This window comes from Pseudomonas soli (assembly GCF_900110655.1).
Taxonomy (GTDB): domain Bacteria; phylum Pseudomonadota; class Gammaproteobacteria; order Pseudomonadales; family Pseudomonadaceae; genus Aquipseudomonas; species Aquipseudomonas soli.
Genome location: NZ_FOEQ01000002.1, coordinates 510124 through 566294, shown reverse-complemented (window position 1 = coordinate 566294; position 56171 = coordinate 510124). Strand labels below are relative to the sequence as shown.

The 56171-nt window shown below is 64.2% G+C and carries 53 protein-coding genes and 1 pseudogene (2 of these 54 only partly in view); 27 read left to right on the top strand and 27 right to left on the bottom strand.

Annotated features, from left to right (window positions below):
• The 10 genes from plsX to BMY03_RS07110 form a co-directional block, all read left to right on the top strand.
• Positions 1-317: the 3' end of a phosphate acyltransferase PlsX gene (plsX, locus tag BMY03_RS07155; RefSeq protein WP_094010648.1), read on the top strand. Its footprint begins 694 nt before the window's first position; the window shows 317 of its 1011 coding nt (coding positions 695-1011); the start codon falls outside the window, past its left edge; it ends in the stop codon at positions 315-317.
• A 226-nt stretch (positions 318-543) separates the two neighbouring features.
• Entirely contained in the window at positions 544-1482 is a 939-nt protein-coding gene (gene fabD, locus BMY03_RS07150) for an ACP S-malonyltransferase (RefSeq protein WP_023630497.1), read from the top strand.
• A gap of 16 nt (positions 1483-1498) precedes the next feature.
• On the top strand, positions 1499-2239 hold the full coding sequence (gene fabG, locus BMY03_RS07145; protein ID WP_023630496.1) for a 3-oxoacyl-ACP reductase FabG: 741 nt from the start codon (positions 1499-1501) through the stop codon (positions 2237-2239).
• Between the two features lie 203 nt (positions 2240-2442).
• The gene (gene acpP / locus BMY03_RS07140; protein WP_023630495.1) at positions 2443-2679 is read left to right on the top strand and encodes an acyl carrier protein; all 237 of its coding nucleotides are present in this window, start codon (positions 2443-2445) and stop codon (positions 2677-2679) included.
• A 154-nt stretch (positions 2680-2833) separates the two neighbouring features.
• On the top strand, positions 2834-4078 hold the full coding sequence (gene fabF / locus BMY03_RS07135; RefSeq protein WP_094010647.1) for a beta-ketoacyl-ACP synthase II: 1245 nt from the start codon (positions 2834-2836) through the stop codon (positions 4076-4078).
• Positions 4078-4893, top strand: coding sequence for an aminodeoxychorismate lyase (pabC, locus tag BMY03_RS07130; RefSeq protein WP_094010646.1), 816 nt, complete (start codon positions 4078-4080; stop codon positions 4891-4893). Before fabF ends, pabC begins: the two co-directional genes overlap by 1 nt.
• Positions 4894-4896: 3 nt before the next feature.
• A complete protein-coding gene (mltG, locus tag BMY03_RS07125; protein ID WP_094010645.1) occupies positions 4897-6072 on the top strand; it encodes an endolytic transglycosylase MltG in 1176 nt (391 codons plus the stop codon).
• The gene (tmk, locus tag BMY03_RS07120; protein ID WP_094010644.1) at positions 6069-6701 is read left to right on the top strand and encodes a dTMP kinase; all 633 of its coding nucleotides are present in this window, start codon (positions 6069-6071) and stop codon (positions 6699-6701) included. The genes mltG and tmk overlap by 4 nt, the downstream gene beginning before the upstream one ends.
• The gene (locus tag BMY03_RS07115; RefSeq protein WP_094010643.1) at positions 6694-7680 is read left to right on the top strand and encodes a DNA polymerase III subunit delta'; all 987 of its coding nucleotides are present in this window, start codon (positions 6694-6696) and stop codon (positions 7678-7680) included. The genes tmk and BMY03_RS07115 overlap by 8 nt, the downstream gene beginning before the upstream one ends.
• Positions 7681-7713: 33 nt before the next feature.
• Positions 7714-8496, top strand: a complete 783-nt coding sequence (locus BMY03_RS07110) for a TatD family hydrolase (RefSeq protein ID WP_094010642.1) — start codon at positions 7714-7716, stop codon at positions 8494-8496.
• Positions 8497-8835: 339 nt separating this feature from the next.
• Here BMY03_RS07110 and BMY03_RS07105 read toward each other — a convergent pair.
• Positions 8836-9164, bottom strand: a pseudogene (locus BMY03_RS07105) (aminotransferase class V-fold PLP-dependent enzyme); the annotation flags it as partial.
• A 160-nt stretch (positions 9165-9324) separates the two neighbouring features.
• Here BMY03_RS07105 and BMY03_RS07100 point away from each other — a divergent pair.
• The 8 genes from BMY03_RS07100 to BMY03_RS07065 all read left to right on the top strand — a co-directional run bounded on the left by BMY03_RS07100 (position 9325) and on the right by BMY03_RS07065 (position 15324).
• Positions 9325-9960 (top strand): TetR/AcrR family transcriptional regulator, encoded by a 636-nt coding sequence (locus tag BMY03_RS07100; protein ID WP_023630645.1) that lies wholly within the window; start codon positions 9325-9327, stop codon positions 9958-9960.
• A gap of 129 nt (positions 9961-10089) precedes the next feature.
• Positions 10090-11058 (top strand): GTP 3',8-cyclase MoaA, encoded by a 969-nt coding sequence (locus BMY03_RS07095; RefSeq protein ID WP_094010641.1) that lies wholly within the window; start codon positions 10090-10092, stop codon positions 11056-11058.
• Between the two features lie 66 nt (positions 11059-11124).
• Complete coding sequence (locus BMY03_RS07090) at positions 11125-11730, top strand: DUF4823 domain-containing protein (RefSeq protein WP_023629097.1); 606 nt, start codon at positions 11125-11127, stop codon at positions 11728-11730.
• An 11-nt stretch (positions 11731-11741) separates the two neighbouring features.
• Positions 11742-12302, top strand: a complete 561-nt coding sequence (locus BMY03_RS07085; protein ID WP_094010640.1) for a DUF1285 domain-containing protein — start codon at positions 11742-11744, stop codon at positions 12300-12302.
• Between the two features lie 106 nt (positions 12303-12408).
• Positions 12409-12822, top strand: a complete 414-nt coding sequence (locus tag BMY03_RS07080; protein WP_094010639.1) for a GFA family protein — start codon at positions 12409-12411, stop codon at positions 12820-12822.
• A gap of 74 nt (positions 12823-12896) precedes the next feature.
• Positions 12897-13235, top strand: a complete 339-nt coding sequence (locus tag BMY03_RS07075) for an FKBP-type peptidyl-prolyl cis-trans isomerase (protein WP_023629100.1) — start codon at positions 12897-12899, stop codon at positions 13233-13235.
• A gap of 190 nt (positions 13236-13425) precedes the next feature.
• A complete protein-coding gene (locus BMY03_RS07070) occupies positions 13426-14088 on the top strand; it encodes a histidine phosphatase family protein (protein ID WP_094010638.1) in 663 nt (220 codons plus the stop codon).
• A gap of 45 nt (positions 14089-14133) precedes the next feature.
• Positions 14134-15324, top strand: a complete 1191-nt coding sequence (locus BMY03_RS07065) for a D-amino acid dehydrogenase (protein ID WP_094010637.1) — start codon at positions 14134-14136, stop codon at positions 15322-15324.
• A 101-nt stretch (positions 15325-15425) separates the two neighbouring features.
• On the opposite strand, the gene BMY03_RS07060 is transcribed toward BMY03_RS07065, so the two are convergent.
• The 5 genes from BMY03_RS07060 to BMY03_RS07040 all read right to left on the bottom strand — a co-directional run bounded on the left by BMY03_RS07060 (position 15426) and on the right by BMY03_RS07040 (position 20721).
• Complete coding sequence (locus BMY03_RS07060; RefSeq protein WP_023631315.1) at positions 15426-16154, bottom strand: aspartate/glutamate racemase family protein; 729 nt, start codon at positions 16152-16154, stop codon at positions 15426-15428.
• A 17-nt stretch (positions 16155-16171) separates the two neighbouring features.
• Complete coding sequence (locus BMY03_RS07055; RefSeq protein ID WP_094010636.1) at positions 16172-17707, bottom strand: NCS1 family nucleobase:cation symporter-1; 1536 nt, start codon at positions 17705-17707, stop codon at positions 16172-16174.
• 466 nt (positions 17708-18173) lie between these two features.
• Positions 18174-18635 carry a toxin-activating lysine-acyltransferase gene (locus BMY03_RS07050; protein ID WP_094010635.1) on the bottom strand — a complete coding sequence of 154 codons (462 nt, stop codon included), beginning with the start codon at positions 18633-18635 and terminating at the stop codon, positions 18174-18176.
• 4 nt (positions 18636-18639) lie between these two features.
• Positions 18640-20361, bottom strand: coding sequence for a hypothetical protein (locus tag BMY03_RS07045; RefSeq protein ID WP_094010634.1), 1722 nt, complete (start codon positions 20359-20361; stop codon positions 18640-18642).
• Positions 20362-20517: 156 nt separating this feature from the next.
• On the bottom strand, positions 20518-20721 hold the full coding sequence (locus tag BMY03_RS07040) for a response regulator transcription factor (RefSeq protein WP_094010633.1): 204 nt from the start codon (positions 20719-20721) through the stop codon (positions 20518-20520).
• 243 nt (positions 20722-20964) lie between these two features.
• Between BMY03_RS07040 and BMY03_RS07035 the strand changes: the two genes are divergently transcribed.
• The 6 genes from BMY03_RS07035 (at position 20965) to BMY03_RS07010 (ending at position 29444) form a co-directional block, all read left to right on the top strand.
• Entirely contained in the window at positions 20965-22218 is a 1254-nt protein-coding gene (locus BMY03_RS07035) for an HlyD family secretion protein (RefSeq protein ID WP_177182891.1), read from the top strand.
• A gap of 10 nt (positions 22219-22228) precedes the next feature.
• Entirely contained in the window at positions 22229-24382 is a 2154-nt protein-coding gene (locus tag BMY03_RS07030; protein ID WP_094010632.1) for a peptidase domain-containing ABC transporter, read from the top strand.
• Positions 24379-25791: a TolC family protein gene (locus BMY03_RS07025; protein ID WP_094010631.1), complete on the top strand. Its 1413-nt coding sequence runs from the start codon at positions 24379-24381 to the stop codon at positions 25789-25791. The genes BMY03_RS07030 and BMY03_RS07025 overlap by 4 nt, the downstream gene beginning before the upstream one ends.
• A 992-nt stretch (positions 25792-26783) precedes the next feature.
• Positions 26784-26954, top strand: coding sequence for a hypothetical protein (locus BMY03_RS26325; protein ID WP_158659542.1), 171 nt, complete (start codon positions 26784-26786; stop codon positions 26952-26954).
• Between the two features lie 204 nt (positions 26955-27158).
• On the top strand, positions 27159-28271 hold the full coding sequence (locus BMY03_RS07015; protein ID WP_160291072.1) for an SbmA/BacA-like family transporter: 1113 nt from the start codon (positions 27159-27161) through the stop codon (positions 28269-28271).
• 27 nt (positions 28272-28298) lie between these two features.
• The gene (locus BMY03_RS07010) at positions 28299-29444 is read left to right on the top strand and encodes a cupin-like domain-containing protein (RefSeq protein ID WP_094010628.1); all 1146 of its coding nucleotides are present in this window, start codon (positions 28299-28301) and stop codon (positions 29442-29444) included.
• Between the two features lie 21 nt (positions 29445-29465).
• Here the strand turns inward: BMY03_RS07010 and BMY03_RS07005 are convergent, their stop codons facing one another.
• A complete protein-coding gene (locus tag BMY03_RS07005) occupies positions 29466-29903 on the bottom strand; it encodes an Lrp/AsnC family transcriptional regulator (RefSeq protein WP_094010627.1) in 438 nt (145 codons plus the stop codon).
• 133 nt (positions 29904-30036) lie between these two features.
• On the opposite strand from BMY03_RS07005, the gene BMY03_RS07000 reads away from it, so the two are divergent.
• The gene (locus BMY03_RS07000; RefSeq protein ID WP_094010626.1) at positions 30037-30942 is read left to right on the top strand and encodes a DMT family transporter; all 906 of its coding nucleotides are present in this window, start codon (positions 30037-30039) and stop codon (positions 30940-30942) included.
• Between the two features lie 9 nt (positions 30943-30951).
• On the opposite strand, the gene BMY03_RS06995 is transcribed toward BMY03_RS07000, so the two are convergent.
• The 8 genes from BMY03_RS06995 to BMY03_RS06960 form a co-directional block, all read right to left on the bottom strand.
• A complete protein-coding gene (locus BMY03_RS06995; RefSeq protein WP_094010625.1) occupies positions 30952-31812 on the bottom strand; it encodes a glutathione S-transferase C-terminal domain-containing protein in 861 nt (286 codons plus the stop codon).
• Position 31813: 1 nt separating this feature from the next.
• Complete coding sequence (locus BMY03_RS06990; RefSeq protein ID WP_023629104.1) at positions 31814-32461, bottom strand: FMN-dependent NADH-azoreductase; 648 nt, start codon at positions 32459-32461, stop codon at positions 31814-31816.
• A gap of 206 nt (positions 32462-32667) precedes the next feature.
• A complete protein-coding gene (locus BMY03_RS06985) occupies positions 32668-33105 on the bottom strand; it encodes a PaaI family thioesterase (RefSeq protein WP_094010624.1) in 438 nt (145 codons plus the stop codon).
• Positions 33106-33116: 11 nt separating this feature from the next.
• Positions 33117-34193, bottom strand: coding sequence for an acyl-CoA dehydrogenase family protein (locus BMY03_RS06980; protein ID WP_062360728.1), 1077 nt, complete (start codon positions 34191-34193; stop codon positions 33117-33119).
• A gap of 10 nt (positions 34194-34203) precedes the next feature.
• Positions 34204-35328: an FAD-dependent oxidoreductase gene (locus tag BMY03_RS06975; RefSeq protein ID WP_038705689.1), complete on the bottom strand. Its 1125-nt coding sequence runs from the start codon at positions 35326-35328 to the stop codon at positions 34204-34206.
• Positions 35325-37268: an asparagine synthase (glutamine-hydrolyzing) gene (gene asnB / locus BMY03_RS06970; protein ID WP_094010623.1), complete on the bottom strand. Its 1944-nt coding sequence runs from the start codon at positions 37266-37268 to the stop codon at positions 35325-35327. The genes BMY03_RS06975 and asnB overlap by 4 nt, the downstream gene beginning before the upstream one ends.
• An 80-nt stretch (positions 37269-37348) precedes the next feature.
• A complete protein-coding gene (locus tag BMY03_RS06965) occupies positions 37349-38131 on the bottom strand; it encodes an enoyl-CoA hydratase-related protein (RefSeq protein ID WP_094010622.1) in 783 nt (260 codons plus the stop codon).
• A 5-nt stretch (positions 38132-38136) separates the two neighbouring features.
• Positions 38137-39324, bottom strand: a complete 1188-nt coding sequence (locus tag BMY03_RS06960; protein WP_094010621.1) for a hydroxymethylglutaryl-CoA synthase — start codon at positions 39322-39324, stop codon at positions 38137-38139.
• 579 nt (positions 39325-39903) lie between these two features.
• Here BMY03_RS06960 and BMY03_RS06955 point away from each other — a divergent pair.
• Positions 39904-40800 (top strand): LysR family transcriptional regulator, encoded by an 897-nt coding sequence (locus BMY03_RS06955; protein WP_158659540.1) that lies wholly within the window; start codon positions 39904-39906, stop codon positions 40798-40800.
• Positions 40801-40922: 122 nt separating this feature from the next.
• Here BMY03_RS06955 and BMY03_RS06950 read toward each other — a convergent pair whose 3' ends face one another.
• From BMY03_RS06950 to BMY03_RS06935, 4 genes are all read right to left on the bottom strand, one after another.
• Positions 40923-42290: a TolC family outer membrane protein gene (locus tag BMY03_RS06950; protein ID WP_094010619.1), complete on the bottom strand. Its 1368-nt coding sequence runs from the start codon at positions 42288-42290 to the stop codon at positions 40923-40925.
• Between the two features lie 78 nt (positions 42291-42368).
• On the bottom strand, positions 42369-45446 hold the full coding sequence (locus BMY03_RS06945) for a MexW/MexI family multidrug efflux RND transporter permease subunit (protein WP_094010618.1): 3078 nt from the start codon (positions 45444-45446) through the stop codon (positions 42369-42371).
• Positions 45447-45482: 36 nt separating this feature from the next.
• The gene (locus BMY03_RS06940) at positions 45483-46586 is read right to left on the bottom strand and encodes an efflux RND transporter periplasmic adaptor subunit (RefSeq protein ID WP_094010617.1); all 1104 of its coding nucleotides are present in this window, start codon (positions 46584-46586) and stop codon (positions 45483-45485) included.
• Positions 46583-47236 (bottom strand): DsbA family oxidoreductase, encoded by a 654-nt coding sequence (locus tag BMY03_RS06935; protein ID WP_094010616.1) that lies wholly within the window; start codon positions 47234-47236, stop codon positions 46583-46585. Before BMY03_RS06935 ends, BMY03_RS06940 begins: the two co-directional genes overlap by 4 nt.
• Positions 47237-47397: 161 nt before the next feature.
• Between BMY03_RS06935 and BMY03_RS06930 the strand changes: the two genes are divergently transcribed.
• On the top strand, positions 47398-48327 hold the full coding sequence (locus BMY03_RS06930) for a class I SAM-dependent methyltransferase (protein ID WP_094010757.1): 930 nt from the start codon (positions 47398-47400) through the stop codon (positions 48325-48327).
• 50 nt (positions 48328-48377) lie between these two features.
• On the opposite strand, the gene BMY03_RS06925 is transcribed toward BMY03_RS06930, so the two are convergent.
• From BMY03_RS06925 to gcl, 8 genes are all read right to left on the bottom strand, one after another.
• The gene (locus BMY03_RS06925) at positions 48378-49376 is read right to left on the bottom strand and encodes a sulfate ABC transporter substrate-binding protein (RefSeq protein ID WP_094010615.1); all 999 of its coding nucleotides are present in this window, start codon (positions 49374-49376) and stop codon (positions 48378-48380) included.
• Positions 49377-49499: 123 nt separating this feature from the next.
• The gene (locus BMY03_RS06920) at positions 49500-50321 is read right to left on the bottom strand and encodes an ion transporter (protein ID WP_094010614.1); all 822 of its coding nucleotides are present in this window, start codon (positions 50319-50321) and stop codon (positions 49500-49502) included.
• A 45-nt stretch (positions 50322-50366) separates the two neighbouring features.
• Complete coding sequence (locus tag BMY03_RS06915) at positions 50367-51242, bottom strand: urea transporter (RefSeq protein WP_038705695.1); 876 nt, start codon at positions 51240-51242, stop codon at positions 50367-50369.
• Between the two features lie 198 nt (positions 51243-51440).
• Entirely contained in the window at positions 51441-52856 is a 1416-nt protein-coding gene (gene pyk / locus BMY03_RS06910) for a pyruvate kinase (protein ID WP_046856497.1), read from the bottom strand.
• Positions 52846-54126 (bottom strand): glycerate kinase type-2 family protein, encoded by a 1281-nt coding sequence (locus BMY03_RS06905; protein ID WP_038705697.1) that lies wholly within the window; start codon positions 54124-54126, stop codon positions 52846-52848. The genes pyk and BMY03_RS06905 overlap by 11 nt, the downstream gene beginning before the upstream one ends.
• Positions 54127-54311: 185 nt before the next feature.
• Entirely contained in the window at positions 54312-55205 is an 894-nt protein-coding gene (locus BMY03_RS06900; RefSeq protein ID WP_023631172.1) for a 2-hydroxy-3-oxopropionate reductase, read from the bottom strand.
• A gap of 81 nt (positions 55206-55286) precedes the next feature.
• The gene (hyi, locus tag BMY03_RS06895; protein WP_046856495.1) at positions 55287-56069 is read right to left on the bottom strand and encodes a hydroxypyruvate isomerase; all 783 of its coding nucleotides are present in this window, start codon (positions 56067-56069) and stop codon (positions 55287-55289) included.
• A gap of 54 nt (positions 56070-56123) precedes the next feature.
• Positions 56124-56171, bottom strand: the final stretch of a protein-coding gene (gcl, locus tag BMY03_RS06890; protein ID WP_023631170.1) for a glyoxylate carboligase. The gene runs 1728 nt beyond the window's last position; the window shows 48 of its 1776 coding nt (coding positions 1729-1776); the start codon falls outside the window, past its right edge — the gene reads right to left on this strand; its stop codon occupies positions 56124-56126.

Sequence of the window (56171 nt, the reverse complement as noted above, 5' to 3'; positions counted from 1 at the left end):
TCGGCAATATCCTGCTCAAGTCCAGCGAAGGCCTGGCGACCATGATCGGTGCCCGTATCGAGGCGCTGTTCCGTGGCGGGCTGTTGGCGCGAGCCGCAGGTGCCCTGGCCATGCCGCTGCTCAAGCGCCTGCAGGCCGACCTGGCGCCTGCGCGACACAATGGCGCAAGTTTCCTGGGATTGCAGGGCATTGTCATCAAGAGTCACGGCTCTGCGGGCGTGCAGGGCTTCCAAAGCGCGATCCAGCGTGCCTTGATCGAGATTCAGGAAAACCTGCCGCAGCGCCTGCATGGGCGTCTCGAAGACTTGTTGCCGTGATGTCGGCGTGGGCTTCATCGCGGATGAATCCGCTCCTGCAGGGGGTAGGTTCGCTTGTAGAAGCGGATTCATCCGCGATGCGGCCAAAACAGGTCTTAGGCATATCCGCGATGAAGTGCTTAAATGTGACCGCTTGGTCCGCCATTCCATCCAAGCTTTCAGATTGCGCGTCTGGCCCGCGGCCTGGCGCACCCTATCCGACGACAAGATCATAAGGGCTTGTTCAATGTCTGCATCCCTCGCATTCGTCTTTCCTGGTCAAGGTTCCCAGTCGCTGGGCATGCTCGCAGAGCTGGGCGCCGAAAAACCGGTAATCGTCGAGACCTTCAAGGAAGCGTCCGAGGCCCTGGGCTACGACCTGTGGAAACTGGTCCAGGAAGGCCCGGAAGAGCAACTCAACCAGACCGACAAGACCCAGCCGGCCATTCTCACCGCCTCCATCGCCTTATGGCGCCTGTGGCTGGAAGAGGGTGGCGCGCAGCCGGCCTTCGTCGCCGGGCACAGTCTGGGTGAATACAGCGCCCTGGTCGCCGCTGGCAGCCTGTCGCTCAAAGATGCCGTACGCCTGGTCGAGCGCCGTGGCCAGCTGATGCAGGAGGCTGTGCCTGCCGGCCATGGTGCCATGGCCGCCATCCTTGGCCTGGACGACGCCGTCGTGGTCGAGATTTGCGCCGAAGCCGCCGAAGACGAAGTGGTCAGCGCGGTGAACTTCAACTCGCCGGGCCAGGTGGTCATCGCCGGCAACAAGGCTGCGGTCGATCGTGCCATCGAGCTGTGCAAGGCCAAGGGCGCCAAGCGTGCCCTGCCATTGGCGGTCAGCGTGCCATCGCACTGCGCCCTGATGAAGCCGGCCGCCGAGCGCTTCGCCGAGTCGGTCAACGCCATCGAATGGAAAGCGCCGCAGATCCCGGTGGTGCAGAACGTCACCGCGGCCATCGCCGCCGACCTCGATGCCCTCAAGCAAGACCTGCTGGCGCAACTGTACCAGCCGGTACGCTGGGTCGAGTGCGTGCAGGCGCTGGCCGAGCGCGGTGCGGTCAACCTCGTCGAATGCGGCCCGGGCAAGGTCCTGGCTGGCCTGAACAAGCGTTGCGCCGACGGCGTGACCACCTACAACCTCAACACCCCAGACGCCGTCGCCGCCACCCGTGCGGCGCTGGCCTGAATTCGGAGAAGCTTGCATGAGCCTGCAAGGTAAAGTTGCACTGGTCACCGGCGCCAGCCGTGGTATCGGCCAGGCCATCGCCCTCGAGCTGGGCCGCCAGGGCGCTACCGTGATCGGTACCGCCACCACCGCTTCCGGTGCCGAGCGCATTGCCGCCACCCTGAAAGAGCACGGCATCAACGGTACCGGCCTTGAGCTGAACGTCACCAGTGCCGAGTCCGTGGATGCGGTGCTGGGCGCCATCGGCGAGCAGTTCGGCGCGCCGGCCATCCTGGTCAACAACGCCGGCATCACCCGCGACAACCTGATGCTGCGCATGAAGGACGATGAGTGGTTCGATGTGATCGACACCAACCTCAACAGCCTCTACCGTCTGTCCAAGGGCGTGCTGCGCGGCATGACCAAGGCCCGTTGGGGCCGTATCATCAGCATCGGTTCGGTGGTGGGTGCCATGGGCAACGCCGGCCAGGCCAACTACGCCGCCGCCAAGGCAGGCCTGGAAGGCTTCAGCCGTGCCTTGGCCCGCGAAGTGGGCTCACGTGGTATCACCGTCAACTCGGTGACCCCGGGCTTCATCGACACCGACATGACCCGCGAACTGCCCGAAGCGCAGCGCGAGGCCCTGCAGAAAGAGATTCCGCTGGGCCGCCTGGGCCAGGCCGAGGAAATCGCGAAAGTGGTTTCCTTCCTGGCTTCCGACGGCGCAGCCTATGTCACCGGTGCCACCGTGCCGGTGAACGGCGGGATGTACATGTAAAACCGCAACTCAATGTGACGGATTGCTTCAAAAAAGAGTCATACTCCGAGCCTAAAATCCGTTATAAAGCTGCAACCAGATTCCGGGCAGAGGGCCCGGTGACTTGGTGGAAGGCGCGTTACGCTTGAAAAGCAGGCGTCTTCCTATAAACTTGGTCACCGGCCAGCTGCCTGACATATGTCCATTAGGAGTGAAAACTAGGTATGAGCACCATCGAAGAACGCGTCAAGAAAATCGTCGCCGAGCAACTGGGCGTCAAGGAAGATGAAGTCAAGAACGAATCTTCCTTCGTTGAGGACTTGGGTGCCGATTCGCTTGACACTGTTGAGCTGGTGATGGCTCTGGAAGAGGAATTCGAGACCGAAATCCCTGACGAAGAAGCCGAGAAGATCACTACCGTTCAAGCTGCCATCGACTACGTCAACGCCCACCAGGCCTAAGACGCTGTAGTCGACGCTTCTTGTCGGGAAAAACCGCACTGCCTTTGCCGGCGTGCGGTTTTTTCTTTGCGAGAGCCGGGGTTTGCTGCCATTCCATTCGCCATGGCAAGTGCACTGGCAAGAGACTCTGTTATTTGGAAATGAGGAGAGTACTGTGTCGCGTAGACGCGTCGTGGTCACTGGTATGGGTATGCTGTCGCCACTGGGTACCGATGTACCGAGCACCTGGCAGGGCATTCTGGCTGGCCGCAGTGGCATTGGTCCGATCGAACATACGGATCTGTCTGCCTACTCCACCCGTTTTGGCGGCTCGGTGAAGGGCTTCGAGGTCGGGCAGTATCTTGATCAGAAAGAAGCCCGCAAGCTGGACCTGTTTATTCAGTACGGCCTGGCGGCCGGTTTCCAGGCGGTGCGCAATGCCGGGCTGGAAGTCACCGATGCCAACCGTGAACGCATCGGCGTGGCCATGGGCTCGGGTATCGGTGGTCTGACCAACATCGAAGAAACCAGCAAGATCTTGCACGAGAAGGGGCCGCGTCGTATCTCACCGTTCTTCGTGCCAGGCTCGATCATCAACATGATCTCGGGTTTCCTGTCGATTCACCTGGGTGCGCAGGGGCCGAATTACGCCATTGCCACCGCCTGCACCACCGGTACCCACTGCATCGGCATGGCCGCGCGTAATATCGCCTACGGTGAAGCCGACGTGATGATCGCCGGTGGCGCCGAGATGGCCGCCTGCGGCCTGGGCATGGGCGGTTTCGGTGCCTCCCGGGCACTGTCCACCCGCAACGATGAGCCGACCCGCGCCAGCCGTCCCTGGGACAAGGGCCGTGACGGCTTTGTGCTGTCCGATGGCGCCGGCGCCCTGGTGCTCGAAGAGCTTGAGCACGCCAAGGCCCGCGGCGCGACCATCTACGCCGAGCTGGTCGGTTTCGGCATGAGCGGTGACGCCTACCATATGACCTCGCCACCCGATTCCGGCGAAGGCGCCGCCCGTTGCATGGCCAACGCCCTGCGCGATGCCGGTATCCAGCCGCAAGAGGTCAGCTATATCAACGCCCACGGCACCTCGACGCCGGCTGGCGACGTGGCTGAAGTGGCTGCGATCAAGCGGGTGTTCGGCGAGCATGCCTACAAGCTGGCAGTCAGTTCGACCAAATCGATGACTGGCCACCTGCTCGGCGCCGCTGGTGCGGTGGAGGCGATCTTCAGCGTCCTGGCGATCAACAGCCAGACGGCGCCGCCGACCATCAACCTGGATGAGCCGGACGAAGGCTGCGACCTGGACTTCGTGCCGCACCAGGCGCGTAGCATGCCGATCGACGTGGTGCTGTCCAACTCCTTCGGCTTTGGCGGGACCAACGGTTCGCTGGTGTTCCGCCGGTTCGCCGGCTGATGCTCAGCTGGATCGATGGCCAGGACGCGGCTGCGGTCAATCTGCAGAACCGTGGCCTGGCCTACGGCGATGGCCTGTTCGAGACCATCGCCGTGCGCGGCGGCAGGCCCAGCCTGCTCGCGCAGCATCTCGACCGCCTGGCGCTGGGATGCCAGCGCTTGGCGATCGAAGCCGACCTGACGCTGGTTCGCAATGAACTGTTGCAATTCGCCCGGCAACTGGGCGAAGGCGTCGCCAAGCTGATCCTGACCCGTGGCGACAGCCAGCGCGGCTATGCCCCGCTGGCCGGCGCGCAGGCACGGCGTATCCTGCAAGGCGGCCCCTTGCCGGCCTACCCGGCGCAGCATGCCGAGGTCGGCGTGCGGCTGTTCCCCTGTGAGACGCGCCTTGCGGAACAACCGCTGCTGGCCGGGCTCAAACACCTCAACCGCCTCGAGCAGGTGCTGGCCCGTGCCGAATGGCAGGACAGCGCGTTTGCCGAAGGTTTGATGCGTGACGGCCATGGGCGGTTGATCGAAGGGGTGTACAGCAACCTGTTCCTGGTGCGTGACGGTGCATTGTTCACCGCCGACCTGAGCCGTTGCGGCGTGGCCGGGGTGATGCGCGCGGCATTGCTGGAACAGGCTGCGCTGCTGGGTATCCCTACGCAGGTGCGGGACTTGCCGATGGCGGCGCTGGAGCAAGCCGACGAGGTATTCGTCTGCAACAGTGTCTACGGCATCTGGCCCGTGCGTGAATTCGCCGCGCTGAACTGGCCGGCAGGGCCGCTCACCCGTAAACTGCAGGCCGTTGCCCGTACGTTACTGGATACCTGATTCGTGAGACGCAAATTCCTGCTGCTGCTGGAAATGAGCTTGATCCTCGCCGGCCTGGCACTGGGCTGGGCCGCCTGGAAAGTCAACTCGGTCCTGGAGCAGCCGCTGCAAGTGGCCCAGGAGCGCATGCTCGATGTGCCCAATGGCACGACGCCAAACCGCATGTTCTATCGGATGCAGGGCGAAGGCCTGCTTGATGACCCTCTGTGGCTGCGCCTGTACTGGCGTTTCAACATGGCCGGCACGGCATTGCATACAGGTGAATATCGCCTGACCCCGGGCATGACCGTGGGGCAGTTGTTCGACGCCTGGAAGCGTGGCGATGTGGTGCAGTACAACCTCACCCTGGTCGAGGGCTGGACCTTCCGCCAGGTGCGTGCCGGGGTGGCGAAACATGAAAAGCTCAAGCACACCCTCGAAGGCCTGTCCGATACCGAGGTGATGGACAAGCTTGGTCATACCGGCGTGTTCCCCGAGGGCCGTTTCTTCCCTGATACCTATCGCTTCGTGCGCGGCATGAGCGATGTCGAGCTGTTGCAGCAGGCCTACATGCGCCTGGACGAAGTGCTGGCCAAGGAATGGGCCGAGCGCAGCACCGACCTGCCGTATCGCGACCCGTACCAGGCGCTGATCATGGCCTCGCTGGTGGAGAAGGAAACCGGCATTCCCCAGGAACGCGGGCAGATCGCCGGGGTGTTCGTGCGGCGCATGCGCCTGGGCATGATGCTGCAGACCGACCCTACCGTGATCTACGGCATGGGCGAGCGCTACAACGGCAAGATCACCCGCGCCGACCTGCGTGAGCCGACGCCCTACAACACCTACACCATGACCGGCCTGCCGCCGACGCCGATCGCCATGGTCGGGCGCGAGGCAATCCATGCCGCGCTGAACCCAAGTGATGGCTCGAGCTTGTACTTCGTCGCCCGTGGCGACGGCAGCCATGTGTTCTCCGATGACCTGGACGATCACAACAGCGCGGTGCGTGAGTTCCAGATCAAGCGGCGGGCGGATTATCGTTCGAGCCCTGCGCCGCAGGCCGAACCGACAACGCCCGAACCGCAGACGACTCCTGAAGCGGCCCCTGCGCCCGCACCTGAAAGCGACGCGCCGGCCCCCACCGATGAATCCGCGCCGGCTGATACGTCGGTGCCAGAAGACCCTAAGGAACGCTCGTGAGCGGTTTGTTTATCACCCTGGAAGGCCCCGAAGGCGCGGGCAAGAGCACCAATCGTGAGTATCTGGCAGCGCGCCTGCGCGAGCAGGGCGCCGATGTGGTCATGACCCGCGAGCCCGGCGGCACGCCGTTGGCCGAGCGCATCCGTGAACTGCTGCTGGCGCCGAGCGAGGAGCGCATGGCGGTCGACACCGAGCTGCTGCTGATGTTCGCCGCTCGCGCCCAGCACCTGGCCGAAGTGATCCGCCCGGCGCTGACCCGTGGTGCCGTGGTGCTGTGCGATCGGTTCACCGACGCCACCTACGCCTACCAGGGCGGCGGCCGCGGTCTTTCGGTAGAGCGTATCGCCATCCTGGAGAGTTTTGTGCAGGGCGAGCTGCGCCCGGATCTCACCCTGGTCTTCGACCTGCCCGTGGAGGTCGGCCTGGCCCGCGCGGCAGCCCGTGGCCGGCTGGATCGCTTCGAGCAGGAGGGCCAGGCCTTCTTCGAGGCGGTGCGCCAGGCCTACCTGCAGCGCGCAGGCCAGCAGCCACAGCGCTATCGCCTGCTGGACGCCGCGCAGCCCTTGAGCGCGGTGCAACAGGCCATCGACGCCCTGGTGCCGGGCATCCTGGAGCGTTGCCGTGGCTGAGGCCTACCCTTGGCAGCAGGCTCTCTGGCAGCAACTGGCCGGGCGTGCCCAGCACGCCCACGCCTACCTGCTGCACGGCCCCCAGGGCATCGGCAAGCGGGCCCTGGCCGAGCGCCTGATGGCGCGGCTGTTGTGCCAGCAGCCACAGGGCCTGGATGCCTGCGGCCAGTGCAAGTCGTGCCTGTTGCTCAAGGCCGGCAGCCACCCGGACAACTTCGTGCTGGAGCCGGAGGAGGCCGACAAGCCGATCAAGATCGACCAGGTCCGCGAACTGGTGTCGTTCGTGGTGCAGACCGCCCAGCAGGGTGGGCGCAAGGTGGTGCTGATCGAGCCGGTGGAGGCGATGAACATCAATGCCTCCAACGCCTTGCTCAAAAGCCTGGAGGAGCCCTCCGGCGATACCGTGCTGTTGCTGGTCAGCCATCAGCCCAGCCGCCTGCTGCCGACCATCAAGAGTCGCTGCCAGCAGGTCGCCTGCCCGCAGCCAAGCCTGGCGCAGAGTCGTGCCTGGCTGGCTGGGGCGCTCGAAGGCAGCGATGAGCAGGAGCGCGAAGAGTTGCTGACCCTGGCCGCGGGTTCGCCACTGATGGCGGTCAGCTTGCAGGCCCAGGGCGTGCTTGAGCAGCGGGCGCTGGTTACCGAAGGGGTGAAGAAGTTGCTCAAGCAGCAGCAGTCGCCTACCCAGCTGGCCGAAGCCTGGAACACGGTGCCCTTGTTGCTGCTGTTCGACTGGTTCTGCGACTGGTCGCACTTGATCCTGCGTTATCAGTTGACCCAGGACGAAGAGGGTTTAGGCTTGCCTGACATGCGCAAGGTGTTGCAGTACCTGGCGCAGAAGAGCCGGCAGGCCAAGGTGCTCGAGGTCCAGGCGTGGATTCTCGAGCAGCGCCAGAAGGTGCTGGGCAAGGCCAACCTCAATCGTGTACTGCTGCTCGAAGCGTTGCTCGCCCACTGGGTGCAGCTGCCGGGCATGCGTTGATTTCCACCGTTTCCTAATGTGTGTCGTGTTCCCATGCTCGTAGATTCCCATTGCCACCTCGACCGTCTCGATCTCAGTGCCCACCAGGGTTCCCTCGACACCGCCCTGCAGGCGGCCCGCGAGCGTGGGGTAGGGCATTTCCTGTGCATCGGCGTCAGTGCCGAGAATGCCGGTGCGGTCAAGGCGTTGAGCGAGCGTTACGCCGATGTCGACTGCTCGGTGGGCGTGCACCCGCTCGACCTGGCGCCCGGTGAGACCCCGGCCCTGGAGTGGCTGTTGCGTGAACTGGCCCATCCGCATGTGGTGGCCATTGGCGAAACGGGCCTGGACTACCACTATGAGCCGGAAGCCGCCGAGTTGCAGCAGGCTTCGTTCCGCCTGCACCTGGAAGCCTCCCGGCAGACCGGCAAGCCGGTCATCGTGCACACCCGTGCGGCCCGCGAGGACACCCTGGCGCTGCTGCGCGAGGCCGGCCTGCCCCAGGCCGGCGTGCTGCATTGCTTCACCGAGGACTGGCCGATGGCCAAGGCCGCGCTGGACCTGGGTTACTACATCTCGTTGTCCGGCATTGTCACGTTCCGCAATGCCGATGCCCTGCGTGAGGTGGCCCGGCAGGTGCCGGTGGATCGCCTGCTGGTGGAGACCGACTCGCCGTACCTGGCGCCGATTCCGCATCGCGGCAAGCCGAACCTGCCGCAGTACGTGCGGGAAGTGGCCGAGTACGTGGCGTCGTTGCGTGGGGTGAGCTATGAGCAGTTGGCCGAGCAGACCACCGAGAACTTCAAGCGCTTGTTCCCACTGGCGCGGGTGGCCTGAAGATTTCACCCCCCAAAAAAGCTTGAGGCCCGGATAAAAAAAACCCGGGTTCTGGGGGGGGGAATCCGGGTTAAGACCATTAGGAGTAAAACAAAGGTACACGGTCCCTGGGCACCTTTATCGGCGCGCCACTTGGGGGGGATGTGCCGCGCCAACACTTCAAGTATTGGCCAGGATTGGCGCGCTGCCAGCGGCTGTTGATCGTTTTTTAAACAGATTTGGAATACGTTCGCAGCCCCTTGCGCGATCAATGCATTGACAATTGGCGAACCTGGCGCAGTACTTCGTCGATCAGGCGCTGGCTGGTATAGAAATGTGGGGAAAACCGCACGCTAGGACCAGCAGCGACAGGCTCGCCTCCAGCGTGCAGGCGCCGAGCATGTTCGGGCATGTCGCATGCCAAGCGTCGCGCGCTGCGTGCCGGTAGCCACTCGCGGCGCTCGAAGTTGCCGAGGTGGTCCAGCATATGCCAGCCGTAGGCGTGCAGTTTCAACTGCCTGCGCAGTTCGCCACGGCAAAGGAACACGCCCAGCCCCCTCTGGGCCGAGCATCCACTTGTGGCCGTCGGCCATGGCGAAGTCGCACTGATAACGCTCTACATTGAAGGGCAGGGCGCCCGCCTGCTGGACCGCGTGTATGCACAGTAGAACGCCGCGCTGGCGGCAGGCGGCCCGCCGTGGCCAGGGGCCGATTGCCGCGTAGTTCAGGTAACACAGGCCCGGCGCCTGCTCGAACTCATCAAGAAACACAGACATGGTTGGAAGATCCGTGCATTTTGCCGCCAGTTAGGCATAATAATCCGCTTCGATTGTCATCCCAGTCCTTCTTATGCAGAAAGAACCTCGCAAGGTCCGTGAGTTTCGCCGTCGCGAACAAGAGATCCTCGACACGGCGCTCAAGCTGTTTCTCGAACAAGGTGAAGACAGCGTCACCGTCGAGATGATCGCCGACGCCGTGGGCATCGGCAAAGGCACGATCTACAAGCACTTCAAGTCCAAGGCGGAGATCTACCTGCGCCTGATGCTCGACTATGAGCGCGACCTGAACGCGCTGCTGCACTCGGCTGACGTCGACCGCGACAAGGAAGCCCTGTCGCGCGCCTACTTCGAGTTCCGCATGCGTGACCCACAGCGTTACCGGCTGTTCGACCGCCTGGAAGAAAAGGTGGTCAAGGGCAACCAGGTGCCGGAAATGGTCGAGCAGTTGCACAGCATCCGTGCCTCCAACTTCGACCGCCTCACGCAATTGATCAAGGGGCGCATCAGCGAGGGCAAGCTCGAGGACGTGCCGCCTTACTTCCATTATTGCGCGGCCTGGGCCCTGGTCCATGGCGCCGTGGCGCTGTATCACTCGCCGTTCTGGAGCAACGTGCTCGAGGACCAGGAGGGCTTCTTCCAGTTCCTCATGGACATCGGCGTGCGCATGGGCAACAAGCGCAAGCGCGACCCGGAAGGCGCGAACTAAAGGTGTTCCCCCGATGCCTGTCGACCTTCGCCAGGCATCCTCGCTTCAAGGCTTCGACAGGAAGGCTTGCAAAAACCTGATTTTTGAGTCAGGTTTTGCCGGCCCGATTCATCCATGCCGGAGTCATCCATGATCGTCGATCGTCAAGGCAGGCGCTTTCGCAACCTGCGCGTCAGCCTGACTGCTGCCTGCAACTATGCCTGCACCTACTGCGTGCCTGACGGCAAGCGCCTGGTGGCGGCGCAGGACGAGCTCACGGCGGATGCCCTGGCCCGCGGCGTGGCGTACCTGGTCGAGGCGGCCGGGGTGGAGCGGCTGCGCATTACTGGTGGCGAGCCGCTGGTGAGCCCGCGCCTGGAGGCCTTCCTCGGCGCGGTGGCCGGGTTGGGGCTCGAAGACATCAGCCTGACCACCAACGGCCAGTTGCTCGCCCGCAAGCTACCGCTGCTGCGCGACGCAGGTATCCGCCGGCTCAACGTCTCGCTCGACACCTTCGATGCCACGGCCTTTCGCCGCATCGCCCGCGGCGGCGACCTGGCCAGCGTGCTGGCGGGCATGGCCCAGGCCAGTGACGCGGGGATGGCGATCAAGGTCAACATGGTGCCCATGCGCGGGCAGAATCTCGACCAGGTGCTGCCGCTGCTCGACTACTGCCTCGAGCGCGGCTACGAGCTGCGTTTCATCGAGCTGATGCGCATGGGCCACCTGGCGCGTGATGGCAACGCCTTCCTGCAGCAGTTCGTAGGCCTGGAACAACTGCTGGCGCTGATCGGGCAGTCCCATGCCTATGAACAGGCGCCACGCCCGCTGGATGCCACGGCCTTGCGCTATAGCATTCCCGGCAAAGGTCATTTCGGGGTGATCGCCAACGAGAGCGTGCCATTCTGCCGCAGTTGTTCGCGCCTGCGCCTGTCGTCCACCGGCTGGCTGCATGGTTGCCTGTCGTCGAGTAACCGTCATTTTGTCGGTGACCTGCTCGACAAGCCCCGTCATCAAGCGCTTCCTGCATTGCAGCGGCTACTGGTGAAGGCCCTGGCAGACAAGCAGGAGGTGGCATTTTCCGGCGATGTGATGGTGATGAAAGTGATCGGCGGCTGACTCTGGCGCAAAAGCTGCATCCTGCGGCTATTCGCCGGTTTTTCGTCACCGGTTTCTGGAGGAAAGATGCGTAGCCTGGTCTTGCTGCTGGCGCTGATGGCGTTGGGCGGCTGCATGAATGTCAGCGATATGGGCGAGGGCGTCCGTTACCACATGAGTGATGCGGGCCTGCTGGATCACAGCGACACCACCCGTACCCTGTCGATCCGCTTGCAGCCCGATTCGTTCATCTTCATCGGCCAGGGCGCCTTCGTGCCACCGGGCAAGGGGCCGGTACCACGGCAGAACGCAGTGGCCGAGGAGGCCTTCAAGAGTTTCGTCGAGTACTTCCCGCTGGTGCGCCGTGCCCAAGGCCCCCTGGGGCTTGAGGACGCGATCGCCGAAGCCCGTTCGGTCGGCGCCGATTACGTGCTGTACACCCGTTTCGCCCGCACCGACGACCGTATCGGCAACGGTGACGAATGGTATGACGAGCAGGCCGTCGACCGCCTGGGCTGGGACCGTGGCGTGGTACAGATGATGTTGATCGAGACCAGCACCCGTTATCTGATCGACACGGCCAGGATCAAGAGTCGCGGCGGTTTGTTGACGTTCCACGATAACACGCCACAGGATTTGCTTGCCGCGCCAATGCGCGAGTACGCTCGTAGCCTCCTGGGCATGAGCAACTGAGCGAGCGAGTCATGAGCGATTCCGGCAAGGCCAGCGATCTGCTGGCGCAGATCCCCGCGCACAAGGGGCTACCCCCGGTGCACCTGTGGAACCCGGATTTCTGCGGCGACATCGACATGCGTATCGCGCGTGACGGTACCTGGTACTACCTGGGCACACCGATCGGCCGCAAGCCGATGGTGCGGCTGTTCTCCAGCATCATTCGCCGCGATGGCGACGACTACTTCCTGGTCACGCCGGTGGAGAAGGTCGGTATCACGGTGGATGATGCGCCGTTTGTGGCTGTGTTGCTCGACGTGCAGGGCAGTGGCGAGCAGCAGGTATTGCGCTTCACCAGCAACGTCGAGGAGCAGGTCGAGGCCGGGCCGGAGCATCCGCTGCGGGTCGAGCTCGATCCGGTCACCCAAGAGCCTTCGCCCTATGTGCTGATGCGCGGCAATCTCGAAGCGCTGGTCCATCGCAACGTGTTCTACCAGCTGGTCGAACTGGCGGTGCCGCGCGAGATCGACGGGGAGGAGTGGCTTGGGGTTTGGAGCCGAGGCACGTTCTATCCGATTGGGCGTGCTGCCTGACGATGGCTTTTCGGGGCCGCCCAGCCCCATCGACACGCGTTCTTGCTCTTGACCGGCCGGACCCTATACTCCAAGTCCCCGAGAACAACAGCAAGGAGCCTGGGCCATGTCACTGGAAAAGCAAGGCAGTTGCCTCTGCGGCAAAACCCGACTGAGTGTCAAACTCGAGGATAACCATGTCAGCGCTTGCCATTGCAGCATGTGCCGCAAATGGACCGGCGGCCCGCTACTGGCAGTGCAATGCACCGAGCCCCCAGCCATCGAAGGCCCGACCCCCATCGCCTATGACTCTTCTCCCTGGGCCCAGCGCGGCTTCTGCGGCCATTGCGGCACGCATCTGTTCTACCGCCTGAAAGAGAGCGACATGTACGTCGTACCGGTCGGCCTGCTTGATGGCGAGGGTGACTGGCGCTTTACCGAGCAGATATTCGTCGACGAACAGCCCGCCTGGTATTGCTTCAAGAACGAAACCAGCAACCTCACCGGTCAACAGGTCTTCGATCAGTTCGCCCCCACCTGACACGGCTCGTCTTGCCAAACCTGCGCATTCCTGAGAAAACGGCGGCCACGAAAAATCGTTTCGAGGAACCTGCCATGAGCAGTGAACTGCAAGTCATCGATCTACAGGAAGGCGACGGCAAGGCCGTGGTCAAGGGTGCGCTGATCACCACCCAGTACCGCGGCACCCTGGCCGACGGCAGCGAGTTCGATTCCTCATGGGCGCGTGGCAAGCCGTTCCAGTGCGTCATCGGTACCGGGCGGGTGATCAAGGGCTGGGACCAGGGCCTGATGGGCATGCGCGTGGGTGGCAAGCGCAAGCTGCAGGTACCGGCGCACCTGGGTTATGGCGAACGCTCGGTCGGTGCGATTCCGCCGAATTCGGACCTTACCTTCGAGATCGAATTGCTGGAAGTGCTGACCCGCGACGACTGAACCGCGCGCAATAATTCAGCAACACCGATGCGCTAAGGTACTGATTGTCCAGGGAAGGTATGTGCAGTCAGGGAGGAACCAAACGGGCCGTAGGCACTCTGAGCCTCACTCGCTGCCAAGGATGGCGATCACGACAGGGACATGTGGCGGGGCAACCCGATATCCAGTGCCGCATAGAGTCCGCCCTGTTATGAAGCTGCCAGCCTTCCTTCGCCGTCGCCGCCACCTGTTGTTGAGCCTGACGCTTGTTGCCGCCGCCGTGCCGCTGGCCCTGGATGTGGTCGAGAGCCGGGCGCAGCCGGTCGACGGGACCCAGACCCTGGTATTCCTGCGCCACGCCGAGAAACCCGGCGAGGGCCTCGGGCAGTTGAACTGCCAGGGTCTGAACCGCGCCCTGGACCTGGCCACCCTGTTGCCCGAGCGTTTCGGCGATGCCGACTACGTCTTCGCCGCCAACCCTTCACGAGGTGTCGAGGAGGGCAGCCAGGACGAGCGCTACAGCTACATCCGTCCGCTGATGACCATCAGCCCCGCCGCAATCCGCCTCGGTTTACCGGTCAATATCGACTACGGCGCCAATGATACAGCCGCGCTGGCCGACGAACTGCTCAGTGACAAGTATCGCAATGCGACGGTCTACACGGCCTGGTCCCGGGGGTATCTGCCCGAGCTGATCAACACCGTGGCCGGCAAGGCCCTGGGCGAAGACCGGGTGCTCACCGAGGACTGGCATCGCGACGATTTCGACTCCCTGTACGTGCTGACGCTGGCCTGGCGCGATGGCAAGGCGACCCTGCTCAGCCGTAACGTGCGTCAGGGCCTGGATAACGGCGAGCCTGGCTGCCCGACCTGACCTGCTGTTACTGTCTGGCTTTCTGGGCTGGGCAGGGATGTGCCGATGGAGCGGGTAACGGTGATCGGTGGCGGCGTGGTCGGGCTGGCCACGGCCTATGCACTGGTGCGCGAAGGCTGGCAGGTCGACCTGGTCGAAGCCCGCGATACTCTGGCCAGCGCGACTAGCTTCGCCAATGGTGGGCAGTTGTCATATCGCTACGTGGCGCCGCTGGCTGATGCCGGGGTGCCATGGCAAGCGCTGGGCTGGCTGTTGCGCGGCGATTCGCCGCTACGTCTTCGGCTACGTTTGGATACCGCGCAGTGGCGCTGGCTGGCGGCCTTCGTCATGGCCTGCCGTACCCGGGTCAATCGGCGCAATGCCGCCCAGTTGCTGGATCTGGCCTTGCAAAGCCAGGCCGTACTCGCCCGCTGGCGTGAAGAGGACGGCCTCGATGGCTTCGCCTGGCGACGCAATGGCAAGCTGGTCGCGTTTCGAACCCAGCGCGCATTCGAGCACGGTCGCCAACACCTGCTGGACCCCGACACGCAACGGGTCCTCAATGCCGCCGATCTGCGCGGGCTCGACCCGGCGCTTGGCGAAGCCCCTTTCGTGGGCGGCGTGTTCACGGCAGACGAGGAGGTCGCCGACTGTCACCGCTTCTGCCTGCGCCTGGCCGAGCGCCTGCAGGCCTCAGGGCAGTGCCGGTTGCTGTTGGGGCGGCCGGTGACCCGGCTGATAGCGCGCGATGATCGCGTGGCCGCGCTGGAGTTGGGCGGTGAGCAGCTGGAGGTGCAGCGCCTGGTGCTCAGCGCCGGGCACCGTAGCGCCGGATTGGCCTTGCCCGGCTTGCAACTGCCGGTCTACCCACTGAAGGGCTACAGCCTGACCGCGCCGGTCGGTGCCACGCACCGCGCGCCCGAGGTGAGCATCACCGACTACGAACGCAAGATTGTCTATGCCCGATTGGACGATCAACTGCGGGTGGCGGCGATGGTGGACATCGTCGGTTATGACGAGGCGGTGGACGCCGGCAGGCTCGCGAGCATGCGCCGGCTGGCGCGCGAGACCCTGCCGCGGGCCGCTGATTATGGGCAGGCGGTGGAGTGGGCGGGGATGCGGCCGGCGACGCCGACCGGGGTGCCGATCATCGAGGCCACGCGGTATCGCAACCTGTGGCTGAACCTGGGGCATGGCGCGCTGGGGTTCACCTTGGCGTCTGGCAGTGGCGAGCGGCTGGCGAGGCTGTTGCGCTGACGAAGCTGACCCTATCGCCGGCAAGCCGGCTCCCACAAGGGCTGCAGTGTCTTGTGGGAGCCGGCTTGCCGGCGATAGGGCCTAAGCAGGCGCCGAGTCTTTCAGCGCCCGAAGCGCATCGGCCAGCCCACCACCTTCTTCGCCCTCGGCGTGGCATAGGTACGCACCTTGGAGGTGCTCAACCCCAACCTCACCAGTGACTCGGCAATGGTCACCGCCGCGCTCACGCCGTCCACCACCGGCACCCCGGTGCGCTGGCGAATCTGCTCGTCGAGCCCGGCCATGCCGCCGCATCCCAGGCAGATCACCTCGGCCTTGTCCTCGCGCACGGCGCGTTCGGCCTGCTCGACGATGGCTTCCACCGCACGCCGTGGATCGGCTTCCAGCTCCAGCACCGCGAGGCCGCTGGCGCGCACCGAGGCGCATCGTTCGTACAGCCCGGACAGTTTCAGGCGGTCCTCGATCAACGGCACGGTGCGGTCCAGCGTGGTCACCACCGAATAGGCGTGGCCCAGGTACATGGCCGTGCTGGCGGCGGCATCGGTGATGTCCACCACCGGCACATCCAGCAGCTCCTGCAGGCCTTCGCGGCCATGCTCGCCATAGCCGGCCTGGATCACGGCATCGAAGGGCTGGTCGTAGGCCAGCACCCGGTCCATCACCGCGATGGCGGCCAGATAGCTTTCGAAATTGCCTTCCACCGACTCGGCGCCGAACCACGGGGTCAGGCCGACGATCTCGGTACCGGGCGCGGCCACGCTGCGCGCTTGCTCGGCAATGGCTTCGGTGATGGCGGCGGTGGTGTTGACGTTGGCGATCAGAATACGCATGACGGATCTCCCTGAATTCAGTGGCTGCTGTGGTCGACGGCGATGCATTCGCCGCTGACATCGAGGTATTGGCGGTGGCGTGGCGCAATCAGCAGGTAGACGGCGGCGGCGATACCGGCACCGATCAGCCAGGAGAACGGCGCGATACCGTGGAAGTTGGGTACCAGGGCCAGGACGATGGCCAGCAGCGCGGCCGGGATAAACGCGGCCACGGCGCGCAGGTTGATGCCGCGGGTGTAGTGGTAGGCGCCGGCGGGATTCTCGCTGTACAGCTCGGGCACGTTGATACGGCCCTTACGCAGCAGCCAGTAGTCGGCCATGATCACGCCGTACAGCGGGCCGAGCAGGGCGCCCAGGCCCGAGAGGAAGTACACGATCACCAGCGGGCTGTTGTACAGGTTCCAGGGCAGGATCAGCACCGCCAGGGTGGCGCTGATCAGCCCGGCGCGGCGGAAGTTCAGGTGTCGCGGCGCCAGGTTGCTGAGCACGAAGGCCGGGGCAACGAAGTTGGCCATGATGTTCACCGCCACGGTGACGATCAGGAAGGCCAGGCAACCGAGCACCAGGAACGCGGTGTTGGGGATGCTGGCGACGATCTGCGTCGGGCTGTCGATGATCTGGCCGTTGATCTGGAACTGTGCGCCGCACAGCACCACGGTGATCGCCGCGAACACCAGGATGTTTACCGGCAGGCCCCAGAAGTTGCCGACGCGGATGGTCTTGCGGCATGGCGAGCTGCGGGCGAAGTCGCAGAAGTTGAGCACCAGGGTGCCGTAGATCGCCAGCCACAGCGCGCCGCCGGCAAAGATGTTGCGCCACATCTCGTAGCCGCTCAGGGGCTCGGCCACCGACCAGGCGATGCGCGCATCGGCCTTGAAGTACATGAACACGGCAAGGCTGGCCACGGTGAGCAGGATCACCGGTCCGGCGAACGCCTCGTAGCGGCGCACCATTTCCATGCCGTAGGCGAGGATCACCAGCTGCACCAGCCAGATCGCCACGAAGCACACCCAGCCCAGGCTCGACAGGCCGAGGATGCTGTCGTGATCGAAGGCCGCAACCTGCGGCCACACCGCCGTCAGCAGCACACGCAGCACCACCGAGGCCAGGTAGGTCTGGATGCCGAACCAGGCGATGGCGATCACCGCGCGGATCAGCGCCGGGATCTGCGCGCCGTGGATACCAAAGGCGATACGGCTGATTACCGGGAACGGCACGCCGGTCTTCTGCCCCATGTAGCCGGACAGGTTCATGAAGAAGTACACCAGCGCCGCGCCGATCGCCAGCGACAGCAGGATCTGCCAGCCGCCCAGGCCCAGGGCGAACAGCCCCATGGCGAAAGAGTAGTTGGCGATGTTGTGCACATCGTTGGTCCACAGCGCGAAGATGCTGTAGCCGCCCCAGCGGCGGCCCTCAAGTTTGGTCGGGGCGAGGTCGCGGTTGTGCAGGCGTGGGCTCAGTTCGAGGTCGGCCGGGTGGCCTTCGAGGCTGGTGGTCGAGGGTTGGGTGCTGGCAACGGAAAGTTCAGGGGCAAGGGGGAGGCTGCTACTCATTCCGGCGGCTCCTGATGCGCGTGACTGCGATGAGCGGGCGCTGGCGCACGGGCTCGCCATCTCGTCGGTGCAGGCGTTGGCATCACTGGGTTCTGGGCGCAACGGTCGCCGACGGGGCGACGCTGCGGGTTCTTGTGTATTTATGTTTTGTTGAATTTGTATACAAAACACGAACACACAAAAGCCAGTTCCATGCCAGAGGGAATCGGAGTGCGGTGTAGCTTTTATTTCGAAATGATCTAGTTGGTAGGTAAGTTAATGAAAGTAGTCGATTATAAACTGACCAAATGAACAGGTTTAAATTTTATGATGTTGAATTAGTTGATCATTTGGTCAAATTTTACAACGATTGATGTGTAACTTATTGGGGCGTTACCTTGTGAAAGTGCACACAAAAATGGCACCAATGGTGACGTTTGTGTGTACAACTATTTATGCGAGTGGATCCTTTTTCCGGCCAGGACATTCATGTCCTGCAGCTTCCAACGCGCCGGATCGAATAGTCAGCGCGTCTGCGTGCCCAGGAAATCTGGCTGACGCCGGCTTCGCGCAAATGCTTCCGGAACATGGCAAGCGCTTCCTTGACAGCGCCGCCAGGGAAGCAGAAATCGATCACCCAGGCCCGTCCCCCCTCATTCCACTCGCTGGGGTGCAACAGGAAATTCGGGTCCTGCACAAAGCGTTGTTCGGTATCGGGCGCCAGGTGCGCCCAGATGAGAAAACCTCGGGGGGTAGATGACGAATCGAAGAGCATGATGATCTGTGCGTGCTCGATAGCGGGTGCGAGCCAGTAGTACAACGTGCGTATCTGGAAGCTTGAAGAGCGTCGGCAGCAGGCCATGACCATGGCCGCATGGCCCAACATCGCCGCCTTGTCATTGAGCTTGGTATCCCGGCAGTTGGTCTGCAGGTTGTAATGTCTGGTCATCTTTTCACCTCGCGAGGCCAGGGTAGAAGTTCAATGCTTGTCTGATTTCTTCATCGCCATCGGCCTCGGCCAGCAGCGCCTCCAGGGTCAGCGCTTGTGTAGCGCGCCCGGTTAAGGTGAAGCGGCCGGTTTCAGGGTTGAAGCTGATGGTCAGCGTGGTAGTTGACCAGAACGGCAGGGCGTCCGGCTGTTCATGGCCGAGGTTGAAGCGAGCCGCCAGCAGCGCGTGGTCTTGCAAGGCATGCAGGGCCGCTCTTCGGTCACCGTCCGGTTTCTCGTCGAGGGCATCGATCTGGCTTTGCAGCTCATGCAGCACGCGGTGGCTGCGGTTCAGCCGCGTGGCATTGATCAGCAGGGCGAGGTGCAAGTGCCGGCGGTCGATGCCGTGATCGCCAGCCGCCTGTGCAACCCTGTCAAACAGCTGACCGTAACTTGAGCGCAGTTGAGCGTCCAGGGTGGTATTGCTCGCCAGCCAGGCTGGGCCGGCTGCTGCAGTGTCCTGGTCCAGGCTGGTCAATAGGGCGTGAAAGAGCGCTCCACTCCAGCGTTCATATCCGTCCCAACCTACTGCGTCGGCTATGCAGGTGACCGTGAACTGGTCAAGTTCCAGAGCACGGTGCAGTGCCGTGGCAAAGGCGGTGAACTCCGGGGCATTTTCCACCGCGCGCAACAACCAGAGCGGGAACCCGGCCTGAGCCACCTGATACAGGTGCAGGTAGTGGTTGTAGCGTTGGGTAAAGTGCTCCGCAGTGGTTTGCCAAAGGCATAGCGAAACGTCGCCTGTCACGACCGCATATTTGCCCAGGTAGTAACACAGGCTTTGCAGGCTTTGCACGGCGGGCAGGTATTCGGTATTGAAGCGGTCGATGCTGGAGCGGTCGTGTATAGCGTCGTCAGTGAAAAGGCAAATACCGCTGAGGTCCAGCCAGCCGCCTGTAAGTGAAACATTGGATGCGCTGACATTGAAATGGATGATGTGCTTTGCCCGCGCAGCCGCGAATTGCTCGGCATAGCGGTCGGCCAGTTCAACAAGGCCACTTTGCAGGCGTCGTTCGAGTGCGGGCATCTGGGCGGTCGAGCCTGGTGCCGCGGGGAGGAATTCGACAAGTCGGTGAATGGCCTGTTTTACCCGCAGCGCATCCTCGCCCAAACCATCCAGGCGCTTCTGTCTGAAATAAACGGACCTGATGAAATGCGCGGGGCGCACAACCGGCTGACGCACGAGAAGGCCGCGTTTCAACGCCCCTTTCCACGTGTCATAGGTCAGGCCGGTGTCGAGGATGGCCACGGTGCGCGTCGCCCCGAAAGGCAGCACCGACTCGATGATCTCTGCCCAGATCGATTCATAGAGCGCGGTGGTCAGCGACAGGTTGCCATCCCCGTGGCCCGCGTCGACATCATGACCGACCAGGGCATTGGCCCCCAGCCCCTTGAGTTGCCAGGTGCCATCGAACCCGCAGCGCGCGCCACCGCCGTTGCTGAGAATACCGTCGCCGCCATAGCGTTCAGCCATGAAGGTCTTGCGCGGTGCGCTGTCGCACCGCGGCACGGCCTCGGGCTTGATCAAGTAACTGTAAGAAGCGAGTACGTCATCCGAAGTCTGTTGTTGGCACAGCGACTCGTTGAGATAAACAACTTCACAGCCTTCGATAAGTACGGCGTCGAAAGGGACGAATACTTCGTGCAGCTCATTGAGTTGAGCCGCTTTATTGTCTGGGGCGTTCATCGGGAAAGCGTAGTTTCGACAGTGGTGGGCAGGTGGCTGCCGAAGTGGCCAGTCAGCGTATCGAACTGGCGGGGCAGTGACTGTTTATACCTCACGATCATGCCAAAGTGCCACCCTACAGGTGTAGGATGGCCTGAACTTCAAGAGTGTGGATAATCAAGCATTGTGCGCAGGAACTTTAGACGCATTGATGAGAATCGCCAGTTCAATACGGCTGCTGATATTCAATTTCTTGAATACCGAAGACAAATGGTCTCTGACGGTGTGCTGGCTGATACCCAATTGTTGCCCGATTTCCTTGTTGGTCAATCCTTTTGATAAGCAATGAATGACGTCATGTTCTCGTTCCGTGATGTTCAACGCATGTTCCCTTAGTGTTGCAGTTGCCGACTGTCAGGCGGCGGATGGTAAAAATCGAGTGGCTGTATGTGCTGTCCTGCTCATGGTGGGGTGGGACGAACGGTCAGGTCAAAAATTTAGTGCGCAGGCCCATTTCTTATCGGCCACCGAGGGCGACCTCTTGACGCGATTGGCCCTGTGGGGTTGAGCCGGGAGCATGACGCCCGGCCAAAAAAGGATGACTGCGTGACAGGTAAGGCCCCCTTGTTTCGACACGAAGCGCTGGCCGCGCGACAGACCAACTGGCTGGGTGACATCGTGCTGGTCCGGCCCGTTTCGTTCACGGTGATGACACTCGTGGCGTTGTTGCTCGCGGCGATGGTCGTGAGTTTTTTCTTCTACGGCAGCTATACCCGGCGCAGCACAGTCCCGGGTCAACTGGTGCCGTCATCCGGGCAGTTGAAAATACACGCACCGCAGTACGGTGTCGTGCTGGAGCGTTTCGTCGAAGAGGGTCAGCTGGTAGAGCAAGGGGCTCGGTTGTTGCTGATTTCCAGTGAGCGCTCGGTCGACTCGGGGCCTGTCCAGGCAGAGGTCAGCGATCAGCTCCAGCGCCAGCGTCATTCCTTGGAGGAAGAGCTGCGCAAGCAGCAGCAACTGCAAGTCGAAGCGCGGCTGAGCCTGGACAGCAAATTGCAAAGCCTGACTCAGGAGCTGGACACGCTGGCCCAGCAAATCGCCAGCCAGCAGCGGCTTGTGCAACTGGCCAGCAATGCGGTGGAGCGTTACCAGGGCCTCATGGACAAGGGCTACATCTCCATGGACCAGTTGCAGCAGCGGCAGGCCGAGCTTCTTGGTCAGCGCCGGAGCCTGCAGGGGTTGGTGCGCGAGTCCACGGTGCTCAAGCAGCAGTTGGTCGAGCGCCAGCACGAACGGGCCGGGCTGGCCGCGTTACACGGCAATCAGCTGGCCAGCATCGGCCGCTCCCTGTCGTCGGTGCAGCAGGCGCTGATCGAGAGCGAAGCCAAGCGCTCACTGGTCATCACGGCGCCGCAGGAAGGCGTGGCCACTTCCATCCTGGCCGAGCCGGGGCAGGTCGTGGACAGTTCGCGATCGTTGATGAGCCTGGTGCCGGCGGATGCCAACCTGCAAGCCGAGTTGTATGCCCCCAGCAAGGCCATAGGCTTTATCCGGGCGGGTGATGCCGTGTTGCTGCGTTACCAGGCCTACCCCTACCAAAAGTTCGGCCAGCACCATGGCCAGGTGATTTCCGTGTCCAGAACGACGCTTTCGGCCGCCGAGCTTGCCAATGTGGTCGGGACCGTGCCGGGCCTGGGTGGCAACGGCGAACAGATCTATCGCATCCGCGTGGGGATCGAGCAGCAGTCGGTGCTCGCTTACGGTGAATCCCGGCCCTTGCAGGCCGGCATGCTGGTCGAGGCGGATGTCCTGCAGGAGACCCGGCGACTCTACGAGTGGGTACTCGAACCGCTCTACAGTCTGACCGGCAAGCTCTAGGAATGCATGCATGAACTACATCGACGCCATCACCCCGACGCTGGGGCGCCGCCTGCCGTTGATCCTGCAGACCGAGGCCACCGAGTGCGGGCTCGCCTGCCTGGCCATGATCGCTGGCCTGCACGGCCACCATACGACGCTGATGGAGCTGCGCCGGCAGTTCAGTGTTTCGCTCAAAGGCATCACCCTTAGGCAGCTGATGCAGACTGCGCAGCGCCTCGACCTGGGCACCCGAGCGGTAAGGCTGGAGCTCAGCGAGCTGAACAAGCTCAAGCTGCCCTGTGTGCTGCACTGGAACTTCAACCATTTCGTGGTGCTCAAGGCTGTCAACGGGCAGCGCCTGACCCTGCATGATCCCGCGCAGGGGGTGCGGCAACTGAGCCTGGCCCAGGCCAGCGAATGTTTCACCGGCGTTGCGTTGGAGGTCTGGCCCGAGCCGGGCTTCGAAGCGCAGGCTGCCAAGCCTCGGCTCGGCCTGACGAGAATGCTCGGCCGCGTCAGCGGGCTGTACCGCGGCCTGGTCCAGGTGTTGCTGTTGGCGCTGGCGCTGGAGGTGTTTTCGCTGGTCAGCCCGTTCCTGTTGCAATGGACCCTCGACAATGTGCTGGTCACCCAGGACCGCGACTTGCTGAGCACGCTGATGATCGGCTTCGGCCTGTTGCTGCTGATGCAGCAATTGGTCAGCGCCACGCGGGCCTGGGTGATGATGCACATGAGCACCTTGCTGAGCGTGCAATGGCGGGCGAACGTCTTCAGCCACCTGTTGCGCCTGCCGATCCAGTACTTCGAGAAACGCCACCTGGGTGATGTGGTGTCTCGCTTCGGGGCTGTCGATCAAATCCAGCATACGCTGACCGCCGCGTTCTTCTCGGCGATTCTCGATGGCCTGATGACCATCGCGACCCTGGCCCTGATGTTCCTCTACAGCCCGCTGCTGGCGATGATCGCGGTACTGGCCATGGTGGCCTATATCGGCGTGCGCTGGGCGTGGTATGGCCCGCTGCGCCGTGCCAGCGAGGAGCAGATCGTGCATGCGGCCCGCCAGCAGAGCCACTTTCTGGAAACCCTGCGCGGCATACGCACGCTCAAGCTGTTCCAGCGGCAAGGCGAAAGGCGTTCCACCTGGCTGGGGCTGCTGGTCGCGCAGATCAACGCGGGGTTGCGCACGCAGAAACTGCAGTTGCTCTATACCCAGCTCAATGCGTTGATCTTCGGCCTGGAAAACCTCTGCACCATTGGCTTTGGCGCTGCGCTGGTGATGGACAACCACTTCACCGTTGGCGTGTTGATGGCGTTCGTGGCGTACAAGAGCCAGTTCGTCAGCCGTGTGGCGAGCCTGGTAGACCACCTGTTCGACTTGCATATGCTGTGTTTGCAGGGCGAGCGTCTGGCTGACATCGTCCTGCAACCGCCCGAGGAGCAGCGCGATGCGTCCCAGCCGGTGAACTGGCCAGCCGGGCGGATGAGCATCGAAGTCCACAACCTCAGCTACCGCTACTCCGAGCATGAGCCGCTGGTGCTCGATGGCATCGACCTGCGCATTGCTCCCGGAGAGTCCGTGGCCATCACCGGGGCCTCCGGATGTGGCAAAAGTACCCTGGTGAACGTGCTGCTGGGGGTATTGCCGCCTACCAGCGGGCAGATACGCATGGCAGGGCATGAACTGCGCCAGCTGGATCTGGAGTCCTGGCGCGGGCGGATCGGCACGGTGATGCAGGACGACTGCCTGTTCGCCGGCTCGCTCGCGGACAACATCACGTTCTTCGAAACCAGCCCCGACCTGGAATGGGCCATGGAATGCGCGCGCATGGCCGCCATCGATGCCGATATCGCGGCCATGCCGATGGGCTACAACACACTGGTGGGCGACATGGGCACGGTGCTGTCGGGCGGGCAGAAACAACGTGTGCTGCTGGCCAGGGCACTGTACCGGCGGCCGGACATTCTCATTCTCGACGAGGCCACCAGTCATCTCGATGTGGCCAGCGAGCAGTGTGTCAATGCGGCGGTGCGTGCACTCGATGTGACGCGAATCATTGTTGCCCACCGTGCCGAGACGATCGCCTCCGCAGATCGGGTAGTGCGTCTCGAGGCGGGGCGGGTGGTGCTTGATCAGCGGGTGGCGAGCGTGTCGTCGGACCTGGACGAAGCTGTCACGCCATGAGTGCAGGAGTTTTCAATCGTTGCCTGCTGGTGCTTGTGTGCATATGGGCGCCCTGTGCCGCTGCACTGGACGTGTTCTCGACCGCCGACGCCGTGGCGCCTGCCGCCGTGCTCCAAGGCTCAGGCCTGGGTGCGGCCTGCGTGGATGGGGCGCTACCGGAGGTGCTCAGCCTGGAGGTCATGGTCGAGCGGGTGTTGTGCCACGACCCCCAGGCCCGGCAGGCCTGGGCGCAGGCCAAGGCTCAGGCGGCGCAGGTCGGGGTTGCGCAGGCGGCGTACCTGCCCAGGCTGGATGCCACAGCCACCTACAGCCGTGGGCGCAACGACAGCCATTATGAAGCGGTGGACGCCTCGGTTCAGGGGCGCCAACGTCGGCTCGACCATCGTCTGGGCCTGAGCTGGGTGCTGTTCGATTCCGGCCGGCGTGAAGCCGACCTGCGCAATGCGCGGCAGTTGCTGGTGGCGGCCAATGCCAATCAGGATGAGCGTTTGCAGGAGGCTTTTGTGCAGGCAGCCAGCCTGTACTACGACACCTTGGCCGCTCAGGACAGGCAGCGGGCCGCCGAGCAGGTTGCTGCGCTGGCCGCGGAAAACCTCAAGGATGCCAGCGCCAAGTTCGACGCCGGCGCCGCCGCGCTGAGCGACCGCCTCCAGGCGCAGACCGCTTACTCGCAGGCCAGCCTGAATCTGGTCCGCGGCCAGGGGGCGGTGCGCGATGCCAAAGGCCAGATCGCCTTGCGCATGGGGCTGGCTCCGCAGGCGCGGCTGATGCTGGCGCAAACGCTGACACGGCGGCCGGATACCGCTTTCGTCAAAGGCCTGGATGCACTGCTCGAGCAGGCGGGCAACGACCACCCTGCGTTGATCGCCGCCAAGGCGAAACTGGAGGCGGCAAAGGCAGCCGTTGCCGAACGCGAGGCTGCCGGCCGCCCATCGCTGTCGTTGATTGCCTCGCTGTCGGATGTGAAGACCCATCAAGCCATGGATTACAACGGCGATAGTCATATCCGTGACAACAGCGTTGGTCTTCAGGTCAGCATCCCGCTGTTCGAAGGGTTCGGGCGCACCTATCAGGTTCGGGGTGCCCGGGCCAGGGTGCAGGCCCAGGAAGCAGAACTGGCCGATGCACGGCAGCGAGTGGCGCTGGAGCTGTGGGCCAGTTACCAGGCCCTGGGTATCGAGACCCAGGCGCTGGACAGAACCGCCGAGTGGGTCGAGCAGGCAATGCTCGCCCTGAGCGTGGTCCAGGGCCGTTATCGCTCTGGAGTGGGCAGCATGATCGAGCTGCTCAATGCTTCTTCCGCCTATGCAATGGCGGAGCAGGAGCATATTGCTGCATTGAATGGTTGGCACCGTGCGCGATTGCGTCTGGCGGCGAGCTTGGGGCGCTTGGGGTTCTGGGCGCTTTGATCGCTGCTGTACGACAAGTGGATTCGCGCGTGTACCAAAGGGTAAATGCCAAACGTTTTTCCATGAAATCATAGGGAGTTGTAACAATGCGAGATATCACAGCAGAAGAGCTCGAGATGGTGGCTGGCGCTTTTGGTCCGGTTGGGGCTGTAGGCGGGGCAGTGGCTGGAGTTGCTACCTATCTGGGTAACCAAACCGGTGGTGGAAGTATCAATGCAGCTGACCTGGCGATAGCGGCAGGGGTTGGCGCGCTGGTGGGAGCTGCCACCGGACCTGTAGGTATTGGCGGTATTGCCACGGGGACGGCACTGGGCTTTGGTGGCGGAGTGATTGCGGGTAATGGGTCAAGACTTTGGGGTAGCGCGTCGACTGGCGCTTAAGCGTTTGTTGTGACAGAGGTGGCCTCGAAATGAGGTCGCCTCTTTCTTCATGATGACAAGTTAAATCAATACCCGCAGATCGGAGGTAAGGGTGATATATGTTTTGGACTTGGTGTTGGCCTTGCTGTTGGCGGTGCTTTTCAAAAAAATGGCCGGTCTCCTGAAAATCAAGCTTGGCTGGAATACTGAGGGCGTGCTGGGGCTGATATCAGTGCCGGTAATCTACCTGTTGATTTATTATTTTGTTCACCCGTCATTGTCTAAATTTTTTTAGAGGGTGATGCGGCTCACCTGTAAGGCTAAAGTGCCTTGCAGGTGTGCAAAAACAGGGTGACTGCGAAATGCTTTCAATGGCCCACCATCAGTGCAGGCAGTCCGGTCAATCTTGAACGGTTGCCCGCCCGCAGGGTCGGGAGAGACTGAAATAGCTGCGAAATGCTGGGTGTTTGAGCTTCCTTTCGATTTGGGGCGGCAAACGGCCCCGCGCCATCCCTACACCTGTAGGGTGTCGGGAGCGGTACGCTGGCGATAGACTTAGCATCAGTAGTGGCTTTAAGCCATTCTGCCGACGTAAATACGTGGCATCAGAAATAGGTGATCTGGAATGTGCCCATGAACTCTCTCGTCGTCATGGTCGTGACGATATCGATCGGAATAGCGGTGGGGACAGCGGCCGACTATTGGATGATTAATATTTACATGAAGTACACGTTGATGGCATTGGCGATAACGCTGACGCTTCGTGTGTTGGCCGGGGAAAAGGGTAAAGTTAAACGCGCCTGAGGGTTGTGGTGTATCGTGGAATACGTCGTCAAGGGGAAGTTGGCGGTTGCCGGTGTCATCGGTGTGATCGCAAAGCGTGGTGGATTTTGTTAGATGTACTTTTAGTGTGATGACCCTGTGCGCGACGGTCAGACAGTCCGTTCAGAGTTTTTATTGGGGGCAATACAGGCTCCGCTAATAATTAATTTATATTCCGTGATGTCAATGAACTCGAAATTTTCCAGTGGGGGTAATGGCGCCTCCGAAAAGTCGTCATTTTTTCGTAAAACTTTTTGTTTGGTGTCGTTGTACTGGAAGAGTGAAGAAAAGCTTTTCGCCTGGTGCTCACTGCTGGCATTGGGGGTGCTGTCCCTTCTGGCGGTGGCCACCGCACTGGCGATCAATGAATGGTACAAGCACTTCTATAATGCCATTCAAGAACTCGATGCCTACTCCTTCTATCGACTGGTGCTGGTGTTCATTGCCATTGTGCTGTTCTCGGTGTTTCGTTCGGTGCTGATTACCTATTGGGTCGACGTCTTCGCGCTGAGATGGCGTCGCTGGCTGACCAATCACTACTTGTCTGCCTGGGTCGTCGAATCGAATCGTCCCGATCAGATCGAGCGGCAGGTTGACAATCCCGATCAGCGCATTGCCGAAGACATCAATAAGTTCACGTTCGAGACCATCGACCTGGCCTGTGGCCTGTTCTACACCCTGGCCAGCGTGGTCTCGTTCAGCGTGGTGTTGATCGGTATTTCAGGCGGTGCGCAACTGTGGGGCTTGAATATCCCCGCCTACATGTTCTGGGCTGCCATTTTCTACGCGCTGCTGGGCACCTTCATCAGCCAGAAAATCGGCTTCAAACTGGTCTCCTTGAGCAATAATCAACAGCGTTCCGAGGCGGATCTGCGATATTTCCTCATCCGTTTCCGGGACCACTCCTGCGAGCAGGGGGATCAGTCAGGCCGCAATGGCGAAAAAGACCGCATCAGTGAAAAGCTCGATGTCAGCCTGGCCAACATGCGCCGCACTATCCGCGTGAAGATGCGTCTTTCGTTGTTCACCGAGAGTTACAGCCAGCTCTCGCTGGTGTTCAGTAGCCTGCTGGCGGTTCCGCGCTTCTTTTCCGGTGCCATCCAGTTTGGTGACGTCATGCAGATCAACTCGGCGTTCGGCAACCTTTGCGAGAATCTCAGCTGGTTCATCAATGCCTATCACCGTCTGGCCGACTGGAAAGCCACGACGGACAGGTTGATCTCGTTCGATGGCGCACTGGCCGAACGCTCCGAAATGGAGGGTGTGACGCGTGGGCACGGAACTGTCTTCGCAAAGTAGCCTGAAGCGACTTGATCGGAGGTCGACATGTTAGTGCAATCCGCGCTGTCGTCATTGTTTGCGCGAGCCAATGAAGTGGGGGTTGCCGGTACCTTCCAGTTCGTGTTTTCCGGGCAGCAACACTTCTGGGTGCGTGCGCCGGCTTGCACCCAGGTTCATGCGGGCATGCATTCACAGGCAGATGTGACCATCGCCATGGACACGTCAGTGTTTCTCGCAATCATGCAGGGGCAGTCCGATATCGAAGCGCTCTTTGCCCAAGGGCAGCTGAAAATCGACGGCCGCCTCGGGCTGGCGACATTGCTTCCGCGCCTGGTCAGTCGAGCATTGCATGGCGGCGATGGGGAACGGGTGGAAATGGACCGCCGCTACCCGGCTCGCCCTCGCTTCAGCGAGCAATTATCGGCTCGTCTGGACATGCGTGGCGGGATCGAGCGGCGTACCGCGCGACAGCTTTCGGTACACGAGTTCACAACCCGTTACCGGGCAGCCGGCAAACCCTTGGTGCTTAGCTCGGCACTCGACGATTGGCCATTGGCGAAGATGTCGATGGGGCAAGCCCTGGAGCATTTTGCCGACGTACAGGGCATCAGTCGGCACGGGCACTACGCCGACCATGCGTTCTCTTCCGAGCGTGAGTTCAAGGCCACCAGGGTGGTGGATTTCGTCGCCGGGATGGAAGAGGCGAGTGGGCCGACCGGTGACGAACCCGCTGTGTACATGGGAAACAATCAGGTACCGCAGCAATGGCTTCAACTGATCCGGTTTCCCGAGTTGTTCGAGCGGGCACAGTATATAGCGCCAAGGTTCTGGCTGGGCCCGAAGGGCACGCTGACGCCACTTCACCGAGATGACAGCGACAATCTGTTTGCCCAGGTGTGGGGTGAGAAATCGATGCTGCTGGCCGCACCGCATCATCGCGAGGCCTTGGGCAGTTGGGCGACTTCACCGGATGGCGGCCTGGAAGGATGTGATTTCAATCCGGACAAGCCGAACTGGGAGGATTTCCCGACAGCCCGGAATGTGGAATTCCTGCCCGTTCGACTGAGGCCTGGCGACCTGCTGTTCTTGCCTGAAGGCTGGTTTCATCAAGTCACTTCGTTGAGTACGTCGCTGTCGATCAACTTCTGGACACGTTCGGTGCGTGTTCCGGCTGAAACATGCGTCGGCTGACGTCTGCACTGCCGGACCTTCTCAGTCCATCGGCGGCAACCGCCGCTTCACCGGCGTCTTCTTGATGATCGCGGTATTGGTCTCGGCCAGCACATTCAGGCGGTCGAGCAGCGTGTCCAACTGTTCCATCGAGCGCACATGCAGGCGGGCGATGAAGCAGTCCTCGCCGGTCACCTTGTCGCACTCGGTGAACTCGGGGATGGCGACGATCTGCCGTTCCACCTCCTGCAACTGCCCCGGCAGCGGGCGGATGCGCACGATGGCCTGCAACTGATAGCCGAAACAGCGCGGGTCCACCTCTACCGTGTAGCCGCGCAGCACGCCGCGCTCCTCCAGGCGGCGCAGGCGCTCGCTGACGCTGGGCGCCGACAGGCCGCTGATCTGCGCCAGTGCCTTGAGCGAGCGGCGCGAGTCCTCCATCAGGGCGTTGATCAGCAACTGGTCAATGTCATCGGTCATGGCTACCTCGTTAGGTGATTTTCCAAATTTGCCTTGATAGTAAAGGTGCAGTTACTGATCTGCCTTGGTTATCCGCTGGAAGGTCAGCCTCAACCCTCCGCATACTGTGCCCATCGTCGACTGGAGGTGTGAGATGGACAATTCGTTGCGCCGTGGTTCGTTGGAAATGATCGCCGCCATGCTGATTTCCGGGACCATCGGCTGGTTCGTGCTGGTGTCCGGGCAGCCGGTGCTGGAGGTGGTGTTCTGGCGTTGCGTGTTCGGTGCAGGCACCTTGCTGCTTATCTGCGCGGCCATGGGCCTCCTCAAACCGGGCGTGCTGACCCGTGCGACTTTCCTGCTGGCGGTGGTCAGCGGGGTGGCGATCGTCGGTAACTGGGTACTGCTGTTCGCCTCTTATTCGCGGGCATCGATCGCCATCGGCACCGCGGTGTACAACGTCCAGCCGTTCATGCTGGTGGGGCTGGCGGCGCTGTTCCTGGGCGAGAAGATCACCTTGGCCAAACTCACCTGGCTGAGCGTGGCGTTCCTCGGCATGCTGGCCATCGTCAGCGCTCATGGCGCGGGGCAGGCCAGTGGTGGCGAGTACCTGCAGGGCATCGCCTTGGCGCTGGGTGCGGCGTTTCTGTATGCCGTGGCGGCGCTGATCATCAAGCGTCTGACCGGCACGCCGCCGCACCTGATCGCCCTGATCCAGGTGAGTACCGGCGTCTTGCTGCTGGCGCCCTGGGTGAAGCTGGGTGGGCTGCCGGGTGAACTGCCGGCGCTCGGCAGCCTGGTCACGCTGGGCATCGTGCACACGGGGTTGATGTATGTGTTGCTGTACAGCGCTATCCAGCGCCTGCCCACGGCGTTGACCGGAGCGTTGTCGTTCATCTACCCGATCGCCGCGATCCTGGTCGATTGGGTGGCCTTCGACCATCGCCTGGCGCCGTTGCAGTGGCTGGGGGTGGGGCTGATTCTGCTCGCTGCTGCCGGCATGCAGCAGGGGTGGTGGTTCCGGCCTGCCAGCGCGCGTGGCGTGGCCAGGCCGGAGTGAGGCGGTGGATCAGTTCAACCAGCTCAACGCCGGCCCCTGCGGCACGATCCGGGTCGGATTGATGTGGTTGTGCGAGTAGTAGTAATGCAGCTTGATATGCGCCATGTCGATGGTGCGGTAGATCGCCGGGATCTGCGTCAGGCGCACCAGGTACTGGTACAGCGCGGGGTACTCGGCCAGGGTCTTGTGGTTGGCCTTGAAGTGCACGTAGTACACCGCCTCGTAGCGGATCAGCGTTGGCAGCAGGAACAGGTCCGACAGGCTCAGCTTGCCGCCCACTAGGTACGGCTGCTTGCGCAGCCGGTGCTCGAGGGTGTCCATGGCCGCGAAGAACTGCTTGTAGGCCTCGTCGTAGTTCGCCTGGTCCGGGGCGAAGCCCATGTGGTAGACCATGCGGTTGATGTTGGTGTGCAGCCACTGGTTGAGCTCGACGATGTCGCAGCTGGAGCGGTCGGGCACCAGGTCGATCGGGGTCTTGGCCAGGGGCAGCAGGCGGGTGGCCATCTGCAGCGCCAGCTCCGCCGAATCGTTGTGCACGATACGGTTCTGCTGGCGGTCCCAGAGCACCGGCACCGACTGGTTGCCGGCAAAGCCCGGGCGCGAACGCTCGTACAGGCTCGACAGCAGGGTGACGTCCTTGTGCAGCGGGTCCTGGTCGTGCTCGTCGAACTCCCAGCCCTGGTCGTGGCGGCGCGCCGCCACCGAGGTTACGTCCAGCGCGTCTTCCAGGCCCAGCAGGCTCTGCACCAGGTGCACCCGGTGCGAGAACGGGCAGGCGTGGGAGATGTACAGGTGGTAGCGGTTGGGCTCGGCCACCAGTTCGCTGAGGAACAGCTCCTGGACCGACGGGTTGTCTTGGCTGCGGGTCATCTTACCTCCCTACTGCGGTGGCCAGGCTTGGGCATGGGCGCTCGCCGAGGGCGGCGATGCTGTGCTGGATCTTCAGGTTGGCGGCGGCCAGGCCCGCGGCCAGGCTCTCTTCGCCCATGCCCAGGCCTTCGGCGTAGATGAATTCGACGCTGTTCAGGCCGACGAAGCCCAGGGTCTGCGACAGCCAGCCGGCCAGGGTGTCGGTGCCCTGGCTGTAGACGCCGCCGCTGGCGTTGAGCACGTGCACCGGCTTGTCGTCGAGCAGCCCGACCGGGGCGCCGTCGACATAGGTGAAGGTGACGCCGCCACGCACGATGTAGTCGACCCAGGTGTGCAGGATCGACGGTGCGCCGAAGTTGTAGCGCGGCAGGCCGATCACCACGCGGTCGGCTTCCTGGATTTCTTCGATCAGCTCGTTGGACAGCTTCAGCGCCGCGGCCGCCTCGATGCTGCTGGCGTCACCGCCGAACAGGGCGTCCATGGTCACCGCATTGAGGTGCGGGATGGGCTGGGCGTGCAGGTCGCGCACCGCCACCGAAGCTTCGGGGTTGACCTCTTTGAGCTGCTTGAGGAAGTTGTCCACCAGTTGGCCGGAGAAGCCGCCGTCGGACTTGATCGAGGAGCGGATGACCAGGACCTTGTGATTCATTGCGCGAATCCTTTCTGTGATGTGTGTGGCATGCAGTCTTGAGCAATCGGGCTGGAGTGAAAAGCGCAGATAATCAGGGTATTACCCTTAAGGTTGTCATGTATCGCCAGGGGCTCTGGGCTGGAACGAGCGCGGGGCAAGCCTGCTCCCACAAATCGCGTGGGAGCGGGCTTGCCCCGCGATGAACGTGATGGGTGATTACGCCATTACCACTCGCGCTTGAGCCTGAACTTGCTCAGCTGCGCGCTGGCGATACGAGTCTGGCTGCCGTCGGTGTTGACCCGCCAGGCCTCGGCCTGGGTGAACATCAGGTTGCGGCCGTCGCGGATCACCTTGGCGTGGAACAGCACCTCGGTGTCGCGCGGCGTGGCCGACAGCAGCAGGGTGTTGAAACTGTTGGTCAGGGCGTACTCGTCGGGCCCCAGCAAGGGCAGGGTGGCGAGCATGCTGGTGACGTCGAGCATCGAGTAGATCACCCCGCCGTGCAGGGTCTGGCTCAGGTTGTCGATGGCATCGGTAACGGTCAGCCGGCAGGTGCACTGGCCGGGGGACTGTTCCAGCATTTCCAGCCCGCAGTAGCGCTGGTAGGCATGTTCGAGCAGCGCGCGCGAGTGCGCGGCGGCGTGGTCGCTGATGGTGCTCATGGTGTGATCCTTCACAGGTGCCGGGCAATGATTTCCAGCATGATTTCGTGGGTGCCGCCGCCGATGGCCAGCAGGCGGGCGTCGCGGTGGATGCGTTCGACCAACGAAGGCTCGACGCAGCCGTGGGCGCCATGCAGCTGCACGGCGTCGCGGGCCAGGGTTTCCAAGGTCTGCACGGCGCTGTTCTTGGCGATGGCTACCTGGTGCGCGTCCAGGGTGCCTTCGGCCTGGCGGGCCACGCAGGTGTCGACGAACTGGCGGCTGACCGTCAGCTGCGCGTAGTGCTCGGCCAGGCGCTGGCGGATCACCGACTTGTCGAACAGCGGCTTGCCGCCGACCTGGCGGCTCTTGCACCAGTCGATGGCGGCCTGCAGGGCCATGTCGGCGCTGGTGATGGCCATCACCGCCAGGTTCAGCCGCTCCTGCTGCAGGCTGGCCTGCAGCAGGCGGCCGACGCCGCCCTTGCCGGTCAGGCGCAGCGCTGGCACGTCGACAAGCTCCAGGTCGGCCAGCGGCAGGCAGCGCCAGCCCAAGGCCTGGCGCGGGGTGTGGCGGATGCCGGCGGCGGAGCCTTCGACCAGGAACAGCGCCAGGCCGTCCTCGCAGTGGCCGACCATCAGCAGCCAGTCGGCACGGGTGGCGTTGCAGATGAACGCCTTGTGCCCGTTCAGCCGGTAGCCATCGGCCTGGCGCGTGGCCCGGCACTCCAGGGCGCGCAGGTCGGAGCCGGCCTGGCGCTCGGTGATCGCCAGGGCGATGCTCTGGCGGCCGTCGAGCACCGCCGGCACCAGGTCGTGGACGATCGGGTGGCCGGTGGCCTGCACTGCCTTGAGGCTGACGAAGTGCGAGCCCAGGCCCATGGTGATGCCCTGGGCGCCGCTGCGGGTCAGCTCCTCGATCAGCACCGCCACGGCCCGCGGGTCGTCCGGCAACTGGCGGTGGTCATGGCCCAGGCCGAGCAGGCCGGCGGCGCCGGCCTCGCGGTTGAGCGTGGCGGGGTAGGCGCCGAGCTGCTCCCAGGCCGCCACGTTCGGCGTGATGCGCTCGCTGACGAAGGCCTGCAAGCGCTGGCGGTATGCGTCGGTCATGGCGGCCTCCTCAGAACACCGTGGTCAGGGCCAGGTCGTGGAAGCGTTCGACGATTGGCCGGATCCGCGACGAGGTCATGGCGCTGTCTTCCTCGAAGTAGTACAGGTCGGTCATGTCGCGCATCACTTCCAGCATCACCCGCGAACGCTCGGCGGCGCGGATCTCGTAGCGCTGCAGGGCGCTGTCGAGGCGCTCGTCGCAGCAGCCGACCAGGGCCTGGGCGAGCATGAAGGCGTTCTCCAGGCCCAGGGTCAGGCCGTAGCCGAGGGTCGGCAGCATGGCGTGGATGCTGTCGCCGAGCATCACCACGCGGCCGTTCTGCCAGCAGCCGGCGCCGGTCAGCGCCATCATCTTGTGGGTGAGGATCTGCTCGTGCTCGGTGGCTTCCATCATCCGCACCACATCCGGCGGCAGGTCGGCGAACAGCCGCACCAGGCCGTCGCGGTCGAGCAGCGGCTGGTTGCGGTGCTGGTAGGCGGCAAACCAGTAGCGGTACGGACGGTCGGCCGCCAGCGGGTAGGTGACCACCCGCGAGAACTCCGAGGCGAAGATCTGGCAACGGTCGGGCAGCAGCAGCGGCGAGTCGAACTCGACCATGCCGCGGCTGGCCACCAGGCCCGTGTCATAGGGCGTCAGCCCTGGCTCCAGGCACTGGCGCACGGTGGAGCCGACGCCGTCGCTGCCGATCACCAGGTCGAAGTCTTCCTGCTCGCCGTTGCTGAAGGTGACCCGCGCCTGTTCGCCGACCTTCTCCACCTTCTCGCAACCCATCTGGTAGCGGATCTGCCCCGGCGCCAGGCGTTCGCGCAGCAGGCCGAACAGCTCGGGGCGCGGGAACATCACCGCCGGCGCCGGGATCCCCAGGCCGTCCGGGCGCACCGGCTGGCTGTGGATCAGGCGACCGTCGCGGCCATGGGTGTCGAGGAACTCGATGGCCTTGCCGCGGCCGATGAAGCCGGTGTCGTTGAAGAGGAAGCGCAGCACCTGCACGCCCTGGGGCCAGACATAGATGCCGGTGCCCGAGTCGCGCGGGCCATGGGCCCGCTCGTACACCGTGGCCTCGAGGCCGAAGCGCTTGAGAATCAGGGCGCAGGCCAGGCCATTGAGGCCGGCGCCGATGATCGCGATCTTCATGCGGCCACCTCGCTCAAGGTGTTCCAGCTCTGGCCGCTCATGCGGTAGCGGCGCTGCAGCAGGCACAGGCTGGTCAGCTCCATCAGCATCGGGTCGAGCAGGCCTTGTTCCTGGGCGCTGAGGGTCGGCAGTTGCTTGAGCAGGCTGCGTACCTTGGCCGCGTCGAAGAACGGCAGCGCGTCCAGGTCACGGCTGTGCAGGGTGTCCTGCACCAGCTGCCACAGGCGGCCTTGCTGCTGCAGGGTGGCCGGCGGCGCGCGGAAGTAGTGCTTCTTGCGCTCGTACAGGGCCTTGGGCAGGTAAGGGCGCATGGCTTCGCGGAACACGTACTTCTCGGTGGCGCCGCGCACCTTCATCCACACCGGCAGTTGGCAGGCCAGTTCGACCACGTGGTGGTCGAGCAGCGGCACGCGGCCTTCGATGCTGTTGGCCATCTCCATGCGGTCGCCCAGGGTGGTGAGGACGAAGTTCGGCAGGTACGACTTGGCCCACAGGTACATGGAGTTGTGCACCGGGTCGCGGTCGGCGAGCTTGCCGTGGTCGAGACGGTCGAAGAACTGGCGGTACGGGTCGACGCCGGTGAAGTGGTCGCGGAAGTCGCCGCGGTACAGGCTCTCCAGGGCCTTGAACCAGCCGGCCTGGTTGTCCAGCCACGACACGCCGTGCTTGAGCTGGTCGACCATCCAGTGGATGTCGTGGGGCATGTGCGCGTTGGTGTAGCCCTGCTCGTTGGCCTGGATGCGCTGGCGCAGCAGGTCGATGACTTTCGGGTCTTGTTGTTCGTTGTTGTACAGCAGCATGTCGCGGCGGAAGTGCGGGTAGCCGGCGAACACTTCGTCGGCGCCTTCGCCGGTCAGCACCACCTTCAGGCCGGCCTTGCGCACTTCCTTGCTGAGGATGTACTTGGCCACGCCGTGGGCGTTGAAGAACGGCGTCTCGTTGTGCCACACCGCCTGCTCGAAGTTGTCGGCCAGGTCGTCCTGGGTGATCTCGATGGTGTGGAAGCGCGCGCCGTTGTGCTCGGCGGCCATGCGCGCGAAACGGTTCTCGTCGTAGTCGTCCATATCGGTGAACGACAGGTTGAAGGCATCCAGCGGCTCGCCCTTGAGGGCGGTAGCCATGCCCAGCATCGCCGAGGAGTCGATGCCGCCGCTCAGGTACACGCCCATCGGCACGTCGGCGCGCAGGCGCAGGCGCACGGCTTCTTCGATGGCGGCGCGCACGGATTCGATCATGCCGGCCTCGTCGCTCGGCGCCGGGGTGTCGCGGCGGGCGAATTCCATGTCCCAGTAGCGGCCGCTGTGCAGGCCGCCGTGGTCGACCATCACCCAGCAGCCCGGCTGCACGCTGCGCACGCCTTCGAACAAGGTGTGGTCGCGCAGGTAGAAGGCGCGGCTGGCATAGGCGTTCTCGTCCCAGGTCGGGTTGACGCCGGCGGCCAGCAGGGCCTTGATCTCGGAGGCGAAGTACCAGTTGCCTTCGTGCTGGGTGTAGAACAGCGGCTTGATGCCCAGGCGGTCGCGCACCGCCAGCATCAGGCGGCGACGACGGTCGAACAGGACCATGGCGAACTCGCCGCGCAGCTCCTTGAGCCCGGCCATGCCGGAGCGGCGGTACAGGTGCAGGGCGATCTCGCTGTCCGAGGCGGTCTTGAAGATCGCGCCTTCGGCCTGCAGCTCGGCGCGGATGCGCTCGTGGTCGTAGAACTCGCCGTTGACGATCACCGCCAGGTCGCCTTCGTCGGCGACGATCGGCTGCATGCCGTTGTCCAGGCCGATGATGCTCAGGCGGGTATGGCCGAGCACGGCGCGCTCGCCCGGGTCACGCCACAGGCTGTGCTCGTCCGGGCCGCGGTGGTTGATGGCGGCCAGGGCGTCGAGGATCGACTGGTCGCTGATGCTGTTGCGTTTGGACTGGTAGACACCGATGAAACCACACATGGCAAAATCCTTTTCTCATAGGTCGGGCGTCGTCGGCGACGCCGGAACGGCGCGGGCTTCGTGGTCCGCGCACCCAGGGTTCATTGCGCCCAGTCGGGGCGGCTGCGTTCGAAAAAGGCGGCAAGACCGTGCTGGCCCTCGCTGGAGGTGCGCAGGCGGGCGATCAGCTGCAGGTTGCAACCCTGCTCGTCGAGCAGGTGGTCGCGGCCTGCCAGGCGCGCCAGCATCTGCTTGATCTCGCGACTGGCCTGGGGGCCGGTCTGCAGCAGGGTGGCCAGCCAGCGGTCGCGGGCCTGCTCCAGCTCGGCGGCGGGCACCAGGCGGTGGACCAGCTGCAGGCGCAGCGCGTCCTCGGCGCCGAACACCTCGGCCGAGAGCATGTAGCGCCGTGCCTGGCGCACGCCCATGGCGCGCACCACGTAGGGGCTGATCAAGGCCGGGGCCAGGCCCAGGCGCGCCTCGCTGAAGCAGAAGCGCGCATCCTCGGCGGCCAGCACGTGGTCGGCGCAGCACAAGAGGCCCAAGGCCCCGCCGAACACCGCGCCGCGGGCCAGCATCAGCACCGGCACCGGGAAGTCGTCCAGGCGCTGCAGGACGTTGGCCAGCAGGCTGGCGTCCTCCAGGTTGCGCGCATGGTCGAACTCGCGGCTGCGGCGCATCCACTCCAGGTCCGCCCCGGTGCACAGGTGCTCGCCGGCGCCGTCGAGCACCAGGGCGCGCAGCCCAGGGTGCTCGACGAGGGCCTGCAACTGCTCGTGCAAGGCCCCGAGCAGGGCCTCGTCGAGGGCGTTGCCGGCATGCGGACGGTTCAGGGTCAGGCAGGCGACCGCAGGTTGCGGCCAGCTCAGCAGCACGTCGCTCATGGTCGTCAGCTCGCCATCTTCAGGGACAGGGCGGTGCTCTCGTACTGACGGCGATAGCCCTCGCAACCGCCGTAGCGGAACGCGCCGCCGGTGACGTACGGGGTGCTGTAGTCGGCCACGGCCGGGTGGTTGTCGCCGTAGAACCAGTTGCTGTACTGCTCATGGCCCAGGCGGGTGCGGCTGGCCAGCATGCGCGCATGCGCCTTGCGCCGCGAATGAGCCTGGTAGCCCGGCACCACGGTGGCGCTGAAGAACTCGCCGACGCTGCCCGAACCGTAGCTGAACAGGCCGATGTTGCGGCCGGTCAGGTCCTCGTCGCTGTTGTCCAGCAGCGACAGCAGGGCGATGTACAGCGAGGCGGTGTAGCAGTTGCCGATGGCCTTGCCGTACAGCTGGCTGGTGGAGTAGGCCTTCTCGCCCAGGGCCTTGGCTGCTTCGGGTTCGATCGCCTCGAACACCGAGAAGGCTTTCTTCGCCATCTTGGTGAACGGCTGGTGGAAGCACAGGAAGCTCATGTCTTCCAGGCCCAGGCCGCCGTCGGCGCGGTAGCTCTGCCAGGCGTTGCGCAGCGACTCCAGGTAGACCTCGATCGACAGCTTGCCATCGACCAGCGCGGTGCTGCGCAGGTTCGGCCGCCAGAAGTCCGAGACGTCCAGGCTGTAGCGGCCCTGGTGCGGGTGCAGCTCCAGCAGGCGCGGGTTCTCGGCCACGATCATGGCCACGGCGCCGGCGCCCTGGGTGCATTCGCCCTCGGAGTTCTGCTCGTAGCGGGCGATGTCGGTGGCGATTACCAGCACCTTTTCGTGAGGACGCTGGGCGACCAGCGCACGGGCCATCTGCAAGCCGGCGGTGGCGCCGTAGCAGGCCTGCTTGAACTCCACCACGCGGCAGTCGGCGCGCAGGCCGAGCAGGCTGTGGACGAACAGGCCGGCGGCCTTGGACTGGTCGATGCCGCTCTCGGTGGCGAGGATCACCGTGGCGATCGAGGCGCGGCTGGCGTCATCGAGCAGCGGCAGGGCGGCGTTGGCCGCCAGGGTCACGATGTCTTCGTCCGGGGCCGGCACGGCCATGAACTCCTGGCCGATGCCGACCAGGTATTTCTGCGGGTCGATACCGTGCCGTTCGGCAAGTTCTTCCAGTGCGAAAAAGTGTTGCGGTACAGACAGCCCAATATCATCAATGCCGATTTTCATGTGTATGCCCAATTATTTTTCACTGTTGAAAAAATCCCAAAATACACAACCGGTCTTGTTGTTCCGGTGCCAGTCCCTGCTGGCCATTTAATTATTGCGGCTGAAGCTTTTGCCAAAAAAAGCGAATAATTCCGATGGGATTGATGACGCCTGTTCATGGTTTTCTTGGCTATTAAGTTATGCATTTTTTTGCGCGCAGGCGCAGGCCCCGTGCTGTCACGCGGCTTTCATAAAAGGCTTGGGAAGGGATTGTCGAACAATATGGCAATTAAAATTTTCAATTATCTTAATATGAAAATTTTATGGCGTTATCGCCTTTTATTTTGCCGTGTTGTTCCGGCTATTGTTTTATGCCGTATCGCTTGTGCATATCTGCATGGGGGACGCTCCTTGTCCATTATTCATCCATTAGTGCCAGGCACTGTGCGGGACGTTGTTGTCGCACGAAGCGGCCTGGGCGAATAGTGACAAAAAGTGCGTGCATCACGGCACGGTCTTCATGTGTTGGCGGCAGCTGTGGTACAACGCCGCAGGACAACGGATTCGTCGCCCGGTTTTCGGGCACACAAGGAGGTGATGGTGTTTTCCAAGATCAGTCTCGATCAGTGGCGCGCGTTCGTCTGCACGGTCGAGTGCGGCGGTTTCCAGCAGGCCGGCGAGCACATGTACAAGTCTCAGTCGGCGATCAGCCATTCGGTCAACCGCATGGAAATGCTCCTGGGCCAGGAGCTGTTCATCATCGAAGGGCGCAAGGCCGTGCTCACCTCGCTGGGCAAGGCGCTGCTGCCCCAGGCCAAGCACCTGCTGGGCGCGGCGCAGAAGCTCGAGCACCTGGCCAACCAGTACCAGCCGGGGTTGTTCACCGAACAGGCGCTGGCGGTGGATGTGCTGTTCCCCATCGAATTGCTGCAGCAGGCATTGCAGGAGTTTGCCCTGGAGTACAAGGATCACCGTATCCGCCTGTACGAGACGGCGTTGTCCGGGGCCCGCGAGCTGCTCGAAGACGGCAAGGTCGAGCTGGGCATCGCCAGCAGCCTGCCCTCGGGGTATCTGCAGGAGTTCTTGCTGAATGTCTCGTTGATCTGCGTGGTGGGAGCCAGCCACCCGCTGAGCGCGGCGCAGGGGGAGTTGAGCCTGGACGACATGAAGAACCACCGGCAGGTGGTGATCCGCGATTCCGGCACGCGCAATTCGCAGAACAGCGGCTGGCTGGGGACCTCGCAGCGCTGGACGGTGAGCAGCCTGGCGGCGGCCGAGAGCTTCGTCGAGCGGGGGATGGGCTTTGCCTGGCTGCCGGAGCACCGGGTGCAGCAGGGGTTGGCGCAAGGACGGTTGGTGCGGGTCAACCTGCAGCATCAGCGGGAGCGGGAGGTGCCGATGTACATGGGGTATCCCGAGGAATATCGGCACAGTCCCGAGGTGCGCTTGCTGGCGCAGATACTGCGGGAGCGGTGCCGGGAGTATCGGCCGGGGTGATGGCTTGCGCGCACGCTATTCGAGGTGTTCGCCGGTAGTGGTGCAGCGCCTACGAGACCGAGCGCCGCCCGCGCGGCGCTCGATCTCAAGGGCGCAACAACACTCCCGTCATACTCAAAAACTCACCCGCGCAAATCACTCGGCAGGAAATCCCGCTCCGGCTCGTAATCCAGCTTCAGGTACCCCGCCAATTCGCGCAGGTCCTCCGGGCTCAGGCTGCCGGCCTGCTGCTTGAGCCGCAGGCTGTCGACGATGTACGCATAGCGCGAGACGTTGTAGTCGCGCACCGCGTTGTACAGGTCGCGCTGGGCATCGAGGATATCGACGATGTTGCGGCTGCCCACCTCATACCCCGCCTCGGTGGCCCGCAACGAGCCCTGGCTGGAGATGATGCTCTGGCGCCGCGCCCGCACCTGCTCGACATCGCTGACCACCGCGCGGAAGGCGTTGCGTGAACCTTCCAACACCTCGCGCTCGAGGCTGGTGCGGCCGTACTCGGTGCGTGCCAGCTCATGGGTGGCCTGGCGCACCCGCGCGCTGGTGCCACCGCCGCTGAACAGCGGCAGCTTCATCTGCACCATTACCGAGCTGTCGCGCTGGTTGCCGGAGCGCTGGCCGAAGTGCGCGCTGGAATCCATCAGGTCGCTGTCGCCCTCGGCGTAGCCCACGGCCAGGTTGAACGTCGGCAGGTGATCGGCCTTGCTGCTGCGCAGGGTCTGGCCGGCCTGGCTGACGGCGGCCTGACTGGCGCGCAGGCGCAGGTTCTGCGCCATGGCCTGTTCGACCCAGGCCTCGGCGCGCTCGGGCACCGGCGCCTGCACCGGCAGGCTGTGGCGGATCCCGGCCAATGCCGGCTGCGCCTGGCCAGTCAAGCGCATCAGTGCCTGGTAGGCGTCCTCGCTGCGGCGTTGGCTGTCGATCAGGTTGGCGCTGGCGCGGTCGAAGCTGGCCTGGGCCGAGAGCATGTCGTTCTGGTCGGACAGGCCGGCGTCGTAGCTCAGCCGGGTCTGCTGCAGCTGGCGGTCGAAGGCGCGCAGCTCGGCCTTGGCGGTGGCCAGGTTGTCCTCGGCCAGCAGGGTGTCGAAGTAGCTGCTGGCGGTGTCGAGGATCAACTGCTGCTGGAATGCCGAGAAGTCCAGTTCGGCCTGTTCGTTCTCGGACTGCGCGGCCTTGTAGTCGAACCAGCGGCTGAGGTCGAACAACGGCTGGTCGAGGCTCAGGCGGTACAGGCTGCCGCTGCGCTGCTCGACCTGGCGGCGGTCGCTGCGCACGTCGCCGGCCTCGGCATCCAGGGCCACCTGCGGCAGCAGGCGGGCGCGGGCCAGGGGCACGGCCTCGCGGCGGGCCAGGTAGTTCTCGCGGGCGGCGGCCATGTCGCTGTTGTGCTCGACCACCTGGGCGTACACCGACATCAGCGTCGCACGCTCGGCGGCAACGGCCTGGGCCAGGGGCGCCAGCAGCAGCAGGGGCAGAAGGGTCTTACGTAGCATGTCGTTTCTCTTTATTCGGGCCGGCCGCTCCCAGGGGCAGCCGGTCATGGCTGCCACAGGGGAGGGCGGGCTAAGGGGTCAGGCTGGCTGGGTGTAGGCGGCCAGTTCCTGCAGGCGTTGGTCCTCACTGGCTCGGTGGTCCTTGGCCAGCAGCGAGTACACGGTGGGCAGGATGAACAGGGTGAACAGGGTGCCGACCAGCATGCCGATGACGATCACCAGGCCCAGGCTGAAGCGGCTGTGGGCGCCGGCGCCGCTGGCCAGCAGCAATGGCACCAGGCCCACCACCATGGCCGCGGTGGTCATCAGGATCGGCCGCAGGCGGATCTGCGCGGCGCGCTCGATGGCCGTGCGGCGGTCGAGCTGGTCGGCCTGCTGCAGGTCGTTGGCGAACTCGACCATGAGGATGCCGTGCTTGCTGATCAGGCCGACCAGGGTCACCAGGCCGATCTGCGTGTAGATGTTCACCGTGGCGTAGCCCAGGTACAGCGGGATCAGCGCGCCGCACACCGACATCGGCACGCTGACCAGGATCACCAGCGGGTCGCGCAGGCTTTCGAACTGCGCGGCCAGCACCAGGTAGATGACCAGGATGGCGAAGATGAACGTCACCACCAGGGCACTGCCTTCCTGGACGAACTGGCGGGCATCGGACAGCCAGTCATGGCTGAAGCCGGTGGGCAGGGCATTGGCCTGGGCGGCGAGGAACTGCACCGCGTCGCCGATGCTCACGCCCGGCGCCGGCACCGCCTGCAGGGTGGCCGAGTTGAGCTGGTTGAACTGGGTCAGCTTGTTCGGCTCGATCGACATGTCGAAGCTGACCAGGGTCGACAGCGGCACCTGGGCGCCGTTGGCGGCCTTGACGTACTGGCCCACCAGCATCTCGGCCGACAGGCGCTGGGCCCGTGCCACCTGCGGGATCACGTCGTAGGAGCGGCCGTCGAGGGCGAAGCGGTTGACGTAGTTCTCGCCCACCAGCACCGCCAGGGCATCGCCGATGGCCTGCATGCTGATGCCCAGGTCGTTGGCCTTGCTGCGGTCGATGTTGATGTTGACCAGCGGGCTGTTGAAGTCCAGGTCGCTGTCGACCACGGCGAACAGGCCGCTGGCCGTGGCCGCCTGCTTGATCTTGTCCATGGCGTCGAACACCACGCGGTGGTCCTGGGAGCTCTGGATCACCATCTGCACCGGCAGGCCGCCGGTGGAGCCGGGCAGCGGCGGCAGCTGGAAGGCGAAGATGGCCACGCCCTCGATCTCGCCCACGGCTTTCTGGATCTCGGCTTGCAGCTGGTCGGCGCTGCGCTGGCGCTTTTCCCAGGTGCTCAGGTTGGCGCCGCCGAACGCGGTGCGCGGGCCGTCGTTGCCGTTGACCACCCAGGTGATGTCGGTTTCCGGGAAGGTGGCGAACAGGCGGTCCATGCGGTGCGCGTACATCTGGGTGTAATCGATGTTGGCGTACTGCGGGGCCTTGGCCACCGCCAGCACCTGGGCCTGGTCCTCGACCGGCGCCAGTTCGCGCTGGGCGCCGAGGTAGAGGATCGGCAGGCTGACGAACACCGCCACGGCGATGGCCAGGGTGACCCAGCGGTGGTGCAGGGACACGTCAAGCAAACGGCCATAGCCGTTGCCCAGCCAGTGGAAGAAACGCTCGGCGCCACGGGCCATCGGGCCTTCGCTGGCCTGGCGGTTGAGCAGGAAGGCGCTCATCACCGGCGACAGGGTGAGCGCTACCACGCCGGACACCACCACGGCACCGGCGAGGGTGAAGGCGAACTCCTTGAACAGCGCGCCGGTCAGCCCGCCCATCAGGCCGATGGGGGCGTACACCGCGGCCAGGGTCAGGGTCATGGCGATCACGGGGCCGGCGATCTCGCGGGCGCCGACCAAGGCCGCCTGCAAAGGCGACTTGCCTTCCTCGATATGCCGGTGGACGTTCTCCACCACGACGATGGCGTCGTCCACCACCAGGCCGATGGCCAGGACCATCGACAGCAGGGTCAGCAGGTTGATGCTGAACCCGAACAGGCTCATGATCGCCGCCGCGCCGATCAGCGACAGCGGGATGGTCACCAGCGGGATCAGCACGCTGCGCAGCGAGCCGAGGAACAGGAAGATCACCACGGCGACGATCACCACCGCCTCGACCAGGGTCTTGACCACTTCATCGATGGACGCCTGGATGAAGCGCGCCACTTCGAACACGATATTGGCGGTCATGCCCGGCGGCATGGTCTCGCGGATCTGCGGCATCATTTCCTGCACTGAACCGACGATGGTCAGCGGGTTGCCGGCGGGGGTGGCGTGCAGGCCGATGAACACCGCAGGCTCGCCGTCCATGATGCCGCTGGTGTCATAGGAGGTGGCGCCGAGCTCGGCGGTGCCGATGTCGCTCAGGCGGATCAGCGTGTCGCCGTCGCGACGCACCACCATCTGGCGGAACTGGTCGACGCTGGTCAGGTCGGTGTTGATGTTGATGTTGGCCGAGACGTACTGGCCCTTGGTCTGCCCGGGGGCGGCCTGGAAGTTGTTCTGGCGGATGGCCTCGGCCACGTCGCTGGCCGACAGGTTGCGCGCGGCCATGCGCGCCGGGTCCAGCCACAGGCGCATGGCCAGTTTCTGGCCGCCGAGGATCTGCGCCTCGGCCACGCCGTCGATGGCCGCCAGGCGCGGCTGAACCACGCGGGAGATATAGTCGGTGATCGCCGGCAGGCCGATGTCCTTGCTCGAGAAGCCGACGTAGATCACCGCCGTGCCTTCGCCGGAAGACTTGGCCACCACCGAGTCGTAGGCGCCTTCGGGCAGGCGGTACTTGACCTGGTTGACGGCGGCCATGATCTCGGTGAGGGCCTTGTTGGAGTCGGCGTTGAGCTTCAGGCGCACGGTGATGACGCTCTTGCCCTGGGTCGAGGTCGAGCTCAGGTAGTCGACGCCGTCGACCGAGGCCACGGCCTGCGAAATGGGCTGGGTGACGAAGCCTTGCATCAGCTGCGAGCGGGCGCCGGGGTATTCGGTGGTGATGGTGATGGTCGCGCTTTCCAGCTGCGGGTACTGGCGGATCGGCAGGTTCAGCAGCGCCAACAGGCCAAGCATGACGATCATCGCGCAGACCACCAGGGTCAGTACCGGGCGGCGGATGAACAGGTCGGTGAATTTCATGGTGCTACAGGTCCTTTTCAGTGGCACGCAAACCCATTACTGCTGGGCCAGGTCCGGCTTGCGCGTGGTGCTGGCGGCCAGGGTGTCGTCGGTGACCCGCACCGGCATGCCGTTGCTCAGGCGGATCTGCCCGGACACCACCACGCGGTCGCCCGGGGTCAGCGCATCGAGCACCACCACGCGGTCGTCGCGGCGCGCGCCGAGCTTGACGAACACCTGCTCCACGCGCAGGGCGCCGTCCTTCTCGCGCAGCACGTACAGCGAGTTGCCGTAGGCGCTGTAGCTGATCGCCGTCTCCGGCACGCTCAGCACATCGGCGTGGCTCGGCAGCTCGATGCTGACGTTGGCGAACATGCCCGGCTTGAGTTGCTGGCCGGGGTTGTCGAGGGTCGCTTGCACCAGCATCGAGCGGGCGCCCGGGTCGATCTGCGGCTCCAGGGTGGTGACCGCGGCGACAAAGCGCTGCTGCGGCCAGGCGTCGACCTTGAGGGTGATGGCCTGGCCGGCCTGCAGGGCGGCGGCGGACTGCTCGGGCAGTGGGAAGTTGACGTGCAGGCGCGACAGCTCGGTGAGGGTCACCAGGCTGTCGCCGGGGCTGACGTACTGGCCGAGGTTGACCTTGCGGATGCCCAGCACACCGGCGAACGGGGCGCGGATGGTCTTCTGCGCGATCTGCGCCTGGACCTGGGCGATCTCGCCGAGCAGTTGGTCGTAGTTGGCCTGGGCCTGGTCCAGCTGGGCCTGGGTGGAGGCCAGCGGCAGCACCTTGCGCGTGCGCTCCAGGGCCAGCTTGGCGTTCTTGGCCTGGGCCTGCAGCTTGGCCAGCTCGCCGCGTTCGGGCGCGTCGTTGAGCTTGACCAGCACCTGGCCTGCGGCCACGGCCTTGCCGGCGGTGAACTCCAGCGCGGTGATGCGCCCGCCGACCTCGGGCGAGACATTGACCTGGTGTACCGCCTCCAGGGTGCCGACGGCGCTGAGCACCTGCGGCATCGGGCCCGACTGCACGCGGGCGATTGCCACCGGGGTGGCGTTTGCCTGGGCGGCGGGGGCGTCGTTGGCCACTACCGCCGGAGCGGGCAGCAGGGCCATGGCCAGCAGCGACAGGGAAGTGCCGGCGGCGATCCAGTAACGGCTTTTCATTGGGTGGCTCCTTGTGCCTGCTTATGGTTGGCACGGACCTGGATGAAGGTCTGGCGCAGTTGCTCAAGGCTCAGCGCGCCGGGGACCAGGTAGCGACCGTCGATCACCAGGCTGGGCACCGAACTGATGCCCAGTCGCCGGCCCTGGGCCAGCTCTTCCTCGAGCATCTGCGGGGCCTGCTGGTCGAATGCCGTGGCGAAGGCCAGCGGGTCGAAATCGGCTTCGGCGGCCACCGCCAGCACGGTGGCGCGGTCACCGATGTTGCGGGCCTGCACCAGGTGGGCTTCCTGCAGGCGGTCGAACATGCGCTCGTGGCCTTCGTTGCCACCCAGTGCCTTGGCGGTCTGGCAGGCGAGGCCTGCGAGCAGGCCGGTGGGGTACTCGAAATCCTGCTGGCGCATGGCTTCGATGTTGATGCGCTTGACGTCCTCGGCGCGCGAGCACGACAGCCAGTGGCTGAGGATGGTCTCCTTGGCCTTGGGCATCGAGCCGAAGCGCTCGACCATAGCTTCGCGGCTGGTCTGCAGGATGAAGCTGCGGTGCTGCACGTCCAGGTTCAGTTCGTCCTGCAGCTGCTTCAGGCGCGGGGCGAGGACGAAGCACCAGCCGCAGACGACATCGTGGAAGAATTCGACTTTCAGGGGTGACATGGCAGTGATCCGGTTTCAGGGAGGGATGGCCGCACTATCCACAGCGCCCCGGCAAGAAAAAAGCGACAAAAGTGCCGCAAACCCTCTCATCCCCTTCATTGATGGCCGCCCGGCCCAGCCGCGAGCGGGTAGAATGGCGCTTTTGCCTGACCGTAGCCGACATGAGCCCAGCCATCGCCACCCTCGAGCAGCACCTGCTCGCCGCCCTCGACCCCGCCCCCCAGGAGACTCGCCGCCTGTTCCATGGCCGTGGCCGCTGCTGGCTGGGGCTTGAACAGATCACCGTCGACTGGCTCGACGGCGTGTTGCTGGTGGCGCTGTTCCGCGAACCGCCCGAGGGCCAGCTGGCCGAGCTTGAAGCGATGCTGATGGCACTGGCCGAGCGCCCGCAGTGGAGCGGCCAGGCCATCCTGCTGCAGCACCGCTACCTGCCCGACAGCCCCGGCCAGTGGCTGTGGGGCGCACCGTGCCAGCAGCGCGAGGTGGTCGAGGATGGCCTGAAATACCTGCTCGACCTGGGCGTGCGACAGAACAACGGCCTGTTCCTCGACATGCGCTACGGCCGGCGCTGGGTGCGCGAGCAGGCGGGCGGTAAGCGCGTGCTCAACCTGTTCGCCTACACCTGCGGCTTCTCGGTGGCGGCGATTGCCGGCGGCGCCGAGCAGGTGGTCAACCTGGACATGGCCAAGTCGGCGCTGTCCCGGGGCCGCGACAACCACCGGCTCAATGGCCATGACGCCTCGCGGGTGGCGTACCTGGGGCATGAGCTGTTCAAGTCGTGGGGCAAGGTGCGCAAGTACGGGCCGTACGACCTGATCATCATCGATCCGCCAACCTTCCAGCGCGGTAGCTTCGTGCTGACCCAGGACTACGCCAAGATCCTTCGGCGTTTGCCGGAGTTGTTGACTGAAGGCGGCACGGTACTGGCCTGCGTCAACGATCCGGGGATCGGGCCGCAGTTTCTCATCGAGGGGATGGCCGAGCAGGCGCCGGGGCTGGTGTTTGTCGAGCGGCTGGAGAATCCGCCGGAGTTTCCGGATGCGGATCCGGAGGGGGGGCTGAAGGCGCTGGTGTTTCGTCAGCAGGCCTGAAAGCAGGGCTCCTGTAGGAGGGGACAAGCCCGCTCCTACAGGGGGTGTAGTTACTTGTTGGTATAGATCTGGTCGAACACGCCACCGTCATTGAAGTGGGTCTTTTGCACAGTGCGCCAGTCGCCGAAGGTCTTCTCCACCGACAGGAAGTCGACTTTCGGGAAACGGTCGGTGTACTTGGCCAGCACGGTGGCGTCACGCGGACGCAGGTAGTTGTTCGCGGCGATCTCCTGGGCCTCCGGCGACCACAGGTACTTCAGGTATTCCTCGGCCACGGCCTGGGTACCTTTCTTGGCCACCACCTTGTCGACCACGCTCACTGGCGGCTCGGCCTCGGCCGACACGCTCGGGTAGACCACTTCGAACTGGTCGCGGCCGAACTCGCGGGCAATCATCTCGGCCTCGTTCTCGAAGGTCACCAGCACGTCGCCGATCTGGTTGGTCATGAAGGTGGTGGTGGCGGCGCGGCCACCGGTATCGAGCACCGGCGCCTGCTTGAACAGCTTGCCGACGAAGTCGCGGGCCTTGGTTTCGTCACCGCCCTGCTTGAGCACGTAGCCCCAGGCCGAGAGGTAGGTATAGCGGCCGTTACCCGAGGTCTTGGGGTTGGGCACGATCACCTGCACGCCGTCCTTGAGCAGGTCCGGCCAGTCCTTCAGCGCCTTGGGGTTGCCCTTGCGCACGATGAACACGGTGGCCGAGGTGAACGGCGCGCTGTTGTTCGGCAGGCGGCTCACCCAGTTGTCCGGCACCAGCTTGCCGTTGTCGGCCAGGGCGTTGATGTCGGTGGCCATGTTCATGGTGATCACGTCGGCCGGCAGGCCATCGATCACCGCGCGCGCCTGCTTGCTCGAGCCGCCGAAGGACATCTGCACATTGACCTTCTCCTTGTGCTCGGCCTCCCAGTGCTTCTGGAACGCCGGGTTGTAGTCCTTGTAGAAGTCGCGCATCACGTCGTAGGAGACGTTGAGCAGAGTCGGGGCGGCCTGGGCGAGGTTGCCCAGGGCCAGGCCCGCGGCGAGCAGCGAGGCGCTGAAGAGTTTTTTCACTGGGGGCATTCCTTGTTCTGATTCAAAGGGTTGGCGATATGCCAGCGACTATAGCGTTTGGCGCTTTGGTCGCTAAAGATCAAATGGCTCTTTGCTTATGCTTGCCCCGCCTTGGGACGCTGCCTATTGCTTTGGAAACAACGCATTGCCACAGCGCGAACAGAACGCCGCGCCATGCTCGTGGTGGTGCTTGGCGCAGGTCGGGCAGTCATGCTGCAACTGCTCGCCACGCAGGGCATTGGCCAGTTCGGCGGTGAAGATGCCGGTGGGCACGGCAATGATCGAGTAACCGGTGATCATCACCAGTGACGACAGCACCTGCCCCAGCGGCGTCTTCGGCACGATATCGCCGAAGCCTACCGTGGTCAGGGTGACAATGGCCCAGTAGATGCCCTTGGGAATGCTGGTAAAGCCGTGCTCCGGCCCTTCGATCACGTACATCAGCGTGCCGAACACCGTGACCAGGGTCGACACGCTGACCAGGAACACGATGATCTTCTGCTTGCTGCCCTGCAGCGCCGCCAACAGGTAATGGGCCTGCTTCAAGTACGGGCTGAGCTTGAGCACGCGGAAGATCCGCAGCATGCGCACCACGCGGATGATCAGTAGGTATTGGGCGTCGCTGTAGTACAGGGCGATGATCCCCGGCACGATCGCCAGCAGGTCGACCAGCCCGTAGAAGCTGAATGCATAGCGCAGTGGCTTGGGCGAGCAGTACAGGCGGGTGATGTACTCGGCGAGGAAGATCGCCGTAAAACCCCACTCGATGCCGGCCAGCAACCCGGCGTAGTTCTGGTGAACGTCGTCGATGCTGTCGAGGATCACCGTGACCAGGCTGGCGAGGATGATCAGCAGGAGGATCTTGTCGAAGCGTCTTCCAGCGACGGTGTCGGTCTGGAAGACGATGACGTAGAGCCGCTCGCGCAGGCTCGAAGGGTGGTCCATGGGCGCGTTCCATTGTGTGGATGGGCAGAGCCTAGGGGCTGGGTATCAGCTGTGCAAGCGAGGCGCGTTGCGGCGCTGGTTGAGCTGCACCAGGTGGTTGCCCAGGTGCATCAGCCAGCACGCGGTCACGAACGGCGCGGTCAACCCGGCGATCGGCAGCAGGTTGAACAGCGGTTGCAGCAGCAGGGCGCAGGCGATGGCGAGCAAGGTCACCCAGGGTTTCTCGCCCTGGCGACTGAAGGCCAGGGCCGCGAGGGCTGCGTTGAAGCCATGCAACCCCAGCCACGCGGCCTGCGTTTCTCCAGCCAGCAGCGCGACACCACCGCCGATGGCCGAGCCGATCAGCGCCCAGGTGGCGGCATAGGGGTTGGCGAAGTACATGCCGATGACGATCAGCAGGCCGGCCATGGGCTTGTCGAGCAAAAAGATCTGCCCCACGCCGCGCAGCAGGGCATACACCGGATCCGCTTCGACATAGCCGTTGGCCGACGGCTCGGTCAGCAGCAACGCGGCCCAGCCCAGCAGCACGAATGGCGCGGTGTAGGCGATCAGCAGCTTGCCGCCGCGCTTGCGCCATTGGTGGGTGAGCATGCTCGAAAGGCCGCCGGCGGCGATGATCAGCGGTGGCAGGATCGCCGACCAGGGCAATACGGCGCTGATCAGGATGCCGATCAGCACGCCGTTGTAGCAGTACAGCCCGGCCTGGCGGTCGGCGCGGTCGTAGCCGCGGCGTTGGGCGGTGAGCAGGCCGGCCAGGGCGCCGAGCAGGGCGCCGCCGACCAGGTTCGGCGCGGTCAGCAGGATGGCCAGCAGGCAGCACAGGCCGCACAGGGGGTTGCGCAGCAGCAGCACCTGGCTGAAGCCGTTGAGCAAGGCCGTGGCCCAGTCGGGGCACGGGTTGACGAAATTCTTGGTGTACATGGGCAGTCGGTAAGGTGAGTGGGGGAGCGGTGGGCCTCTTCGGGCCTCGGTTTTCCGCAGGTTCGGTGTGTCGGGAGGGCTTTGCCCTCCTTTCGCCGCGGTTCGTCGCCACGACAAGCCGGCTCCCACAAAGGCATGCATGATTCCTGTGGGAGCCGGCTTGCCGGCGAAAAGGGGCGCACAGCGCCCCCGGCGATCTCAGACTAGGGTCTCGATCCGCAGCGTATTAGTCGAACCCGGCTTGCCGAAAGGCACACCGGCAGTGATCAGCAGCGTGTCGCCACGACTGGCCATGCCTTGGGCCTGGGCGATTTCCAGCGCCGTCGAGACAACCTCGTCGACCTGGCGCAGGCGGTCGTTGACCACCGAGTGCACGCCCCAGGCCACGCTCAGGCGGCGGGCGGTGTTCAGGTTCGGCGTCAGGTTGAGGATCGGCGCCCGTGGTCGCTCGCGAGCGGCGCGCAGGGTGGAGTTCCCCGACTCGCTGTAGTTGACCAGCACCGCCACCGGCAGGATGCCGCTGATACGGCGGATCGCGCAGCTGATGGCATCCGACACGGTGGCTTCGGCCTTGGGCCGGCCCACGTCGAGCTGGGCCTGGTAGTCCGGGCCGTTCTCCACCTGGCGGATGATCTTGCTCATCATCTGCACGGCCTCCAGCGGGTAGTCGCCCGAGGCGGTCTCGGCCGACAGCATCACCGCGTCGGCGCCTTCGGCCACGGCGTTGGCCACATCAGTGACCTCGGCGCGGGTCGGTGCCGGGGAGAAACGCATGGATTCGAGCATCTGCGTGGCCACCACCACAGGTTTACCCAGCTGGCGGCAGGTATTGATGATGCCCTTCTGGATCTGCGGCACGCTCTCGGCCGGCACTTCCACGCCCAGGTCGCCACGGGCGACCATGATCGCGTCGGACAGCTCGGCGATGGCCTGCAGTTGCTCGACCGCCGAGGGCTTCTCGATCTTGGCCATCAGGTAGGCGCGGTCGCCGATCAGCTCGCGTGCTTCGAGGATGTCCTGCGGGCGCTGCACGAACGACAGGGCCACCCAGTCCACGCCCAGCTCGAGGCCGAAGGTGAGGTCACGGCGGTCCTTTTCGGTGAGCGGGGAGAGCTCAAGCACGGCTTGCGGCACGTTGACGCCCTTGCGGTCGGACAGCTCGCCGCCGGCCAGCACTTCGGTGTCGATGGCATCGCTGTGCTTGGCGGTCACCCGCAGGCGCAGCTTGCCGTCATCGAGCAGCAGGTCCATGCCGGGCTCCAGCGCGGCGATGATCTCCGGGTGTGGCAGGTTCACGCGGCGGCTGTCGCCCGGGGTCTTGTCCAAGTCCAGGCGCAGGGCCTGGCCGCGTTGCAGTTGCACCTTGCCGTCGGCGAAGCGACCGACGCGCAGCTTCGGCCCCTGCAGGTCCATGAGGATGCCCAGCGGGTAGTTGAGCTGCTGCTCGACTTCGCGGATCCACTGGTAGCGCAGGGCGTGGTCGGCGTGTTCGCCGTGGCTGAAGTTGAGGCGGAAGATGTTCACCCCGGCCTCGACCAGCTGGCGGATGTCATCGATGCCCTTGATCGCAGGCCCGAGGGTGGCGAGGATTTTTACTTTTTTATCAGGCGTCATGAGGGTCGGTCTCGAGGATCAGGATGGCGCGGAAGTCGTTGACGTTGGTGCGGGTCGGCTCGGTGACGATCAGCGCGTCGAGCGCGGCGAAGTAGCCATAGCCGTTGTTGTTGTCCAGCTCATCGCTGGCCGACAGGCCCAGGGCCTCGGCGCGGGCGTGGCTATCCGGGGTCATGAAGGCGCCGGCGTTGTCCTCGGAGCCGTCGATGCCGTCGGTATCACCGGCCAATGCGTACACCCCCGGCAGGCCCTTGAGGCTTTCGGTAAGGCTGAGCAGGAACTCGGCGTTGCGCCCGCCACGGCCATTGCCGCGCACGGTGACGGTGGTCTCGCCGCCGGACAGGATCACGCAGGGCGCCTTCAGCGGCTGGCCGTGCAGGACGACCTGGCGGGCGATGCCGGCATGCACCTTGGCCACCTCGCGCGACTCGCCTTCCAGGTCACCGAGGATCAGCGGGCTGAACCCGGCCTGGCGGGCTTTCACCGCGGCGGCTTCGAGCGACTGCTGGGGCCGGGCGATCAGCTGGAAGTGGCTGCGCGAAAGGGCGGGGTCGTCCGCTTTGACGGTTTCCGATGCCGGATTATTGAGCCAGTCGATGACGGCCTTGGGCGCTTCGATGTTGTAGCGCTTGAGGATCGCCAGGGCGTCGGCCGAGGTGCTGGGGTCGGCCACGGTGGGGCCGGAGGCGATGACCGTGGCCAGGTCGCCGGGTACATCGGAAATCGCGTAGGTATAGACGGTGGCCGGCCAGCAGGCCTTGGCCAGGCGCCCGCCCTTGATCGCCGAGAGGTGCTTGCGCACGCAGTTCATCTCGCCGATGGTGGCGCCGGACTTCAGCAGTGCCTTGTTGATCTGCTGCTTGTCGGCCAGGGTCAGACCTTCGGCGGGCAGGGCCAGCAGGGCGGAACCGCCGCCGGAGAGCAGGAAGATGACGCGGTCGTCTTCGCTGAGGTTGCTGACCAGCGCGAGCACGCGCTTGGCCACGGCCAGGCCGGCGGCATCGGGGACCGGGTGGGCGGCTTCGACCACCTCGATCTTCTGGCAGCTGGCGCCGTGGCCGTAGCGGGTCACGACCAGGCCCGAGACCTCGCCCTGCCAGCTCTTTTCGACCACTTCGGCCATGGCGGCGGCGGCCTTGCCGGCGCCGATGACGATGACCCGGCCGCTACGGTCGGCGGGCAGGTGGGGTTCGAGGACCTGACGGGGGTGGGCGGCAGCGATGGCTGTGTCGAACAGCTCGCGCAGGAATTTTTGTGGATCGACCGACATGGCAGGCTCCCAGATTCTTGTTGTTCTGCAAAATCGAAAACGCCCCTGGAACTGCCTCCGTGCAGGCCGAACCAGGGGCGGGTGTTGCTCGGGGTCACCTTTCGACCTGTGGTTGCAGGAGAACGGTGTTGGATTCATCGCCGGCAAGCCGGCGAAAGGGCTGCGCAGCAGCCCCCGGATTCAAATCACTTGTCGTCGCGGATCGAGAAGTTGGCCATGTGCTCCAGGCCCTTGATCAGCGCCGAGTGGTCCCAGTTGCCGCCGCCCAGGGCCTGGCAGGTGTTGAACACTTGCTGGGCATTGGAGGTGTTGGGCAGGTTGATGCCCAGCTCCTTGGCGCCTTGCAGGGCCAGGTTCAGGTCCTTCTGGTGCAGGTTGATGCGGAAGCCTGGGTCGAAGGTGCCCTTGATCATGCGCTCGGCATGCACTTCGAGGATCTTCGAGGAAGCGAAGCCGCCCATCAGTGCTTCACGCACCTTGGCCGGGTCGGCGCCGTTCTTGGCGGCGAACAGCAGGGCTTCGGCAACGGCCTGGATGTTCAGGGCGACGATGATCTGGTTGGCCACCTTGGCGGTCTGGCCGTCGCCGTTACCACCGACGCGGGTGATGTTCTTGCCCATGGCTTCGAACAGCGGCAGGGCGCGCTCGAAGGCTTTCGGGCAACCGCCGACCATGATGCTCAGGGTCGCGGCCTTGGCACCGACTTCGCCGCCGGACACCGGGGCGTCCAGGTAGGCGGCGCCGGTGGCCTTGATCTTCTCGGCGAAGGCTTTGGTGGCGGTAGGCGAGATCGAGCTCATGTCGATCACCACCTTGTTCGGGCCCACGCCTTCGGCGACGCCGTTTTCACCGAACAGCACGCTTTCGACCTGTGGGGTGTCGGGCACCATGACGATGATGAACTCAGCTTCCTGGGCCACTTCCTTCGGGTTGGCCAGGGCCACGCCGCCAGCGGCGATCAGGTTGGCCGGAGCTGCGTCGTGGTGGGTCGAGACGAAGATGCTGTGACCTGCTTTTTGCAGGTTCTGGGCCATGGGGTTGCCCATGATGCCGGTGCCGATGAAACCGATTTTAGCCATGAGAGATTACCTCGTTGTAATTGTTGAATCTCGATGGAGCAGGCGGTGCAGGCCTTTCAGGAGCGGGCCTGCGCTCGGCCTTCAGATTGCGTTATGCGTCTTCAGCCAGCCCAAACCCGCCTCGGTGGTGGTCTTGGGCTTGTACTCCGCGCCCACCCAGCCCTGGTAGCCGATGCGGTCCAGGTGCTCGAACAGGAAGCGGTAGTTGATCTCGCCGGTACCCGGCTCGTGGCGGCCCGGGTTGTCGGCCAGCTGCACGTGGTTGATCAGCTTGAGGTTGGTTTCCAGGGTGCGCGCCAGGTCACCTTCCATGATCTGCATGTGGTAGATGTCGTACTGCAGGAACAGGTTGTCGCTGCCCACCTCGGCCTGGATTTCCAGGGCCTGTTTCGTGGTGTTCAGGTAGAAGCCCGGGATGTCGCGGGTGTTGATCATTTCCATGACCAGGCGGATGCCGGCGGCCTTGAGCTTGTCGGCGGCGTAGCGCAGGTTTTCCACGAAGGTCTTGCGCACGGTGGCGCAGTCCGGGCCTTGCGGACGGATGCCGGCCAGGGCGTTGACCTGGGTGTTGCCCAGCACCTTGGCGTACTCGATGGCCTTGTCGACGCCTGCGCGGAACTCTTCGACGCGGTCGGGGTGGCAGGTGATGCCGCGCTCACCTTTCGACCAGTCGCCGGCCGGCAGGTTGAACAGCACCTGGGTCAGGCCATGGGCGTCGAGCTGCTGCTTGATCTCGGCGGCGCTGAAATCGTACGGGAAGAGGTATTCGACGCCGCTGAAACCAGCGTCGGCGGCGGCCTTGAAGCGAGCCAGGAAGTCCTGTTCGGTGAACAGCATGGACAGGTTGGCGGCGAAGCGAGGCATAAGTCGTCTCCTTGCGTTGATTGCCCCCGCGCGCGGCGCGGGGGCGTCAGGCGATCAGTCCAGCAGCGAGATGGCGGTCGGCGCGTCGTTGCCGACCAGGGC

What these genes read in the sequence shown, in the direction of transcription:
- fabD (WP_023630497.1), top strand. Translation starts at nt 544, where the DNA reads ATGTCTGCATCCCTCGCATTCGTCTTTCCTGGTCAAGGTTCCCAGTCG.
- fabG (WP_023630496.1), top strand. Translation starts at nt 1,499, where the DNA reads ATGAGCCTGCAAGGTAAAGTTGCACTGGTCACCGGCGCCAGCCGTGGT.
- acpP (WP_023630495.1), top strand. Translation starts at nt 2,443, where the DNA reads ATGAGCACCATCGAAGAACGCGTCAAGAAAATCGTCGCCGAGCAACTG.
- pabC (WP_094010646.1), top strand. Translation starts at nt 4,078, where the DNA reads ATGCTCAGCTGGATCGATGGCCAGGACGCGGCTGCGGTCAATCTGCAG.
- BMY03_RS07110 (WP_094010642.1), top strand. Translation starts at nt 7,714, where the DNA reads ATGCTCGTAGATTCCCATTGCCACCTCGACCGTCTCGATCTCAGTGCC.
- BMY03_RS07100 (WP_023630645.1), top strand. Translation starts at nt 9,325, where the DNA reads ATGCAGAAAGAACCTCGCAAGGTCCGTGAGTTTCGCCGTCGCGAACAA.
- BMY03_RS07095 (WP_094010641.1), top strand. Translation starts at nt 10,090, where the DNA reads ATGATCGTCGATCGTCAAGGCAGGCGCTTTCGCAACCTGCGCGTCAGC.
- BMY03_RS07090 (WP_023629097.1), top strand. Translation starts at nt 11,125, where the DNA reads ATGCGTAGCCTGGTCTTGCTGCTGGCGCTGATGGCGTTGGGCGGCTGC.
- BMY03_RS07085 (WP_094010640.1), top strand. Translation starts at nt 11,742, where the DNA reads ATGAGCGATTCCGGCAAGGCCAGCGATCTGCTGGCGCAGATCCCCGCG.
- BMY03_RS07080 (WP_094010639.1), top strand. Translation starts at nt 12,409, where the DNA reads ATGTCACTGGAAAAGCAAGGCAGTTGCCTCTGCGGCAAAACCCGACTG.
- BMY03_RS07075 (WP_023629100.1), top strand. Translation starts at nt 12,897, where the DNA reads ATGAGCAGTGAACTGCAAGTCATCGATCTACAGGAAGGCGACGGCAAG.
- BMY03_RS07070 (WP_094010638.1), top strand. Translation starts at nt 13,426, where the DNA reads ATGAAGCTGCCAGCCTTCCTTCGCCGTCGCCGCCACCTGTTGTTGAGC.
- BMY03_RS07065 (WP_094010637.1), top strand. Translation starts at nt 14,134, where the DNA reads ATGGAGCGGGTAACGGTGATCGGTGGCGGCGTGGTCGGGCTGGCCACG.
- BMY03_RS07060 (WP_023631315.1), bottom strand. Translation starts at nt 16,154, where the DNA reads ATGCGTATTCTGATCGCCAACGTCAACACCACCGCCGCCATCACCGAA.
- BMY03_RS07055 (WP_094010636.1), bottom strand. Translation starts at nt 17,707, where the DNA reads ATGAGTAGCAGCCTCCCCCTTGCCCCTGAACTTTCCGTTGCCAGCACC.
- BMY03_RS07050 (WP_094010635.1), bottom strand. Translation starts at nt 18,635, where the DNA reads ATGACCAGACATTACAACCTGCAGACCAACTGCCGGGATACCAAGCTC.
- BMY03_RS07045 (WP_094010634.1), bottom strand. Translation starts at nt 20,361, where the DNA reads ATGAACGCCCCAGACAATAAAGCGGCTCAACTCAATGAGCTGCACGAA.
- BMY03_RS07030 (WP_094010632.1), top strand. Translation starts at nt 22,229, where the DNA reads ATGAACTACATCGACGCCATCACCCCGACGCTGGGGCGCCGCCTGCCG.
- BMY03_RS07025 (WP_094010631.1), top strand. Translation starts at nt 24,379, where the DNA reads ATGAGTGCAGGAGTTTTCAATCGTTGCCTGCTGGTGCTTGTGTGCATA.
- BMY03_RS26325 (WP_158659542.1), top strand. Translation starts at nt 26,784, where the DNA reads ATGAACTCTCTCGTCGTCATGGTCGTGACGATATCGATCGGAATAGCG.
- BMY03_RS07015 (WP_160291072.1), top strand. Translation starts at nt 27,159, where the DNA reads ATGAACTCGAAATTTTCCAGTGGGGGTAATGGCGCCTCCGAAAAGTCG.
- BMY03_RS07010 (WP_094010628.1), top strand. Translation starts at nt 28,299, where the DNA reads ATGTTAGTGCAATCCGCGCTGTCGTCATTGTTTGCGCGAGCCAATGAA.
- BMY03_RS07005 (WP_094010627.1), bottom strand. Translation starts at nt 29,903, where the DNA reads ATGACCGATGACATTGACCAGTTGCTGATCAACGCCCTGATGGAGGAC.
- BMY03_RS07000 (WP_094010626.1), top strand. Translation starts at nt 30,037, where the DNA reads ATGGACAATTCGTTGCGCCGTGGTTCGTTGGAAATGATCGCCGCCATG.
- BMY03_RS06995 (WP_094010625.1), bottom strand. Translation starts at nt 31,812, where the DNA reads ATGACCCGCAGCCAAGACAACCCGTCGGTCCAGGAGCTGTTCCTCAGC.
- BMY03_RS06990 (WP_023629104.1), bottom strand. Translation starts at nt 32,461, where the DNA reads ATGAATCACAAGGTCCTGGTCATCCGCTCCTCGATCAAGTCCGACGGC.
- BMY03_RS06985 (WP_094010624.1), bottom strand. Translation starts at nt 33,105, where the DNA reads ATGAGCACCATCAGCGACCACGCCGCCGCGCACTCGCGCGCGCTGCTC.
- BMY03_RS06980 (WP_062360728.1), bottom strand. Translation starts at nt 34,193, where the DNA reads ATGACCGACGCATACCGCCAGCGCTTGCAGGCCTTCGTCAGCGAGCGC.
- BMY03_RS06975 (WP_038705689.1), bottom strand. Translation starts at nt 35,328, where the DNA reads ATGAAGATCGCGATCATCGGCGCCGGCCTCAATGGCCTGGCCTGCGCC.
- asnB (WP_094010623.1), bottom strand. Translation starts at nt 37,268, where the DNA reads ATGTGTGGTTTCATCGGTGTCTACCAGTCCAAACGCAACAGCATCAGC.
- BMY03_RS06965 (WP_094010622.1), bottom strand. Translation starts at nt 38,131, where the DNA reads ATGAGCGACGTGCTGCTGAGCTGGCCGCAACCTGCGGTCGCCTGCCTG.
- BMY03_RS06960 (WP_094010621.1), bottom strand. Translation starts at nt 39,324, where the DNA reads ATGAAAATCGGCATTGATGATATTGGGCTGTCTGTACCGCAACACTTT.
- BMY03_RS06950 (WP_094010619.1), bottom strand. Translation starts at nt 42,290, where the DNA reads ATGCTACGTAAGACCCTTCTGCCCCTGCTGCTGCTGGCGCCCCTGGCC.
- BMY03_RS06945 (WP_094010618.1), bottom strand. Translation starts at nt 45,446, where the DNA reads ATGAAATTCACCGACCTGTTCATCCGCCGCCCGGTACTGACCCTGGTG.
- BMY03_RS06940 (WP_094010617.1), bottom strand. Translation starts at nt 46,586, where the DNA reads ATGAAAAGCCGTTACTGGATCGCCGCCGGCACTTCCCTGTCGCTGCTG.
- BMY03_RS06935 (WP_094010616.1), bottom strand. Translation starts at nt 47,236, where the DNA reads ATGTCACCCCTGAAAGTCGAATTCTTCCACGATGTCGTCTGCGGCTGG.
- BMY03_RS06930 (WP_094010757.1), top strand. Translation starts at nt 47,398, where the DNA reads ATGAGCCCAGCCATCGCCACCCTCGAGCAGCACCTGCTCGCCGCCCTC.
- BMY03_RS06920 (WP_094010614.1), bottom strand. Translation starts at nt 50,321, where the DNA reads ATGGACCACCCTTCGAGCCTGCGCGAGCGGCTCTACGTCATCGTCTTC.
- BMY03_RS06915 (WP_038705695.1), bottom strand. Translation starts at nt 51,242, where the DNA reads ATGTACACCAAGAATTTCGTCAACCCGTGCCCCGACTGGGCCACGGCC.
- pyk (WP_046856497.1), bottom strand. Translation starts at nt 52,856, where the DNA reads ATGACGCCTGATAAAAAAGTAAAAATCCTCGCCACCCTCGGGCCTGCG.
- BMY03_RS06905 (WP_038705697.1), bottom strand. Translation starts at nt 54,126, where the DNA reads ATGTCGGTCGATCCACAAAAATTCCTGCGCGAGCTGTTCGACACAGCC.
- BMY03_RS06900 (WP_023631172.1), bottom strand. Translation starts at nt 55,205, where the DNA reads ATGGCTAAAATCGGTTTCATCGGCACCGGCATCATGGGCAACCCCATG.
- hyi (WP_046856495.1), bottom strand. Translation starts at nt 56,069, where the DNA reads ATGCCTCGCTTCGCCGCCAACCTGTCCATGCTGTTCACCGAACAGGAC.